Origin of the sequence: Xanthomonas maliensis, assembly GCF_009192945.1 — a bacterium.
Taxonomy (GTDB): domain Bacteria; phylum Pseudomonadota; class Gammaproteobacteria; order Xanthomonadales; family Xanthomonadaceae; genus Xanthomonas; species Xanthomonas maliensis.
This window is the reverse complement of the sequence record NZ_NSET01000014.1, coordinates 1-57,671: the sequence shown is the minus strand read 5'-3', so window position 1 is coordinate 57,671 and position 57,671 is coordinate 1. Positions and strand designations below refer to the sequence as shown.

At 65.4% G+C, this 57,671-nt stretch carries 51 protein-coding genes (1 of these 51 running past the window's edge); 22 read left to right on the top strand and 29 right to left on the bottom strand.

Annotation, left to right across the window (positions count from 1 at the left end):
* The 3 genes from CKY51_RS04055 to CKY51_RS04045 all read right to left on the bottom strand — a co-directional run.
* Window positions 1-826, bottom strand: partial view of an FAD-dependent oxidoreductase gene (locus tag CKY51_RS04055; RefSeq protein WP_022973344.1) — the 5' portion only. 626 nt of this gene lie to the left of the window's left edge; only the first 826 of its 1,452 coding nucleotides appear in the window; it begins with the start codon at window positions 824-826; its stop codon lies beyond the left edge, outside the window.
* Window positions 826-1,914 carry a tryptophan 2,3-dioxygenase family protein gene (locus tag CKY51_RS04050; protein ID WP_152248923.1) on the bottom strand — a complete coding sequence of 363 codons (1,089 nt, stop codon included), beginning with the start codon at window positions 1,912-1,914 and terminating at the stop codon, window positions 826-828. The genes CKY51_RS04055 and CKY51_RS04050 overlap by 1 nt, the downstream gene beginning before the upstream one ends.
* 81 nt (window positions 1,915-1,995) lie before the next feature.
* On the bottom strand, window positions 1,996-2,523 hold the full coding sequence (locus CKY51_RS04045; protein WP_152248919.1) for a VOC family protein: 528 nt from the start codon (window positions 2,521-2,523) through the stop codon (window positions 1,996-1,998).
* A 295-nt stretch (window positions 2,524-2,818) separates the two neighbouring features.
* On the opposite strand from CKY51_RS04045, the gene CKY51_RS04040 reads away from it, so the two are divergent.
* From CKY51_RS04040 to CKY51_RS04000, 10 genes are all read left to right on the top strand, one after another.
* On the top strand, window positions 2,819-3,301 hold the full coding sequence (locus CKY51_RS04040; protein ID WP_152248918.1) for a hypothetical protein: 483 nt from the start codon (window positions 2,819-2,821) through the stop codon (window positions 3,299-3,301).
* Window positions 3,302-3,906: 605 nt separating this feature from the next.
* Window positions 3,907-6,528 carry a DNA mismatch repair protein MutS gene (gene mutS, locus CKY51_RS04035; protein ID WP_022973342.1) on the top strand — a complete coding sequence of 874 codons (2,622 nt, stop codon included), beginning with the start codon at window positions 3,907-3,909 and terminating at the stop codon, window positions 6,526-6,528.
* 544 nt (window positions 6,529-7,072) lie between these two features.
* On the top strand, window positions 7,073-7,225 hold the full coding sequence (locus tag CKY51_RS22360; RefSeq protein WP_155975900.1) for a hypothetical protein: 153 nt from the start codon (window positions 7,073-7,075) through the stop codon (window positions 7,223-7,225).
* A gap of 2 nt (window positions 7,226-7,227) precedes the next feature.
* Complete coding sequence (aztA, locus tag CKY51_RS04030) at window positions 7,228-7,959, top strand: zinc ABC transporter ATP-binding protein AztA (protein WP_022973341.1); 732 nt, start codon at window positions 7,228-7,230, stop codon at window positions 7,957-7,959.
* On the top strand, window positions 7,923-8,834 hold the full coding sequence (locus tag CKY51_RS04025) for a metal ABC transporter permease (RefSeq protein ID WP_238319562.1): 912 nt from the start codon (window positions 7,923-7,925) through the stop codon (window positions 8,832-8,834). The genes aztA and CKY51_RS04025 overlap by 37 nt, the downstream gene beginning before the upstream one ends.
* Window positions 8,831-9,790 (top strand): metal ABC transporter substrate-binding protein, encoded by a 960-nt coding sequence (locus CKY51_RS04020; protein ID WP_022973339.1) that lies wholly within the window; start codon window positions 8,831-8,833, stop codon window positions 9,788-9,790. Before CKY51_RS04025 ends, CKY51_RS04020 begins: the two co-directional genes overlap by 4 nt.
* Window positions 9,787-10,749 carry a CobW family GTP-binding protein gene (locus CKY51_RS04015; protein ID WP_152248917.1) on the top strand — a complete coding sequence of 321 codons (963 nt, stop codon included), beginning with the start codon at window positions 9,787-9,789 and terminating at the stop codon, window positions 10,747-10,749. Before CKY51_RS04020 ends, CKY51_RS04015 begins: the two co-directional genes overlap by 4 nt.
* Window positions 10,746-11,768 (top strand): WD40 repeat domain-containing protein, encoded by a 1,023-nt coding sequence (locus CKY51_RS04010; RefSeq protein WP_022973337.1) that lies wholly within the window; start codon window positions 10,746-10,748, stop codon window positions 11,766-11,768. The genes CKY51_RS04015 and CKY51_RS04010 overlap by 4 nt, the downstream gene beginning before the upstream one ends.
* Before the next feature lie 131 nt (window positions 11,769-11,899).
* On the top strand, window positions 11,900-14,032 hold the full coding sequence (locus CKY51_RS04005; protein WP_022973336.1) for a TonB-dependent receptor: 2,133 nt from the start codon (window positions 11,900-11,902) through the stop codon (window positions 14,030-14,032).
* Window positions 14,019-15,530 carry a PepSY domain-containing protein gene (locus tag CKY51_RS04000; RefSeq protein WP_022973335.1) on the top strand — a complete coding sequence of 504 codons (1,512 nt, stop codon included), beginning with the start codon at window positions 14,019-14,021 and terminating at the stop codon, window positions 15,528-15,530. The genes CKY51_RS04005 and CKY51_RS04000 overlap by 14 nt, the downstream gene beginning before the upstream one ends.
* On the opposite strand, the gene CKY51_RS03995 is transcribed toward CKY51_RS04000, so the two are convergent.
* The gene (locus CKY51_RS03995; protein ID WP_022973334.1) at window positions 15,490-15,939 is read right to left on the bottom strand and encodes an SgcJ/EcaC family oxidoreductase; all 450 of its coding nucleotides are present in this window, start codon (window positions 15,937-15,939) and stop codon (window positions 15,490-15,492) included. The two genes, CKY51_RS04000 and CKY51_RS03995, sit on opposite strands and share 41 nt — an antisense overlap.
* A 532-nt stretch (window positions 15,940-16,471) precedes the next feature.
* Between CKY51_RS03995 and katG the strand changes: the two genes are divergently transcribed.
* Window positions 16,472-18,718, top strand: a complete 2,247-nt coding sequence (katG, locus tag CKY51_RS03990; RefSeq protein ID WP_022973333.1) for a catalase/peroxidase HPI — start codon at window positions 16,472-16,474, stop codon at window positions 18,716-18,718.
* Between the two features lie 300 nt (window positions 18,719-19,018).
* Here the strand turns inward: katG and CKY51_RS03985 are convergent, their stop codons facing one another.
* Together CKY51_RS03985 and CKY51_RS03980 are read right to left on the bottom strand one after the other, a co-directional pair.
* Window positions 19,019-19,426: an RNA-binding S4 domain-containing protein gene (locus CKY51_RS03985; RefSeq protein WP_022973332.1), complete on the bottom strand. Its 408-nt coding sequence runs from the start codon at window positions 19,424-19,426 to the stop codon at window positions 19,019-19,021.
* Window positions 19,419-19,712, bottom strand: a complete 294-nt coding sequence (locus CKY51_RS03980) for a hypothetical protein (RefSeq protein WP_031340298.1) — start codon at window positions 19,710-19,712, stop codon at window positions 19,419-19,421. The genes CKY51_RS03985 and CKY51_RS03980 overlap by 8 nt, the downstream gene beginning before the upstream one ends.
* 173 nt (window positions 19,713-19,885) lie before the next feature.
* Between CKY51_RS03980 and CKY51_RS03975 the strand changes: the two genes are divergently transcribed.
* Window positions 19,886-21,358 carry an MATE family efflux transporter gene (locus tag CKY51_RS03975; protein WP_022973330.1) on the top strand — a complete coding sequence of 491 codons (1,473 nt, stop codon included), beginning with the start codon at window positions 19,886-19,888 and terminating at the stop codon, window positions 21,356-21,358.
* A gap of 101 nt (window positions 21,359-21,459) precedes the next feature.
* Here CKY51_RS03975 and rplS read toward each other — a convergent pair whose 3' ends face one another.
* The 7 genes from rplS to ffh form a co-directional block, all read right to left on the bottom strand.
* Window positions 21,460-21,867 (bottom strand): 50S ribosomal protein L19, encoded by a 408-nt coding sequence (gene rplS / locus CKY51_RS03970; RefSeq protein WP_022973329.1) that lies wholly within the window; start codon window positions 21,865-21,867, stop codon window positions 21,460-21,462.
* 145 nt (window positions 21,868-22,012) lie between these two features.
* On the bottom strand, window positions 22,013-22,771 hold the full coding sequence (gene trmD / locus CKY51_RS03965; protein ID WP_022973328.1) for a tRNA (guanosine(37)-N1)-methyltransferase TrmD: 759 nt from the start codon (window positions 22,769-22,771) through the stop codon (window positions 22,013-22,015).
* 73 nt (window positions 22,772-22,844) lie between these two features.
* Complete coding sequence (gene rimM, locus CKY51_RS03960) at window positions 22,845-23,357, bottom strand: ribosome maturation factor RimM (RefSeq protein WP_022973327.1); 513 nt, start codon at window positions 23,355-23,357, stop codon at window positions 22,845-22,847.
* A 43-nt stretch (window positions 23,358-23,400) separates the two neighbouring features.
* Entirely contained in the window at window positions 23,401-23,661 is a 261-nt protein-coding gene (gene rpsP, locus CKY51_RS03955; protein WP_022973326.1) for a 30S ribosomal protein S16, read from the bottom strand.
* Window positions 23,662-23,770: 109 nt separating this feature from the next.
* Entirely contained in the window at window positions 23,771-24,568 is a 798-nt protein-coding gene (locus tag CKY51_RS03950; protein WP_022973325.1) for an aminotransferase class IV family protein, read from the bottom strand.
* Window positions 24,559-25,629 (bottom strand): NAD(P)H-dependent flavin oxidoreductase, encoded by a 1,071-nt coding sequence (locus tag CKY51_RS03945; RefSeq protein WP_152248916.1) that lies wholly within the window; start codon window positions 25,627-25,629, stop codon window positions 24,559-24,561. The genes CKY51_RS03950 and CKY51_RS03945 overlap by 10 nt, the downstream gene beginning before the upstream one ends.
* Before the next feature lie 312 nt (window positions 25,630-25,941).
* A complete protein-coding gene (gene ffh, locus CKY51_RS03940; RefSeq protein WP_022973323.1) occupies window positions 25,942-27,315 on the bottom strand; it encodes a signal recognition particle protein in 1,374 nt (457 codons plus the stop codon).
* Between the two features lie 126 nt (window positions 27,316-27,441).
* On the opposite strand from ffh, the gene CKY51_RS03935 reads away from it, so the two are divergent.
* Window positions 27,442-28,236, top strand: coding sequence for a cytochrome C assembly family protein (locus tag CKY51_RS03935; RefSeq protein WP_022973322.1), 795 nt, complete (start codon window positions 27,442-27,444; stop codon window positions 28,234-28,236).
* Window positions 28,237-28,338: 102 nt separating this feature from the next.
* On the opposite strand, the gene CKY51_RS03930 is transcribed toward CKY51_RS03935, so the two are convergent.
* Complete coding sequence (locus CKY51_RS03930; protein WP_022973321.1) at window positions 28,339-29,388, bottom strand: aldose epimerase family protein; 1,050 nt, start codon at window positions 29,386-29,388, stop codon at window positions 28,339-28,341.
* A gap of 228 nt (window positions 29,389-29,616) precedes the next feature.
* On the opposite strand from CKY51_RS03930, the gene CKY51_RS03925 reads away from it, so the two are divergent.
* Both CKY51_RS03925 and CKY51_RS03920 read left to right on the top strand, forming a co-directional pair.
* Window positions 29,617-31,203 (top strand): alpha-N-arabinofuranosidase, encoded by a 1,587-nt coding sequence (locus tag CKY51_RS03925; RefSeq protein ID WP_022973320.1) that lies wholly within the window; start codon window positions 29,617-29,619, stop codon window positions 31,201-31,203.
* Window positions 31,204-31,785: 582 nt separating this feature from the next.
* The gene (locus CKY51_RS03920; protein ID WP_152248915.1) at window positions 31,786-33,144 is read left to right on the top strand and encodes a glycoside hydrolase family 16 protein; all 1,359 of its coding nucleotides are present in this window, start codon (window positions 31,786-31,788) and stop codon (window positions 33,142-33,144) included.
* 26 nt (window positions 33,145-33,170) lie between these two features.
* Here CKY51_RS03920 and CKY51_RS03915 read toward each other — a convergent pair whose 3' ends face one another.
* Both CKY51_RS03915 and CKY51_RS03910 read right to left on the bottom strand, forming a co-directional pair.
* Window positions 33,171-33,542 (bottom strand): response regulator, encoded by a 372-nt coding sequence (locus CKY51_RS03915; RefSeq protein WP_022973317.1) that lies wholly within the window; start codon window positions 33,540-33,542, stop codon window positions 33,171-33,173.
* On the bottom strand, window positions 33,535-34,698 hold the full coding sequence (locus CKY51_RS03910) for a two-component system sensor histidine kinase NtrB (RefSeq protein WP_022973316.1): 1,164 nt from the start codon (window positions 34,696-34,698) through the stop codon (window positions 33,535-33,537). The genes CKY51_RS03915 and CKY51_RS03910 overlap by 8 nt, the downstream gene beginning before the upstream one ends.
* Window positions 34,699-34,852: 154 nt before the next feature.
* Here CKY51_RS03910 and CKY51_RS03905 point away from each other — a divergent pair, with 154 nt between their 5' ends.
* The 6 genes from CKY51_RS03905 (at window position 34,853) to trxC (ending at window position 41,759) form a co-directional block, all read left to right on the top strand.
* Window positions 34,853-37,975: a response regulator gene (locus CKY51_RS03905; protein WP_031340291.1), complete on the top strand. Its 3,123-nt coding sequence runs from the start codon at window positions 34,853-34,855 to the stop codon at window positions 37,973-37,975.
* Entirely contained in the window at window positions 37,948-38,796 is an 849-nt protein-coding gene (locus tag CKY51_RS03900; RefSeq protein ID WP_022973314.1) for a CheR family methyltransferase, read from the top strand. Before CKY51_RS03905 ends, CKY51_RS03900 begins: the two co-directional genes overlap by 28 nt.
* Entirely contained in the window at window positions 38,793-39,380 is a 588-nt protein-coding gene (locus CKY51_RS03895) for a chemotaxis protein CheB (RefSeq protein WP_022973313.1), read from the top strand. Before CKY51_RS03900 ends, CKY51_RS03895 begins: the two co-directional genes overlap by 4 nt.
* Complete coding sequence (locus tag CKY51_RS03890) at window positions 39,377-40,501, top strand: hybrid sensor histidine kinase/response regulator (protein ID WP_022973312.1); 1,125 nt, start codon at window positions 39,377-39,379, stop codon at window positions 40,499-40,501. The genes CKY51_RS03895 and CKY51_RS03890 overlap by 4 nt, the downstream gene beginning before the upstream one ends.
* Window positions 40,502-40,701: 200 nt before the next feature.
* Window positions 40,702-41,061: a DUF1428 domain-containing protein gene (locus CKY51_RS03885; RefSeq protein ID WP_022973311.1), complete on the top strand. Its 360-nt coding sequence runs from the start codon at window positions 40,702-40,704 to the stop codon at window positions 41,059-41,061.
* Between the two features lie 251 nt (window positions 41,062-41,312).
* The gene (gene trxC, locus CKY51_RS03880; protein WP_022973310.1) at window positions 41,313-41,759 is read left to right on the top strand and encodes a thioredoxin TrxC; all 447 of its coding nucleotides are present in this window, start codon (window positions 41,313-41,315) and stop codon (window positions 41,757-41,759) included.
* 61 nt (window positions 41,760-41,820) lie between these two features.
* On the opposite strand, the gene CKY51_RS03875 is transcribed toward trxC, so the two are convergent.
* The 9 genes from CKY51_RS03875 to CKY51_RS03835 form a co-directional block, all read right to left on the bottom strand.
* Window positions 41,821-44,181 (bottom strand): TonB-dependent receptor, encoded by a 2,361-nt coding sequence (locus CKY51_RS03875; RefSeq protein WP_152248914.1) that lies wholly within the window; start codon window positions 44,179-44,181, stop codon window positions 41,821-41,823.
* A 244-nt stretch (window positions 44,182-44,425) separates the two neighbouring features.
* Complete coding sequence (locus tag CKY51_RS03870) at window positions 44,426-46,375, bottom strand: response regulator (RefSeq protein ID WP_022973308.1); 1,950 nt, start codon at window positions 46,373-46,375, stop codon at window positions 44,426-44,428.
* Entirely contained in the window at window positions 46,365-47,237 is an 873-nt protein-coding gene (locus CKY51_RS03865) for a sensor histidine kinase (RefSeq protein WP_152248913.1), read from the bottom strand. The genes CKY51_RS03870 and CKY51_RS03865 overlap by 11 nt, the downstream gene beginning before the upstream one ends.
* Entirely contained in the window at window positions 47,234-48,256 is a 1,023-nt protein-coding gene (locus tag CKY51_RS03860) for an ATP-binding protein (protein WP_022973305.1), read from the bottom strand. Before CKY51_RS03860 ends, CKY51_RS03865 begins: the two co-directional genes overlap by 4 nt.
* Window positions 48,247-48,648: an anti-sigma regulatory factor gene (locus tag CKY51_RS03855; protein WP_022973304.1), complete on the bottom strand. Its 402-nt coding sequence runs from the start codon at window positions 48,646-48,648 to the stop codon at window positions 48,247-48,249. Before CKY51_RS03855 ends, CKY51_RS03860 begins: the two co-directional genes overlap by 10 nt.
* The gene (locus tag CKY51_RS03850; protein WP_022973303.1) at window positions 48,648-49,010 is read right to left on the bottom strand and encodes an STAS domain-containing protein; all 363 of its coding nucleotides are present in this window, start codon (window positions 49,008-49,010) and stop codon (window positions 48,648-48,650) included. Before CKY51_RS03850 ends, CKY51_RS03855 begins: the two co-directional genes overlap by 1 nt.
* A 1-nt stretch (window position 49,011) precedes the next feature.
* Complete coding sequence (locus tag CKY51_RS03845; protein WP_152248912.1) at window positions 49,012-49,851, bottom strand: STAS domain-containing protein; 840 nt, start codon at window positions 49,849-49,851, stop codon at window positions 49,012-49,014.
* Window positions 49,852-50,755: 904 nt separating this feature from the next.
* On the bottom strand, window positions 50,756-52,111 hold the full coding sequence (locus CKY51_RS03840) for a helix-turn-helix transcriptional regulator (protein ID WP_031340285.1): 1,356 nt from the start codon (window positions 52,109-52,111) through the stop codon (window positions 50,756-50,758).
* Between the two features lie 405 nt (window positions 52,112-52,516).
* The gene (locus tag CKY51_RS03835) at window positions 52,517-52,867 is read right to left on the bottom strand and encodes a hypothetical protein (protein WP_152248910.1); all 351 of its coding nucleotides are present in this window, start codon (window positions 52,865-52,867) and stop codon (window positions 52,517-52,519) included.
* A 93-nt stretch (window positions 52,868-52,960) separates the two neighbouring features.
* Between CKY51_RS03835 and CKY51_RS03830 the strand changes: the two genes are divergently transcribed.
* Entirely contained in the window at window positions 52,961-53,719 is a 759-nt protein-coding gene (locus CKY51_RS03830; protein WP_022973300.1) for a response regulator transcription factor, read from the top strand.
* Window positions 53,720-53,830: 111 nt separating this feature from the next.
* Here CKY51_RS03830 and CKY51_RS03825 read toward each other — a convergent pair whose 3' ends face one another.
* The 4 genes from CKY51_RS03825 to CKY51_RS03810 form a co-directional block, all read right to left on the bottom strand.
* Window positions 53,831-54,214 (bottom strand): DUF805 domain-containing protein, encoded by a 384-nt coding sequence (locus CKY51_RS03825; protein WP_022973299.1) that lies wholly within the window; start codon window positions 54,212-54,214, stop codon window positions 53,831-53,833.
* Between the two features lie 703 nt (window positions 54,215-54,917).
* Window positions 54,918-56,309 (bottom strand): DNA repair protein RadA, encoded by a 1,392-nt coding sequence (gene radA, locus CKY51_RS03820; protein ID WP_022973298.1) that lies wholly within the window; start codon window positions 56,307-56,309, stop codon window positions 54,918-54,920.
* An 89-nt stretch (window positions 56,310-56,398) separates the two neighbouring features.
* On the bottom strand, window positions 56,399-56,809 hold the full coding sequence (locus CKY51_RS03815) for a hypothetical protein (RefSeq protein WP_152248909.1): 411 nt from the start codon (window positions 56,807-56,809) through the stop codon (window positions 56,399-56,401).
* A 69-nt stretch (window positions 56,810-56,878) separates the two neighbouring features.
* Complete coding sequence (locus tag CKY51_RS03810; RefSeq protein ID WP_152248908.1) at window positions 56,879-57,172, bottom strand: hypothetical protein; 294 nt, start codon at window positions 57,170-57,172, stop codon at window positions 56,879-56,881.
* Window positions 57,173-57,671 lie beyond the last annotated feature (499 nt).

The window sequence follows — 57,671 nt, the reverse complement described above, 5'->3', positions numbered from 1 at the left end:
GCCGCGCCGCAGCGGTGAACAGTGCAGGATCGTCGAAAGCATGCAGCGCCTTGTCGCCCTGCGGCACCATCAAGGTGACCGATGCATAGCCATTGTCCGCAGGACAGACGATGCAGCCGCTTGCGGCGGCATAGCCGCCCGCGGAGAACCCCGCATCGAGTCGAGCCGCCGGCCGACGCAGCAGACGGTACCAGCGGCTATAGTAGGCCAATCCGCAATTCTCAACGATTTCTGCGGGTACGGCTGCGCCGGCCGCGCGCAACCATCTGCAGAGCGCCGAGCCACGACCAAGCGCATCAATGGTCAGGTCGGCACGGATCTCGCCATGGACGGTCTGCACGCCCTGCACTATCGCAATCCCATCACCACCGAGAAGCAGCCCGTCCACCGGGGTCTGCGTCAGCAAGGTGACATTCGGCTCGGCCTGCACGATCGGCCGCAACACTGTTTCGACGAAGGAACGACGCACCGACAACCCGAACAGATCCGGATCGTCGCAGCGCGACGTGGCGGTGGCATCTTGCAACTGTGCGCCGAACGGCATCTCGATGGCCCCTGCGGCGACCAATGCCGTCCACACGTCCATCGCGCGTTCCCGCAACGTTTTTCGCCCGAGCGCAGCGAGCGCGTGCGTATGTCTGGCATGCGGCACCCCCTTGCGCCACCAGTGGTTGACCGACACACCATCGATGGCACCCGTGGAAGGCAGTGTGTCGACCGTGTCCCGCTCGATCAGGGTCACCCTTGCACCACCGCGCGCAAACGCCAGCGCACTCATCAATCCGGCGATACTGCCACCCAGCACCGCAACATGCTTGCCTCTCATCAGGCGAGCTCCTCGTCACGCCGGACGGCACGCAACGACGGCAGGCTGTCTTTACGCAGCAGCAGCGAACGCACCGTCCACAGATCGGAAAACACACGGTACTGCAGTGCGGTCTGATCCAGATACGCAACCCCAGGCGATCCACCGGTGCCGGCCCGATGACCGATGAACCGCTCCACCATCCGCGCATGACGCTGACGCCAGATCAGCATGGCCTGCTCGAGCTCGATCACAGCTTCCAGCAGCTCGCACGGCCAAGCCATCTGCGGCAGCTCACGATAACTTTCAACGAAGATCATCGCCGTACGCACCGCACGACGCTGCAGACGCTCGTACGCAGACGCCTGCGGGTCTTCCTCTGCACGCAGAAAGGCCGCTGCATTTGCATCTTCAAGTGCCAACCGCGAACGTTGCTGCTCGATGGCGCGCGGCGACAGGCCATTATCCTGCGCGATCTTCAGGCGCCAGCGGCTCTCGGCATGCAATGCATCGAGGTAATCCTGCGCGAACCGCTCGGCCGCCCCCGGAGCGGTCGAGCCACCGATCGGCAGACGTACCAACCATGCATACAGGCTCTGCTTGAGGCTGGGGCCACTGGCGATCCGCGCCTCCACACGACGCGCCGAGGCCGAAAGCCCGCCATCCGGCAATCTGAGCGCCTCCTTGAACGAGCAGCCCTGCCCGGTCGCGATACGGTCTGCATCCTCCAGCCCCATTAGTATCTCGATCTCGCGCAGTTGCGCGGACTGAAAGCCGCTAGCAGGAGCCAGGCGTCCGCGGAACTCCAGGAAGTCGCGTGCCGTCATGGTCTCCATCAGCTTGAAATGCAGATTTGCCTGCTCGAAGGCTGCCGTTGCACGCCGCAGCGAACGAATGGCGGCGACGATACGCCTATCTTCGGGCTGCATTTCTTGCAGCAAATCGCGCGTCAACTCGAGTTCGCGCAGAATCAACTTGAACCACAATTCGTAGATCTGGTGAACGACGATGAACAGCGCCTCGTCGTTTCCGATGGCCGCCTCATCGTCGCCCAGCCCTCCCTGCAGCGCCAGCAATTGCTCGACCTTGATGTAATCCCAGTAGTTCATTGCTTTCACGCTGCGCTCCCAGTCATCCGCATGGCGATGTGCCCATAGGCGATTGCTGACGGCCGAGTACAGACAGAGCGATCACGCGGCGGCGCTCTTCTTCAACCGGTCCCACCTGGCAAGATTGGCGAAGGCATTCTTCTGCAAGTCGTTCCAGATCGCAGTCTGTGCGATCGCCGGCTTCACCAGCAATTCCAGCCGGTGCCCATTGGGATCCTGGAAGTACCAGGAACGCGCAAGCTCGGCATGAGATCCGTCACCGGCCACGTCGTGAATCACTGGACCTTCGACCTGAGTGCCATGCGCACGCAATCGGGATGCGATCAGCTCCGCACGCGCCTCGTCGCTCACTTCCAGCGCGAGATGCTGGGCCCAGTCCTCTGCAACCGGCACCATCGCATCGTTGCTGCCCAGGATGTCGAAGAAGCAGATGTAACTGCCGTCTTCCATCTCGAAGAAAATATTGTTATTGAGCGGCCGCACCCCGCTCGACGGCACGTGGTCGATCATGGCTGCAGCAAACTTCAAACCGATAACCTCGGTGTAGAACGCAACGGTCTCGCTGGCATCCCTGCAGCGATACCCTACGTGATGCAGTTTCTTCAACATCGAATTATCGCCTCTGGAATGGGCTTGAAAGACGCGCAAGCATCTGCGCATGGCGGGGCAACCGACTCCGGCCCAGGCTGGGCGACACCACGGCGGCGAGGCGCTCCCATCGATCGACAGTGCCGCTCGAATTCCATCGGCAGCTGAAGTGCAACCACATAACGATCGATGACACCGGCATGCCTGATTGCTGCACAAGCCTCTGGCAGCGCGACGATAAACACCAGATGTTTTTCGTTATCGAAGCAGCGGCATTGCGGATTGAATTTCAATCATCGTCAATGCAACCTTTCTTATGAAATTCGGCATAGCGACGCGCGCGCCGACGATGCGCACGGGCACGGCTGTTACAAAACGATTGCAAAATATTCATTTATTCATAAAAAAGTGGTTCGGCATCCCCCCGTTCCGCCAGTGCTGTGATGGCTGGCAAGCATTCTCGCTTGTTATGCGACTGCTGATCGACTCAGCATCGCGCGTGCGGTCGCCACCACAGAAAGCACCAAAGCGAAATCGCGTTTCGCGGCAGTCGCTTGCGATCGATTCGGCAGACCTGCACCGCTGGCACTGCGAGCGGACCGCTTCGCCGGCCCGGCCTCAGCCAGCCGCGCAGCTCGTCAATCCACTCTCGATGGATATCGCCCCCGATCACGCGCAAGCCACCGTCGATGGGAACGACGCCTATCGCCTGCATCCAGATCCGGAACATCGCCATCGCGCTTTTCGTCCCATGGTTGGGTGGCGCGAGCGTGCCAAGCTCCCTTGGCGTAAAACATAGGCGGCCGCTTTTGCTGGGCGATAGAGGCGACACATTGCGGCGACGACGCGTCCCATTAGGCCCGGAGAGTGAGCCGAGCGCGGTGCTTCACCAGCAGCATCACCTGCGCCCCCTCCCGCCAGCGAACCGCTGAGCGCATCAGTCACCACTCCACCCATGCCTGGTTCCGACCTTCCAAGCAGGGCAGATCGCACGCTGTCATGAGGCTGGGCGCACCCTGTGTAAACCCGTGGCGAGCATCGCGTTGCTGGCTATCGCACACTGCAGCGGCGAAGGCGCGCAGCTTCATCAGCCATCGAACGACGTCCGGAGGTCCGGACGGTACCTGCCGCCCCAAGCCGCCGACCGGGTCCATGAGCGCATGAGTGCAGGCCAGGCGCGTGAACCGACCACAACCACCTTGGCCAGCACCAGGTCGGCGCGTGCCGACCAGCCGGCGAGATTCCAGCATGTGGCGGCTACTCGGCTAAACTTGTCTCCCGCAGGCAGATGCGTCCGTGGCCGCCGCAGCGCCGACATGTGCGGACCGCCATTGCAGCAGCCATTGCACGATTCGCTACCCCATCGTTTTCGCGCCAACTCGCCCCCGATTCTGGAAGACCTTCTTGCAAAGCTCCAACATCAAAGACAGCTCCAAACCCAGCACGGGCGCCGTCGAGCACACGCCCCTGATGAAGCAATTCTTCGCCGCCAAGGCCGACTACCCGGACTTGCTGCTGTTTTTCCGCATGGGCGATTTCTACGAGCTGTTCTACGACGACGCGCGCAAGGCAGCGCGGTTGTTGGATATCACCCTGACGCAACGCGGCAGCTCCGGTGGTGCGCCGATCCCGATGGCCGGGGTGCCGGTGCATGCCTACGAAGGCTATCTGGCGCGGCTGGTAGCGCTGGGCGAGTCGGTGGCGATCTGCGAGCAGATCGGCGACCCGGCGCTGGCCAAGGGCCTGGTCGAGCGCAAGGTGGTGCGCATCGTCACGCCGGGCACCGTCACCGACGAAGCCTTGCTGGACGAACGCCGCGACACCTTGCTGATGGCGATCGCGCGCAGCAAGCAAGGCTACGGCCTGGCCTGGGCGGACCTGGCCGGCGGCCGTTTTCTGGTCAACGAGGTCGATAGCGCCGACGCGCTGGAAGCCGAGCTGGCGCGACTGGAGCCGGCCGAGTTGCTGGTTCCCGACGAAGACAACTGGCCGGAGTTCCTGCGCGGCCGCAGCGGCGTGCGCCGGCGGCCACCGTGGTTGTTCGATGCCGACAGCGGCCGTCGCCAATTGCTGGCCTTCTTCAAACTGCACGATCTCACCGGCTTCGGTATCGACGACAAGCCCTGCGCCACCGCCGCGGCCGGCGCGCTGCTGGGCTATGTCGAGGAAACCCAGAAGCAGCGGCTGCCGCATCTGACCTCGATCGCGATGGAAGTAGCCGGCGAGGCGATTGCAATGAACGCCGCCACCCGCCGCCATCTGGAACTGGATACGCGCGTCGACGGCGATACCCGCAATACCTTGCTCGGCGTGCTGGACAGCACGGTCACGCCCATGGGCGGTCGCCTGCTGCGGCGCTGGCTGCATCGCCCACTGCGGCTGCGCGAGGTGTTGGTGCATCGCCACCACGCGGTCGGCACGCTGATCGATCGCGGCGCCGAGGCCGACCTGCGCGAGGCATTCCGCGCGCTCGGCGATCTGGAGCGCATCCTCACCCGGGTGGCGCTGCGCTCGGCGCGGCCGCGCGACTTCTCGACGCTGCGCGATGGCCTGGGTCTGCTGCCGGCGGTGCGCGCGATCCTGCAGCCGCTGGATTCGCCGCGGCTGGCGACCCTGGCCGCCGAACTGGGCCAGCATGACGAAATGGCGCACCTGCTGGCCTCGGCGATCGCCGAACAGCCGCCGCTCAAGCTCAGCGACGGCGGCGTCATCGCCGCCGACTACGATGCCGAGCTGGACGAACTGCGCCGGCTCAGCACCAATGCCGACCAGTTCCTGGTCGATCTGGAAGCGCGCGAGCGCGCCAGCAGCGGCATCGCCACGCTGAAGGTGGGCTACAACCGCGTGCACGGTTACTACATCGAGATCAGCAAGGGCCAGGCCGACAAGGCACCGGTGCATTACAGCCGGCGCCAGACCCTGACCAATGCCGAGCGCTACATCACCGAAGAACTGAAGAACTTCGAAGATAAGGTGCTGTCGGCGCGCGAGCGCGCGCTGTCGCGCGAAAAGCTGCTCTACGAAGGGCTGCTGGACACCTTGGGCGAACACCTGGAACCGCTCAAGCGCGCCGCCGCCGCACTCAGCGAACTGGATGTACTGGCCGGCTTCGCCGAGCGCGCGCAGGCCTTGGACTGGACCCAGCCAGAGCTGGAGACCGGTGCCTGCTTGCGCATCGAACGCGGCCGTCATCCGGTGGTCGAAGCCGTGCGCGAGCAACCGTTCGAGCCCAACGACCTGGACCTGCATCCAGACCGCCGCATGCTGGTGATCACCGGCCCCAACATGGGCGGTAAATCGACTTATATGCGGCAGAACGCCTTGATCGTGCTGCTGGCGCATATCGGCAGCTACGTACCGGCACGCCGCGCGGTGATCGGCCCGATCGATCGCATCCTCACCCGCATCGGCGCCGGCGACGATCTGGCGCGCGGCCAGTCCACCTTCATGGTGGAAATGGCCGAAACCAGCTACATCCTGCATCACGCCACGCCGCAATCGCTGGTGTTGATGGACGAGATTGGTCGCGGCACGTCGACCTACGACGGCCTGGCGCTGGCCGATGCGGTCGCGCGTCACCTGGCGCACAGCAACCGCTGCTACACGCTGTTCGCCACCCATTATTTCGAGCTGACGGCGCTGGCCGATGAGTCGCATGGCGGCGGGAGCAGCGGCATCGCCAACGTGCATCTGGATGCGGTCGAGCATGGCGAGCGATTGGTCTTCATGCATGCAGTCAAGGACGGCCCGGCCAACCGCAGCTTCGGTCTGCAGGTTGCCGCATTGGCCGGCCTGCCGAAGGCAGCGGTAAACCAGGCACGACGGCGATTGGCGGAATTGGAGCAGCGTGGCGGCGAGACCCATGCCGCGCAGATGGCACCACAGGCATTGGATGCACCGCAGCAGTTCGGGTTGTTCACCGCGCCGACGTCCGCCGCGCAGGAAGCGCTGGCTGCGCTCGATCCGGACGAACTCACACCCAAGCAGGCGTTGGAAGCCCTGTACCGACTCAAATCGCTGCTGTAGCGATCTTGTGCCCGCCGCCGCGTTTACTTGAGCGGCGGTCGGGACTGCAGTTCAACCCTTCGTGGGCTTCCGTGCCCCCAGGGATGGAGCGCATGGACTGCAAGGCCTAGGCGCCAACGCCGGCCGTCGCACGTCGCAGTGTCTCCCGACGCTGCGCGAATGCCGGTAATGCCGGCTGTGCCGCGACGGGTCAATGCAGGGCTGGCACCAGGGAACGCGGCCACCCAGGCATCGATGAAACGCTTGCGCACGCACGGTCGCAAGCGGCCGTGGACTGCTCCCGTGGTGTGCGCAGCTCGCTACCACGTTGCCCCTCATCCATGTGATGGGCACCGTGCAGAACGCGGAGCCCATTGCAGCCACCCGGATCGCCGGGTGGTCATCGTCCCCCAGAAGTCTGCCCTTGCTTGTCGCCGGCCGATGCAACGCATAGGCCACCTTGCCACACGTCATCCTTCCGGCCCCAGCGACGAACGATCTTAACCACACGCTTAAAAGTTATGTTATATCATTTCATTATCACCCCCGAACTGCATTGCCTGTGTTGCAAGCACCCCGCCCACCCAGTCGCGGTAGCGCCCCTACACCGCTCACGCCGTACACCGACCCATTGCTGGTCGGCGCACTCGCCCGGCTGGCCGCGGCGCTGCTGACGGCGTCCTTGTTGTGGCTGGGCTATGCCTGGGTGACGTCTTGAACATGCTGGCCTTGCACGCACTCAGCCTCGGCTACGGCGCTCAGGTCACGCTGCACGACCTGCAGGCGCGCATCGTCCGCGGCAGCCTGACCGCCTTGGTCGGGCCCAACGGTGCCGGCAAGACCACGTTGCTGCGGGCCATTGCTGGCGAGTTAGCGCCGTTGCGCGGACGCATCGAACGCAATGCCGGGCGCGTGTCCTGGCTGCCGCAACGCAGTGCGCTGGACACGCAGTTCCCGATCGACGTGCGCGGCTTCGTCGCCATGGGCCTGTGGCGACGGATCGGCGCCTTGCGCGGGCTGCGCAGCGCCGACAGCGCGCAACTGGATCGGGCGCTGGCGACGCTGGGCCTGTCCACGCTCGCCCGCCAGCCGATCGGCACCTTGTCCGGCGGCCAATTGCAACGCGCCTTGTTCGCGCGGCTCCTGCTGCAGGACGCCGAGCTGATCCTGCTGGACGAGCCGTTCACCGCCATCGACACCCACACCACCGCCGACCTGCTGCGGCTGGTCCACCGCTGGCACCAGGAGGGCCGCACCGTGCTGGCGGTCCTGCACGATCTGGAGATGGTGCGGCAGCATTTCCCGGAGACCTTGCTGATCGCCGGTCGCCTGATCGCGCATGGCCCAACCGCCACTGCGCTGAGCGCGCAAACCTTGGAACAGGCGCGGCTCGCCGCCGACGCGATGAGTGCGGCGTGCGCCACGTCGTCGCCACATGGGGATACGTGGTGATGCTGCCCTGGCAACCGTTTCTGGACTATGTGTTCATGCAGCGGGCGCTGCTGGGCTGCACGGCGATCGCACTCGGTGCCACCCCGATCGGCGTGTTCCTGATCGCGCGGCGCATGAGCCTGATCGGCGATGCAATGGCGCACGCGATCCTGCCGGGTGCGGCGGTGGGTTTCGTGGTGTCCGGCCTGTCGCTGGGCGCCATGACCCTGGGCGGCATCGTCGCCGGCCTGCTGGTGGCGGTGCTGACCGGCGCGGTGTCGCGCGCCACGCGGCTGCAGGAGGATGCTTCGCTGGCAGCGTTCTACCTGATCTCGCTGGCGCTGGGCGTGCTGCTGGTATCGCTGAAGGGGTCCAACGTGGACCTGATGCACGTGTTGTTCGGCAGCGTGCTGGCGCTGGATGACGCCGCCCTGTTCCTGCTGTGCACGATCGCCACGCTGACCTTGAGCGTGCTGGCGTTGCTGTATCGGCCGCTGGTGCTCGAATGCGTGGACCCGCAGTTTCTGCGGACCGTGGGGCGCAGCAGTCTGCTCACCCACCTGCTGTTCCTGGCGCTGGTGGTGCTCAATCTGGTCGCCGGTTTCCAGGCGCTGGGCACGCTGATGGCGGTGGGCATCATGATCCTGCCCGCGGCCGCTGCACGCTTCTGGGCCAGGCGCCTGGCGCCGATGCTGCTGATCGCGCTGGCGGTCGCGTTGCTGGCCTCGGTGATCGGCCTGTGGCTGTCCTATCGCTTCGACCTCCCCTCCGGCCCGACCATCATCCTGGCCGCTGGCAGCGTCTACCTGCTGTCCCTGCTGCTCGGCCCGGAGGACAGCCTGGCCGCCAACGCACGACCACGTCGGCAGCGCACTGCGACCGGAGCACCGCCATGAGCCGCCGCCTGCATCTACTGCTCGGCGTGTGCGTGCTGCTGGCGCTTGTCGCCATCGTCTTGCTGCTGGATCGCCACCAGCCCTCGCCCGCCACGCAGGATGGCCACCGGCTGCGTGTGGTGGCCAGCTTCTCGATCCTGGGCGACCTGGTGCGACAGGTCGGCGGCCAACGCGTCGCCGTGACCACCTTGGTCGGGCCGGAGGGCGATGCCCATGTCTACCAACCCACGCCGGCCGATGCGCGCGCGCTGGGTGGCAGCGACCTGGTCATCGTCAACGGCCTGGGATTCGAGGGATGGCTGGATCGGCTGGTCCACGCCTCCGGCTACCGCGGCAGGATCGTGGTGGCCAGCGACGGGGTGGTGCCGCGCCGGCTCGATGCGGCCAACGCACGCGCCAGCCATGCCCACTCCCCGCTCGACCCGCATGCCTGGCAGAGCGTTCCCAACGTGGAGCGCTACGTCGCCAATATCGCCGCCGCCCTGTCCGCCGCGGATCCGCAAGGCGCATCGGTCTATCGCGCGAACGCCGCCCGCTACACGCTGCAATTGCACGCCCTGCATGCGCAGATCCTGCGCAGCATCGCCGCGCTGCCGCCACACCAGCGCACCATCGTCACCTCGCACGACGCCTTCGGCTATTTCGCTGCGACCTACGGACTGCGCTTCGAAGCGCCGCAGGGCGTGTCCACCGAAGCGGAAGCATCGGCCCACGACGTCGCCGCACTGATTGCGCAGATTCGGCACGACGGCGCGGCGGCGCTATTCGTCGAAGACATCACCGACCCACGACTGCTGCAGCAGATCGCGCACGAAACCAGCATCCGCATCGGCGGCACCTTGTATTCCGATGCGCTTTCGCAGCCCGGCGGGCCGGCAAGCACCTATCTGGACCTGATGCACCACAACCTCACCGCGCTGTTACAGGCGCTCGATCCCGCAAGGAGTTCGTCATGACCACTGCGCAGCTCCCCGTCACCGTGCTGACCGGCTTTCTCGGTGCCGGCAAGACCACGTTATTGAACCGCATCCTCACCGAGCCGCACGGCCATCGCTATGCGGTCATCGTCAACGAGTTCGGCCAGACCGGTATCGATAACGAACTGGTCGTCGATGCCGACGAAGAAATCTTCGAGATGAATAACGGCTGCATTTGCTGCACCGTGCGCGGCGATCTGATCCGCATTCTCGACGGCCTGATGAAACGTCGCGATTTCGATGCGATCCTGATCGAGACCACCGGGCTGGCCGACCCGGCGCCAGTGGCGCAGACCTTCTACGTCGACCCGGACGTGGCGGCCAGGACGCGGCTGGACGCCATCGTCACCGTGGTCGATGCGGTCCATCTGGACACCCATCTGGACGAAGCACACGAAGCCGCCGAACAGATCGCCTTCGCCGACGTCATCCTGCTCAACAAGATCGACCTGGTGCAAGCCGCGAAACTGGAGGGCCTGCAAGCGCGCATCCGCAGCATCAATCCCTATGCGCGCATCCATCACAGCCAGCATGGCGACGTGCCGCTGCAGGCGATCCTGGGCCTGCAGGCCTTCACTCTGGAGCGCGTGCTGGAAATCGAACCGGACTTCCTCGACCCCGACAGTACCCATGAGCACGACGACGCCATTGGGTCGGTGTCCCTGCAGTTGCATACGCCACTGGACCCAGCACGCTTCGAGCGCTGGTTCGGCGACCTGCTGGCCACGCATGGCAACGATGTGCTGCGTTGCAAGGGCATCCTGGATGTGGTCGGCGAACCTAGGCGCTACGTGATCCAGGGCGTGCACATGCTGACCGACGGCAACTTTCTGGATGCCTGGCCCGCCGGGCAGGCGCGTGTTTCCAAACTGGTGTTCATCGGCAGGAACCTGGAGCGCATGCACCTGCGTGAAGGCTTCAGCGCCTGCGCAGCATGACGCGCTCCTCGCCACCGGCTGGGAAACGCTCGGCCCTGACGCTGCATCTCGATGCGGTGCCAGTCGCCGCAATCGCGTGCCAAAACCGTCTCACCACCGCCTGGGGCGATGGCTGTCTGCGCCACTTCGTCCCCGGCCAGCCGCCGAGCTGCCTGCAGGTCCACGCCGGTGCCATCCTTGCGCTGGCCGCAGACAGCGGCGATGGCGATGCCGTGCTCAGCGGTGGCGATGACGGCATGTTCGCGCGCGTGGATACCTTAGGCGCGCAGGTGCTGGCGCGGTTTCCTGGGCAGTGGGTCGAGCATGTCGACGCTGCCGTCGACGGCAGCCGCGCCTGCGCGGTCGCGCGTCGCGTGCATCTGTGGGAACCCGATGGCCGCGTGCACGTGCTCGAGCATCCCTCCAGCGTCGGCGGCATCGCGTTCGATCCTGCGGGGCACCACCTGGCCGTCGCGCATTACGGCGGAATCACGCTCTGGACCCGCGCGTCCGACGGATGGCACGCTTCGCAATTGGCCTGTCGCGGCAGCCACCTGGCCGTGACCTGGTCGCCGGACGGCCGCTTCGTGCTCAGCAGCATGCAGGAAGGTGCCATGCACGGCTGGCGCGTGGCCGATCAGCTGCAGATCCACATCGCCGGTTATGCACGCAAGGTACGGCAATGGTGCTGGCTCGGGGATGCATCATGGCTGGCCAGCGGTGGCAGCAACGCGGCGATCCTGTGGCCGTTCGACACTGCCGACGGACCGATGCAGCGCTCGCCACTGACCTTGTTCGACGACGACGCACAGGCGTTGGTCGGGGCCGTCTGTGCCCTCCCCGCCCCGCCACGCATCCTGGCCGGCAGGAGCGATGGCAGCGTGCTGCTGGGCGATCCGCTCGCGCCGGAGCAGTGGTACACGCTGCGTCAGCCTGGACGCGCGCCGGTCGCGCTGCTCGCTGTGCTGCCCGCGCCGCAGTGGTTGCTGGTCGCACACACCGACGGCGAAGTGCTGTGGCTGCCGCTGCAGCTGCCATGACGCCCGCCATCCGCCCTCCCATCGCCGTGGCCATTGCGGCGATCACGCCAACCATTCGACGTTTGCACATGAACGTTCGCTCCCTCGCGAGCGACGCAACAGCGCGCGTCATTTGCGCCCGCGGGTCTTGCTTGGCGCTGTTTCTGCTGCCACCGCTCGCGGCGACGGCACAGGACACAGGACACCCGCTGCAGACGCTGGACGCGATCGATGTGCGCGCCGTCGCCACCGCTGCCGATCCTGTCCAGCCCACCGCCAGCCGGCTCGCGCTGTCACCGCAACAGACGCCCGCCACGCTCGATACGATCACCGCGCCGGCAATGCAGGCGCGCGGGCTGCAGAGCGTCGAAGCGGCGCTTGCCACGCTGCCGGGCATCACCAGCGGCGGCTCGCCAGGCAATCTGGCCAGCCTGTCGATGCGGGGGTTCACCGGCGACCAGATCACCTGGTTGCACAACGGCCTGTATCTTGGTCCATCGAGCATGACCGCGCGTCCGCAAAACACCTTCAATCTGCAGACAGTGGACGTGCTCAAGGGCCCGGCATCGGTGCTGTATGGGCAGGGCGCGATCGGCGGCGTGGTCAACGTGATCGATAAGCAGCCAGGCGTTTCCGCACCCAGTGTCGATCTGTTGGCCGGCGTTTCGCGTTTCGGCGGCCGTGTGCTCGGTGCCGGCAGCGGCGGTCGCATCAGCGATGTGCTCGCGTATCGCGCCGACCTCAGCCGGCTGTCGTCCGATGGATTCGTCCACGCCGCCGGCTCGGATGTGAGCAACGGCAGCGCCGCAGTGCTGTGGCGGCCGAACGACACCCTGAGCGTGCAGCTGGCGATCGACGCTGGCAACGACCATCCCAGCACCTACTTCGGCACCCCCTTGCTGCCTGCGTCCGTTGCGCGCACACCGTTGCGTGGCGTGCTGCGCAGTGCAGATGGCAGCGTGGTCGATGCCAGCACGCGTTACAGCAACTACAACGTCGCCGACGCAGAAATTTCCTCCCACCACACCTGGCCGCAGGCGACCGTGGTGTGGTCGCCGAACCCGCGCATCACCGTGCGCAGCCTGCTCTTCGCGTTCGACGCCTCGCGGCGCTGGATCAATGCCGAAAGCTATCGCTACGACGCCAGCAACGGCCGACTCGATCGCGACCGCTTCTTCGTCTTCCATCAACAGCATCTGTGGGGCGGCCAGACCAGCGTGAGCGTCGACCAGCCGCTGGAGGGACTGAACAACCGGCTGGTGGTCGGGCTGGATCACAATCAACTGCACTTCGTCCGCGAGCGCGGCTTCCCCCACGGCGACAGCGTCGATCTCACGCTCACCGGGCCAAGCGGCAGTTTTGGCCCACGTCAGCCGCTGCGCAGCCCGACCCGCTGGAACGACACCGCGTTGTTCGTGGAAGATGCGCTGGACTTGGATCGGCAACTGACGCTGGTGCTGGGCGGGCGCTGGGACATCCTGCGGCTGGACCGCCGCAACTTCGACGCCGACGACCAATTCCAGGCCGCCAGCAGCTTCAGCCGGCGCTACCGACCGGACAATCTACGCATCGGACTGGTCTACGCGCTGAGCCCATCGCTGACGCCTTATCTGTCCTATACCACCGGCAGCGACCCACCCGGCTCCAACATCTTGCTGGTCAATGCGGGCGAGGACTTCGGACTGAGCAGCGCGCGCCAGTACGAAGCCGGCATCAAGGTGGCAGGCAGCGACCAGCGCGCCAGCGCGACCCTGGCGCTGTACGACATCCGCCGCGACGACATCCTCACCCTCACCGGGCAGGACGTCGTCAGCAATGTCGGCGTGCAACGTTCCCGAGGGTTGGAGCTGTCGCTATCGGCGCAGCTCGCTGACCATTGGGCAGTCAACGCCAACCTGGCCTACACCGATGCGCGCTACCACGACTTCATCGACCGCAGCAGCGGCATCGATGCCTCCGGCAATCGCCCTGCCAACGTCCCGCGCACGCTCTTCAACGTCGGCACGCAATTGGACGCGGTCGCCAATCTGCCGCTGCAGCTCGGGCTGGACCTGCATGGCGTCGGCACGCGCGCGGGCAATGTTGCCAATACCTTGCAACTGCAGCGGTATCTGCTGACCGACATCTATGCCAACTATCGGCTGACGTCCTCGCTGACGCTCGGCCTGCGGGTGGACAACCTGTTCGACACCGCCTACGTGCAATGGGCCGACGTGTCCTATCCGCGGCAAGTGCTCCTGGGTGAGCCACGCAGTTATGCACTGAGCTTGCGTGCTGCGTTTTGAGCGTCGGCTGTGGGCACGCCTGGCCTGGCTGCACCGCTGGCTGGGGGTGCTGCTCTGCCTGTCCTTCCTGGTCTGGTTCAGCAGCGGCCTGGTGCTGCTGTTCGTCCCCTTCCCCAGCCTGCCCGATACGGATCGCTGGGCAGCCAGCGATCCGGTGATGCTGGCGCAGATCGCGCTGTCGCCGGCCGAGGCCTTGCAGCGCGCCGGCGGCGGTGACGGGTTGCGTCTGCTGTCGATCGCCGGCCAGCCGCGCTATGTCGTTGCGCAAGGCGCGCGACAACGCAGCATCGATGCTGGCAACGGTGCCGTGCTTGGCCTGCTCACGCCGCTGCAGGCGCGCAGCGTGGCGGCACGCTTCGGCCGACGGCCGGTCCGCACCCTGGCAGGCCCGTTGCAGGTGGACCAATGGAGCGTGCATCAACGTCTGGACCCTTGGCGACCGTTCTACCGGGTCGCGCTGGACGATGCCGATGGCACCACGCTGTATGTCTCGGCCCGCACCGGCGAGGTGATGCAACGCACGCGCGCGTCAGAGCGCTGCTGGAACTGGCTGGGCGCCATTCCGCACTGGCTGTATTTCACCGCGCTGCGTCGCCACTTCGGCACCTGGGATAGCAGCGTGTGGTGGCTGGCGTTGTGCGCGCTGATCGGCGCGCTCGCAGGGAGCGTGCTCGGCGTGTATCGCAGCAGCCAGTACCGTCGCCGACACGCGAGCGGATGGTCGCCCTACCGCGGCCTGCTGCGCTGGCATCACGGCCTGGGCCTGGTCGGTACAGTGATCGTGCTCGCCTGGATCTTCAGCGGTTGGTTGTCGATGGACCATGGCCGGCTGTTCTCACGCGGCCAGCCCTCGCAGCCGGCGTTGCAACGCTATGCGGGGATCGACCTGGACGCCGCACTGACTGGCCTGGCTCCGGCAGCGCTGCACGCGCTCGAAGGCAGTGGCGAGATCGGCTTCCATCGCGTCGGCGGCCAACTCTGGGTCAGCGGCCACGGCCAAGCCACTGCGACCACCCTGCAGATTCCAGCCGGCACCGGTGCGGTCCACCTATCGACGCCGGCAGAACGGGTGGCGGCGATCCGTGCTGCCGCCGCACGCGTCTGGCCATTGGCCGCAAGGTCCCGTGCTGCTGCCGACGCGCTGTATCGCCAGGCCGATGCAATTGACGCCGATGCCCTCCGGCTATCGTTGGCAGTGCCCGGCAGCGCGCAACTCTATGTCGATACCACGACCGGCCAACCTTTGCTGGTGCTGGACCGCAGTCGCCAGGCCTATGCCTGGCTGTACTACGCCGTGCATACCACGCGGCTACCGGGGCTGGACGCGCATCCACGCCTGCACATCGCGGTGCAACTCACGCTGCTGGCGATCGGCTGGTGCCTGAGCCTGACCGGCCTGGTGCTGGCGGTCCGCCGCCTGCGACTGCTCGCGCGCCAGCGGCGCCCGCGTCGATCGGCTACACCCCTTCCGAACAGCGCGACGAATGATGGCCAGTGATCAACCAACGGCCATCGATTTCCTCGAACGTAAACAGGAAACGCGCAGGCACCGACGCGCTGACCCCATTACGCTCGAACGTGAATGTGTACAACCCGCCGATCACGACCGTGCCCAGCTTGGCGCTGACCCGTTTCTTCTGCACGGTGATGTCGCAGCTCAGACCATCGGCGGCCAGAAACGAGGTGAAGTAGGCGCGGCGGTCGTCATCGCGACCGCGGATGGCGTCCGAGAGCGTCGGCACCAGGATCGCATCCGGCGCATACAGGGCGAGGACCGCTTCGATATCGCGGCGTCCCACCGTGTCCGCCCACCGCGACAGCATGTTGCTTGCCTCCGCCAGACAATGGGCGGCGGTGCGCCCGGCAGTCGCCGGTGAATGACCGGCGAAGACGCCATCAGCGGTCATAAGAGATCCTGATCATAGGGACAGGCATTTGCAGACCGAACGATTGTTATTTTATAACAAGTACAGGAGGTTCACGACGCGCTGTCTTCTGCATCGCAGCTCAGCCGCTGTCGCCACCACGAGCGCGCACGCCCGGTCGCCGATCACCAGACCGCGACCCATCATCTTGCGCAGCTGTGCGCTCCATCGCGGACGCGGAGCCGGCGTTTGAGGCGAACTAACCAGGTTCGCGCATTCAGTCGACGGCGCAGGTCTGAAAGGGGGTGACGTCTCCATAGCCAACATCTATAGCACCAGTAATATCATTCTAATTCCCCCAATCGAACCGGCCCGTTATGGTGGGCCGACCGAATAGAGGAGCCCGCTACTGTCAGCCGGTCTGTCCCGCATCGCTCGCCGCTCGCGTCCAACCGCCGCACGGCATTCCGAAGGTCCAGCACCAGCCGCCGCTACGCCGATCCTTGCCGTTCATCCCTCCGCGCCACTGCCGTAGTCGCGCTCCCCAGTGCCCAATGCACCCAGGTAAAGACTCATGACGACCGAAGCGAAGTGCCCGTTCAATCACACCACCATCGGTACCGGCACCACCAACAGCGATTGGTGGCCCAAGCAGTTGCGCGTGGATCTGCTCAATCAGCACTCGGCGCGTTCCAATCCGCTCGGTGAGGCGTTCAACTACGCCGAGGCCTTCAAGCAGCTGGACCTGGCCGCGCTCAAGCGCGACCTGCATGCGCTGATGACCGATTCGCAGGAGTGGTGGCCAGCCGACTTCGGCCACTACGGCCCGTTGTTCGTCCGCTTGGCCTGGCACTGCGCCGGCACCTATCGCATCGGTGATGGGCGTGGTGGTGGCGGTCGCGGGCAGCAGCGCTTCGCCCCGCTCAACAGCTGGCCGGACAACGTCAGCCTGGACAAGGCGCGCCGCCTGCTGTGGCCGATCAAGCAGAAGTACGGCCAGGCGATCTCCTGGGCCGATCTGATGATCCTCGTCGGCAACGTCGCGCTGGAGAGCATGGGCTTCAAGACCTTCGGCTTTGCCGGTGGACGCGAGGACACCTGGGAGCCGGACCAGGATGTGTACTGGGGCCGCGAAACCAAGTGGCTGGGCGGCGACGAGCGCTATTCGCGCGGTTCGCCAGGCGTGGACGAGGCGCACGGCGTGCTGGTGAAGGACGACGACAGCGAAGTGCGGCATAGCCGCGATCTGGAAAATCCGCTCGCCGCAGTGCAGATGGGCCTGATCTACGTCAACCCGGAAGGCCCGGACGGCAACCCCGATCCGCTGCTGGCCGCCAAGGACATCCGGGACACCTTCGAACGCATGGCGATGGACGACGAAGAAACCGTCGCGCTGATCGCCGGCGGCCACACCTTCGGCAAGACCCACGGCGCCGCCGATGCCGCACACGTTGGCGCCGAACCGGAAGCCAGCGACCTGGAAAGCCAGGGGCTGGGATGGCACAACAGCTACCGCACCGGCAAGGGCGCCGACACCATTACCAGCGGCCTGGAAGTGACCTGGACCACCACCCCGGCGCGCTGGAGCAACGACTTCTTCGACCACCTGTTCAAGTTCGAGTGGGAGCTGACCAAGAGCCCGGCCGGCGCCCACCAATGGGTCGCCAAGAATGCCGACGCCATCGTTCCCGATGCGCACGACGCATCGAAGAAGCATCGTCCGACCATGCTGACCACCGATCTGGCGCTGCGCTTCGATCCTGCGTATGAGGCGATCTCGCGCCGCTTCCACCAGCATCCGGAGCAGTTCGCCGATGCCTTTGCGCGCGCGTGGTTCAAGCTCACGCACCGCGACATGGGCCCGCGCGCGCGCTATCTCGGCCCCGACGTGCCGGCCGAGGTGTTGGTTTGGCAGGATCCGCTGCCGGACGTCGACCATCCGTTGATCGATGCCCACGACGCCGCCGCACTGAAGCAGGCCATCGTGGCCTCAGGGCTGAGCGTGTCGCAGCTGGTCTCCACCGCCTGGGCCTCGGCCTCCACTTTCCGCGGTTCGGACAAGCGCGGCGGCGCCAACGGCGCGCGCATCCGTCTGGCACCGCAGAAGGATTGGCAGGTCAACCAACCCGCGCAGTTGGCCCAGGTGTTGAGCACGCTGGAGCGCATCCAGGCCGACTTCAATGCCGCGCAGTCCGGTAGCAAGAAGGTGTCGCTGGCCGACCTGATCGTGCTCGCCGGCAACGCTGCGGTGGAGCACGCCGCGCAGGCCGCCGGTCATCGCGTGACGGTGCCGTTCGCACCGGGCCGCACCGATGCTTCACAGGAACAGACCGATGTCGCATCGTTCGCGGTGCTGGAACCGGTGGCCGACGGCTTCCGTAATTTCGCCAAGCGTCGTTACGCCGTGCCTGCCGAGGCGCTGCTGATCGACCGGGCGCAGTTGCTGACCCTGACCGCGCCCGAGCTGACCGTGCTGGTCGGCGGCTTGCGCGTTCTCGGTGCCAACACCGACCAGGCAGAACATGGCGTATTCACCGACCGGCCCGGCGTGCTGAGCAACGACTTCTTCGCCAACCTGCTGGACATGCGGACCGAGTGGAAGGCGACGTCCGAGTCCAAGGAACTGTTCGAAGGGCGCGATCGCGCGAGCGGCGAACGCCGCTGGACCGGCACCCGTGCGGACCTGGTGTTCGGCTCCAACTCGGTGCTGCGCGCGGTGGCCGAGGTCTATGCCAGCGCCGATGCCGAGGCGAAGTTCGTCGAAGACTTCGTCGCCGCCTGGACCAAGGTGATGCAGTTGGACCGTTTCGACCTGGCCTGAGTTGGCCGCGACGTCGCCCTAACCGCCCTGCCCTGGCGACGCCGGGGCAGGCGTGACTGGGATGGCCGCAGGTTCGATGGATGAGCGTCGATGAAGGACGCACAGGCATCAGCGATTGCAGGTGCGCTCGCGTCGGCCGAGCCAGCGGGCCACCGACGCCCTGCAACGCCATCCATCGCATCACGCCCTCCGACACCGGTGTGTCGTCCCCGATGGCACACGTCGCTGGGCGCACGACTGCCTTTGCTGGGGAATGCACCCGCCTAGGTTGACCCGGATGGTCGACAGCGCAGCACAACGCTAGAGCGCGTCGATATCGCCCAATGCATTGATCAGGCGCCGCGCGCGCTTGTCCGGTTTGCCCTCTGGCGGGCGATAACCCGTCCGCTCGGCCGCACGCTGCTGTCGCCATTGCGCCCGCGCTGCGCGCGAGTCCTCGCTTTCGCTATACAACGTCTGCGCCACTGGCGCCGGGCCGCGGACATCGCTCAAGGCCACCACGGTGATCTCGAAGATCTCGCCACCGCGATCGATCCGCAGCTGCTCCCCGCTGCGAAGGGTCCGCGCAGGCTTGGGCCGCTGGCCAGCCACGTCCACTTTGCCGGTTTCCACCGCCTGCTTGGCCAGGCTGCGGGTCTTGAAGAAACGCGCAGCCCATAACCAGACATCCAGCCGCACCGCCGCGGTTTGTACTGCCGATTCACTCATTGCGTTTATGGAAATCCACCTGCATGGGTTGTTCGTTCTTACGCGTGTTGTTCCACTCTAGCGTTTGCTCCGGGTGGCAGCGCTGTTGCCGCTGGCTGGCGAGCAGGCCATCGGCACGTGCCGGAACCGCGCCGCTGTCGTCACCGACCAAGCATTCCGGTCGATCGCCAGGCCGCACCGTTGCAGCGTCCAGTGACGCATCGCTGGCACAGCCGGCCAGGCCCAGCACCATGCCAGCCAACAGCACGCCGAGACCAAGTTGCAGGTGGTGACGTGAACGCAGCATTGCAAGCTCCTTGTGCAGAAAGAAGGGGATCCGCCTGACCGATGGGACGGCCCGCGACCTGGCGGTGATACCGCACTCAGGCGATCCGCGCCACTGGGCAGCGGCCCGGATGTCCACCTCGGCAACACGTGCGGGTGCTAGTGTGCGGGCTCCTCTGCCCTTGCACGCATGCAATGCCCAAGCCCGCCGTGCTCACCGACGGCCCGATCGGCCGCCAACTGCTGCTGTTCGCGCTTCCCATCCTGGGCGGCAACATCGCGCAATCGCTGAACGGGTCGGTCAACGCCATCTGGATCGGCCGCTATCTCGGCGAGACTGCCCTGACGGCGGCAGCCAATGCCAACAGCATCATGTTTTTTCTGATCGGCTCGGTCTTCGGCATCGGCATGGCGGCGACCATCCTGATCGGCCAGGCCATGGGACGCGGCGACATCGCCCAGGCGCGTCGCGTCATGGGCACCAGTGCCAGCTTCTTCATCGGCATCTCGGTGCTGATTGCCGCCAGCGGTTGGTGGCTGGCGCGTCACCTGCTGGCGGCCATGGGGACGCCAGCCGCGTCGCTGCCACTGGCCGAGGCCTACATGCGGGTCATTTTCCTGGCAATGCCCTTGCTGTACGCATTCGCCTTTCTGTCGGCGGCACTGCGTGGCACCGGCGATGCGCGTACGCCGTTCCGCTTCCTGCTGCTGTCGGTCGTGCTGGATATCGGGCTCAATCCCGTCTTGCTGTTCGGGCTGGGACCCTTTCCGCGACTCGGGATCGCCGGCGCTGCCTGGGCCACGCTGATCGCACAGGGCGTGGCGCTGGCCGGGCTATTGCTCTATCTGCGACACAAGCGCCACCTCCTGTGGCTGGGCCGCGAGGACGCCCGCCTGTTTCGACTGGACTTGTCCATCCTGCGCGCCCTGATCGTCAAGGGCGTACCGATGGGGCTGCAGATGGTGCTGATCTCCTTGGCGATGATCGCCATGCTGTCGCTGGTCAATGGCTTCGGCACCGACACCACGGCCGCCTATGGCGCCGCCATGCAGTTGTGGACCTACGTGCAGATGCCGGCGATGGCGATCGGCGCTGCCTGCTCGTCGATGGCGGCGCAGAACGTCGGTGCCGGCCTGTGGGACCGCGTGGCTGCGACCGCGCGCACCGGCATCGCCGCCAACTTCCTGATGACCGGCCTGCTGATCGCCCCTTTGATCCTGTTCGACCGGTGGACGCTGGCACTGTTCCTGCCGGTGGACAGCCCAACCTTGGCCATCGCCCGCCACCTCAACCACATCGCAGTGTGGTCGTTCCTGTTGTTCGGCGTCAGCTTCGTGATCTCCGGCGTGGTCCGCGCCACCGGCGCGGTGACTCCGCCGCTGCTGATCCTGGCCTTCGCGCTCTGGGGCGTGCGCGTGCCGCTGGCCAACCTGTTGCTGCCGCATTTGGGCGCGGACGCGGTGTGGTGGAGCTTCCCGATCAGTTCCAGCTGCTCGATGCTGCTATCACTGGCGTATTACCGTTGGGGCGGCTGGCGCAAGGCGCGCATGCTGGCCACGCCCACGACGCCGTCCGCACTGGCCGCCGCCGAAGTGACCGCACATCCGGCCTCGCCGGTTGCCGACACTGCACCGGTTGCCGCCCCCTCGCCGCCACGGCCACACTGAGCGTTCGCCGACATGTCGTTGCGTTGCGCACGCGCAAACGCAAACGCAAACGGCCGCCCGAAGGCGGCCGTCTGGCAGTCGGCAGGATGCCTGCCGGCAGATTACTCGGCCTTGGCAGCAGCCTGGCGAGCGGCCTTGGCCTGCGCAGCAGCGGCCAGATCTTCCTTGATGCGGGCGGCCTTGCCTTCCAGGCCACGCAGGTAGTACAGCTTGCCGGCGCGGACCTTACCGCGGCGCTTGACTTCGACCGAGTCGATCGTGGCGCTGTGGGTCTGGAACACGCGCTCGACGCCGTAGCCGTGCGAGATCTTGCGCACGGTGAACGAGGAGTTCAGGCCGGCGTTCTTGGTGCCGATCACCACGCCTTCGTAGGCCTGCACGCGCTCACGGTTACCTTCCTTCACCTTGACGTTCACCACGACGGTGTCGCCCTGGTTGAACTCCGGCAGCTGGCGCTGGATCTGGGCGGCTTCGAAGTCAGCCAGGATGGTCTTGTTGAGTTTGCTCATGGTGGGCACCGCGTGTCTGGTGATATTTGGACCGGCAGTCGCCGCACGGCGATTGCTCGAGGTTCGTGAGAGGGCCAGACGCAAGGCTGGCCAGCAAGCCGCATATTGTACCCCAATCGATTCCGCAAGAGCTAGGGGTGGGCTCTTATTTCTTGTCACCGCCGGCGTGTTCCTCGCGAAAGGCAGCCAGCAGGCGTCGATCGGCCGCTGCCAGCCCTGCCTCGTCGAGCAGGTCCGGACGTCGCAGCCAGGTCCGGCCTAGCGATTGCTGGCGACGCCAGCGCGCAATGGCCGCATGGTTGCCCGAGCGCAGCACCTCCGGCACCTCCCCCCAGGGATGGCTGGCCGGGTGGCTGTAATGCGGGCAGTCGAGCAATCCCTGCTCGCCCTCGAAACTGTCCTGCGCGGCGGATTCGGCGTCGTTCAACACCCCGTCCTGCAGGCGCGCCACCACATCCACCAGCACCGCTGCGCCGAGTTCACCGCCGGACAGCACGTAGTCGCCGATGGACACCTCCATGTCGACCGCATGCGACAGGAAGCGTTCGTCCACGCCTTCGTAGCGACCGCACATCAGGATCATGCGCGGCAACTGCGCCAGTTCGCGCCCCAGCGCCTGCGTGAGCGGACGTCCCTGCGGACTGAGATAGATCACCGGCGCCGGCTGCGGATCGGCCGCACGCACCGTCTCCAGGCAAGCCCGCAGCGGCTCGATCAGCATCACCATGCCCGGGCCGCCACCGAACGGACGATCGTCGACCCGCCGATAATTGCCCTGCGCATGGTCGCGCGGATTCCAACCGTTCAATGCCAGCAGGCCGCGCTCCTGCGCCCGCCCGACCACGCCGAACGCCGCGCATTGCGCGATGAACTCGGGGAACAGGCTGATGACGTCGATGCGCATGCATTGCACTCCGGGCCTGGCAGGCCAACGGCGGAAGGCTCCTCTGCATCACGCGCCCGGCGGGCGCGCGTGACTAGAAATCCGGATCCCAGTCCACCACGATCAGATTGGCAGCGAAGTCCACCGACTTGACGAAATCCGGCAGCACGAACGGCACCAGCCGTTCGCGATCGCCACGCACCACCATCACGTCGTTGGAGCCGGTCGAGAACAGATGCGACACCGTGCCCAACGGCACGCCATCGACGGTCTGCACTTGCAGCTCCTCCAGATCGACCCAGTAGTACTCGTCGTCCTTCGGCGGCGGCAAGGCGCTGCGCGGCACGTAGATCTCGATTCCGCGCATCGCCTCGACGGTGTCGCGGTCGCTCACGTCCGGGAACGTCGCCACCAGGTGCTTGCCCTGATCGCGGCCGCGCGCACCGGTGAGCGTGGACTCCTGTCCCGACGGCGTCCGCAGGATCCATGGCTGGTAGCGGAAGATCGCCGTCCGCGGTTCGGTCCACGACTCGATCTTGAGCTCGCCGCGAATACCAAAAGCGCCGACAACCCTGCCCAGCAGGATGCGGCGCTCGGTCTGCTTCATCTGCGTCTACTTGGGCCAAGCCTTAAGGCTCGGCCCTCCGGGATCAGGCCGCAGCGGCCTGGGACTTGGCCACTTCCCGATACAGGTTGCGCACCTTGTCGGTCAGCTGGGCGCCATTGCCGACCCAATGGTCGACGCGGGCCAGGTCCAGCACGACGCGGGGCTCAGAGCCCTGGGCAACCGGGTTGTAGTAACCCACGCGCTCGATGTTGCGGCCGTCGCGCGCGCTACGCACGTCGGTCACGATGATGTGGTAGAACGGACGCTTCTTGGCGCCGCCGCGGGTCAGTCGGATCTTGACCATGGTGTGATGTCCTGTATTGCCCAGTCGCCAGAGTGGCGCGGTAAGCCGGCGATTATAGCGGGCCGCGTCCGCGAAGCCAAGCCACCCCGCCAGCCCTGCGACTGACCGCTCAGATCCGTTGCCAGGGCTGGGTTTGCAGCGCCTGGGCCACGACCTCCAGCCGTGCCGCCCGGTCAGGCCAGCGCTGCCGGTCGATGGCGACGATCGCCTGCTGGCCACGGGCATTGCAGGCAAAGGCCCCATCGAAGGACGCCAGGTCCGCGATCGAGACCGGGACTGCCTCCTGCTCGATGCCCAGCGCTGCCAGCCCGGCCTGCAGCAAGCGCTGCTGGGTCCCCTGCAGCACTGGCCCCTGCGGCCAGACCACTCGGCCCTGGCGCCACAGGCCCAGATTCCAGAACGTGCCCTCCAGCAGCTGGCCGGCGGCATCGACGAGCACCGCGTCGTCGTGGCCGCTTGCCAGCGCCTGCCGACGCAATTGCCACTGCGCGAAGATGCCGACGTGCTTGAGCTGCGGCGTACTGCGCTGATGCAGTGCCGATTGCAGGCGCAAGCCAGCGGCCGGCATGTCCGCCGCCGGCGAGACGGCGATCAGCACCTCTGGCGCGGCCGCTGGTTCGCCACTACGCGGGTCGGGCATCGGCCCGGCGATGGTGATGCGCAGGCCGGCGTCGCTACTGCCGAAGCACGTCAGCGCATCGCACATCTGCTGCCGCAGCATCGCCACGTCCAGTACCGCGCCGAACAACACCTGGTTCCCTTGGCGCAGGCGCTGCAAATGCAGGTCCAGGCCGCGCACGGCGCCATCGCGCACCTGCAGCGTGGTGAAGTGGCCGTAGTTGAACAAGGCGGCGTTGGCGAGTTGCTGCGCCGTCGCCCGTTCGCCATTGCACAGCATCAGCGGCATAGCAGCGCCTGCGCCTGCGTCCACCACTGCGTCACCACCTCGGCCGCCGGTTGCGCTGGCGCCAGCCAGGCCGACTGCCCAGCCCAGGCCTGCATCGCCTGCAAGCGGTTGTCGCGCAGCGCCGCCTGCCGCAATGGCACAGTGAGGGCGCGCTGCACCGGATATGGCGCTGGCGGTGGCGCGCCTGCTGCCGCAGCCGCTCGCACATAAGGCGTCGCCAAGGCGCGCCCGAGTCGGCCGGAGAACGCGCGGGTCGGCCAGGTCTGCTCCGGCTCCGCGACCGCCAAAGCATCGGCCCAGGCCGTCGGCAACGCGGCTTCCGGGGTGCGCAACAACCCGCTGCCGATCTGCACCGCACTGGCCCCCAGCGCCAAGGCCGCGGCAATACCGCGCCCATCGGCGATGCCACCGGCAGCGATGATGGGCACTGCCAGCCGATCGGCCAGGCGCGGCAGCAAGGCGAACAGCCCGCTCATCTGCCACTCGGCCTGCGCGGCATCGAAGGCGCCGCGGTGACCGCCGGCCTCCGCTCCCTGCGCGACCACCGCGTCGGCACCGGCGGCCTGCGCGGCCAACGCTTCCTCCAGGGTCGTCGCACACGCGAACCAGGCGATGCCGGCGGCCTTGAGCCGCTGTACCTCCGCGGGACGAAACAGCCCCATGATCGAGGACGCGACTGCCGGCTGCGCGTGGAGCAATGCGTCGAACTGCGCATCGAAGTCCACCGGCACGGCATCGCCAGCGGTCGCTGGAACCGCAGGACCCCATTGGCCAAGAAAGGCGCGCAGCCGCGCCTCTGCGTCGGCATCGCGCGTCGGCGCCGGATCGGGAATCCACAGATTGATCTGCGCCGGCCCGGCACTCGCACTGCGGAAGCCCTGCATCCAGGCCACGATGTCCTGCGGTTGCGACAGCACCGCCCCCATCGCCCCCATTCCGCCAGCGGACGCGACGGCGACCGACAGGGGCACCGGGCAGGCACCGGCCATCGGGCTGAGCAGGATCGGCAGGCGCAGGCCAAAACGCTGCTGGAAGGCCGCCGCACGCGTCATGGGATCCATCGTGTCCATCCACCGAGCACTGAGAAAGCCGCATCGTACCCGTCTGCCGATGCGGGCAGTGACGCAAGCGCATCGCTGAAACGCCCCGCATGCGCGCGATGTCGATGACGCGCACCATGCACCACCACAGATCGTCACTGCAGCATTGATCCTGCAGACGCCTGCATGGCCCGATTGCAGCCGGGTCGCAGATGGATCGCTGCAACGCAGACACCACCGCACTGCGCGCCGCTACGTCGCCATTCGAGCGTCCATAGCACAGCCTAGGATTGGCTGCGTCCGGCCGGGGAGCAGGACGCAGCGCGCGGCGGCTCAGCGGAACGGCATGCCGCGGCCGCCCATGGCGCCCATCATGCCCTTCATGTTGCGCATCAAGCCCTTCATGCCGCCACCGGCCAGCTTGCCCATCATCTTTTCCATCTGCTGATACTGCTTCATCAGCTTGTTGACGTCCGACGGCTGCATGCCGGAGCCGCGCGCGATGCGCGCCCGCCGCGAACCGTTGAGCAAGGCTGGATTGCGCCGCTCCTTCTTCGTCATCGAATTGATGATGGCGATCATGCGCGGCACTTCCTTGCCGGTGACCTGTTGCTTGACGTTGTCCGGGATCTGGCCCATGCCCGGCAGCTTGTCCATCAGCCCATGGATGCCGCCCATGTTCTGCATCTGCTCGAGCTGTTCCTTCATGTCGTTGAGGTCGAACTTCTTGCCTTTGGCGACCTTGGCAGCAAGTTTGGCGGCCTTTTCCTGATCGACGCTGTGCTCGACCTGCTCCACCAGCGACAGCACGTCGCCCATGTCCAGGATGCGGCTGGCGACGCGATCGGGATGGAACACGTCCAGGCCGTCGGTCTTTTCGCCGGTACCGACGAACTTGATCGGCTTGCCGGTGATATAGCGCACGCTCAGTGCCGCGCCGCCACGCGCATCGCCGTCGGTCTTGGTCAGCACAACGCCAGTGAGCGGCAGCGCCTCGCCGAAGGCCTTGGCGGTGTTGGCCGCGTCCTGGCCGGTCATGGCATCGACCACGAACAGGGTTTCGGTCGGATTGACCGCCGCGTGCAGCGCCTTGATCTCGTCCATCATCGCCTGATCGATCGCCAGGCGGCCGGCGGTATCGACCAGCAACACGTCGACGAAGGACTTCTTCGCATCGGAGATGGCCGCGCGCACGATGTCCACCGGCTGCTGCGAGGCCTCCGACGGGAAGAACAGCACGCCGACCTGCTCGGCCAAGGTCTTGAGCTGCTCGATCGCGGCCGGGCGGTAGACGTCGGCCGAGACCACCATGACCTTCTTCTTGCGCTTTTCCTTCAGGTGCTTGGCCAGCTTGCCGACCGTGGTGGTCTTGCCGGCGCCTTGCAGGCCGGCCATCAGCACGATGGCGGGCGCCGGCACATTGAGGTTCAGGTCGCTGGCGGCAGCGCCCATCACCGCAGTCAGCTCGTCGCGCACCACCTTGATCAGCGCCTGACCCGGGGTCAACGACTTCAGCACCTCCTGGCCGACCGCGCGCACCTTGATCCGCTCGATCAGGGCCTGCACCACCGGCAGGGCGACGTCGGCCTCCAGCAAGGCGATCCGGACCTCGCGCGTGGCCTCGCGGATGTTCTCCTCGGTCAGGCGGCCGCGGCCGCGCAGCCGCTCCATGGTGCCGGAGAGACGTTGGGTAAGGGACTCGAACATGCGCAGGGAACCGCAAAGGGAAACGGATGCCGATTATAGCGGCAGGCCACGCGCCCGGTCGGCGAGGCCCACCCCGCTGCGTCGGGCAGCACTGCGGGCGGTGCCGCGGTGTGCGAAACTCATACGATGACAATCGTTCTCATCGCCCTGGCCTTGTATCTGCTGGCAGCCGTCCTGCTGACCCGTGCCGTGTTGCGCGATGGCAACCAAGCGCCCGTGCACTGGCTGGTGCCGGCACTGGCGGCGGTGGCCCTGCATGCCGGTTACCACGTGCTGGTGGCGCTGCGCACGGCCGGCGGGCCGGACATGCACTTCTTTGCCGCCCTGTCGCTGAGCGGACTGGGCATGGCCGGGCTCACCGCGGTGTTTGGCGGGCGCGGGCGCACTGCGGCGGTCGGCGTAGTGGTCTTCCCGCTGTCGGCGCTGCTGCTGGTCTGCTACCACGGCTATGGCCACGAACCCAGCCCGAACCTGGACTGGCGGCTGGAACTGCATGCCTGGCTGGCGTTGCTGGCCTATGCCACGCTCGGCATCGCCGCGCTGCTGGCGATCATGCTGTGGCTGCAGGAACGCGCTCTGCGCAGGCGCGACTTCCATGGCTGGCTGCGCGCGCTGCCGCCGTTGACCGAGCTGGAGACCTTGCTGTTCCGCACGATCACCGTGGGCTTCGTGCTGTTGAGCCTGACCCTGCTGACCGGCTTGTTGTTCGTGCAGGACTTCCTGGCACAACGCCTGCTGCAGAAGACCGTGCTCAGCATTCTGTCGTGGATTGTCTTCGGCGCGTTGCTGATCGGCCGTTGGCGTAATGGCTGGCGCGGCACCAAGGCGGTGCACTGGACGCTGACGGCGATGGCGCTGCTGGTATTGTCGTTCTTCGGCAGCAAGTTCGTCATCGAACTGGTGATGGGCGCACGCGACTGAGCGCGCGCAGCCCTGGCGCCGCTGCCGGCTGCCCGCCACTGCGTGACGCCGTCCTGCCGCTGACCCACGCTGCGGCATCGACCGTCCGGCTCAGGCCGTGAATCAGCGATCCAGTGCGGCGCGCACGCTCTCCCACGATTGATCCGGGCCGGGAACGGCGAACCGATAGTGGATATGCCGCCGCTGGACCTCGCCCGGGCGCAGGATGGCTGGCGGGAAGTGCGGGTGGTTCGGCGCATCTGGATAGTCCTGCGGCTCCAGGCACACACCGCGCCCCAGGCCGGGATGGTGATCATCCAGATGCTGGCCCTCGTACACCTGCACGGCCGGCACGTCGCCATATATCCGCATCGCCACGCCGCTGCGTGGGGAGTAGAGCTCGGCCACGCAGTCGGCATCGGCAGCCAGCAACAGGCACTGGTCGTAGCCCTTGGCCTGACGCAATTGCGGATGCGTCGGATCGGCACGCGTGGCCAGCGCCGCAGGCTGACGGAAGTCGAACGGCGAACCTGCCACTGCGGCGATGTCGCCGGTGGGGATCATGTCCGCGCTGACCGGCAGATAGCGATCGGCCGGCACCCGCAGCACCTGTTCGGCCGCCGGCACGTGCGGATCGCCGGACAGATTGAAATACGGGTGGTGGGTGAGGTTGAGCGCGGTGGGCGCATCGCAGCGGGCTTCGTAGTCCAGGTGCAGGCTATGTCCGTCCAGGCGGAAGCGTGCCTGTACCTGCAAATTGCCGGGATATCCCTCCTCGCCATCGGGCGAGTCGTAGCCAAGCACGACTTCCGCTGGCGCCTGATCGAGCAAGCGCCACAGTCGGCGACCGAATCCACGCAGCCCTCCATGCAACTGGTTCGGCCCTTCGTTGGCAACCAAGCGATGGGTGACGCCATCGAGCGTGTAGCGGGCTCCGGCGATGCGGTTGCCGAAGCGGCCGACCAAAATGTTGAGACTGTCGCCATCGGCGAGATAGGCCTGCAGATCCGGCAAGCTCAATACCAGCGGCACCGGCCCGCGCGCGGTCTGCAGACGCAACCCATGCAAGATGCCGCCGTAGGTGAGCACGTCCGCTTCCAGCCCGGTGCTGCTGCGCAACGTCATTGCGTAGACCTGCTCTCCTTCCGGCAACCGCCCAAACTCACGCAGCATGGATCGCTCCTCGACAGGCAAACGCCGAGCATAGCGGGGAAGCCGCGCTTGCAACCATGCCCTTGCGCACATCCTGCAGCGCCCGCGCAGGGCGCCGACCGATTCACCTGCTGCAGCCGTGGTCGCCAGCATCGCGCACGCTGGTATCGCAACCGCCAGCCGCACTAAGCTGATGGACGCGCATCTCGCTGCGCAACGATTCCCCCGCCCCTCCTTCGGAGTCCGACCATGCCGTGGAAGACGCTGTTGGCCGCACCGTGCGTGCGTGCCCGTTTGTTGCCATGTCTATTGCTCGCCTGCCTGGGCCTCACCCTGACGACAGCCACGGCCGCAGAGGTGCAGGTGGAAGGCACACTGCACGCCGATCAGCCCGGCGCGCAGGTCTCGCGCCAACTGTTCGGCCAGTTTGCCGAGCACCTGGGCACCGGCATCTACGGCGGCGTCTGGGTGGGCCCGGACTCGCCGATCCCCAACACCCGCGGCTATCGCAATGACGTCGTGGCTGCACTCCGCGCGATCGCAGTGCCCAACATCCGCTGGCCGGGCGGGTGCTTCGCCGACGAATACCACTGGCGCGACGGCGTTGGTCAGCCTGCCGATCGTCCGGTCAGCGTCAACACGCACTGGGGCGGCGTGGAAGAACCCAATAGCTTCGGCACCCATGAGTTCATGGACTTCACCGAATTGCTCGGCACCCAGGCCTACGTGGCGGGCAATGTCGGCGATGCAGCGCCGGAGGAACTGGCGCAGTGGGTGGAATACATGACCGCACCGACGCGCTCGAGCCTGGCCGAATTGCGCCGCCGCAATGGCCGCCAAGCACCGTGGAAGGTGCCGTATGTCGGCGTCGGCAACGAGTTGTGGGGATGCGGCGGCAACATGCGTGCCGAATACGCCGCCGATGTGTTCCGCCGCTACCAGACCTTCGTCAAAGCGCCGGCCGACCAGAAGATCCTCAAGATCGCACCCGGACCCAGCGACGACGACTACCACTGGACCGAAGTGATGATGCGCGAAGCCACCAAGTTCATGGATGGGCTGAGCATGCATTACTACACCATTCCCGGTGGCTGGCCGCCGCGCGCCTCCTCGACCACGTTCGACGAAGCCGCGTGGATCCAGACGTTGTCGCGCACGCTGATGATGGATGAGCTGATCACCAAGCACAGCGCGATCATGGACAAATACGACCCGGCCAAGAAAGTGGCCTTGGTCGTCGACGAATGGGGCACCTGGTACGCGCCCTTGCCAGGCACCAATCCCGGCTTCCTGCAGCAGCAGAACAGCCTGCGCGACGCGCTGGTAGCGTCCCTCAACCTCGACATCTTCAGCCAGCACGCCGAGCGGGTGCGCATGGCCAACATCGCGCAAATGATCAACGTGCTACAGGCGATGATCCTCACCGATGGCGCCAAGATGGTGCTGACGCCGACCTATCACGTCTTCGCACTCTACAAGCCGTACCAGGATGCCACCCATCTGCCCCTGCAGCTGGAGTCGCCACGTTATCGACATGGCGAGTACGACGTGCCGGCAGTGCACGGCTCGGCCGTCAAGGCCAAGGATGGCCACGTGTACGTGGCCTTGACCAATCTGGATGCCACCCAGCCAGCGACAGTGAACGTGCAGATCGATGGCATGTCGGTGCAAGGCGTGGAGGGACAGATCCTCACTGCTGCGGCGATCACCAGCATCAATACCTATGCACAGCCTCATACGGTGGAACCGGCGGTGTTCGACGGTGCGCGTATCCAGGGCAAGCGGCTGCGCGTCGCCCTGCCCGCGCATGCGGTGGTCATGCTCAAGTTGCGCTGAGCTGCACCGATGACCAGGGCGTTCGCGCCCTGGTCTGGCCGCTCGGGGCGGGGATTCCGATGCTCAATCGCAGCAGATAGCAGTACGACGCGTCGGCGGCGCACTGGCCGCCCGAAACGTGCCAGTGGCTACGCGTGTCCGGTCCAACCCCGCGCTGGTAGCAAGCTCGAACAGGGTTCAACGCGCGAGAGGGATATCGCAGCGACCGGCCAGCGCCAGCGATACCGCGATCATGCACGGAATCTCACGTGCCGCGCCGCAGTTGATCGTTGTGCTTCAAGGCGAGCACATGCACGCGTTGGCACGACCATGATGGACGCAACATCGTCACGCTCGGCGCTTGTGTTGCCAACGTCCACAAGCGACCGCTGCCGCAGAGCATCGTCCAGCCCAACACCCAGCGATGCTGCTGCCACGCAGCATCGTCGCCCTGCTTCTGCGACCGGCGTCATGACATCAATGGATTATTCCGGAATGAAGCACACGGAACGGCGATGCGATGACGAATTGCTTTGACCTCGATTGCGCCACTGCGCAGCGTCGCACTCCCGTGGCCACCTGGCCGCACCGGAGAGACGCACCATGCGCACTACTCGCAACACCCTTGTGCAGTTCGCTGTCGTGCTTGGATTGATTCTTGCGCACGGCGCACCTTCCGTGCAGGCGCAGACGCTGGTGTGGCAGGACAACTTCGATGGACCAACCATCGACGCCAGCAAATGGACGTACGACGTGGGCAATGGCTGCCAACTCGGCCTATGCGGCTGGGGAAATGGCGAAATGCAGTACTACACCAGCCGCCCGGAAAACGCGCGCATCGAAAATGGCCGCCTGGTGATCGAAGCCAGACGGGAAACCTTTGGGGACATGCCATTCACGTCGGCCCGACTGAAGACCGAAGGCCGCATGCACTTCAAGTACGGCACGCTGGAGGCGCGCATCAAGACGCCGGTGGTCGGTAACGGCTTGTGGCCAGCCTACTGGATGCTGGGCACGATCGGCGTCTGGCCCGGGCGTGGCGAGATCGACTTGATGGAAGCCGGCATGGCGGCAGCGATCGCCAACGGCACCGCCAACCGCCGCATCGGCGCAGCGGTACACTGGGACTACAACGGCGCACAGGCCGACTACGACACCAGTTACACCCATCCGGTGGACCTGCATAACGACTTCCACGTCTACCGCATGACCTGGGATCCGCAGTTCATCCGCGTTGCCATCGACGGCACACAGTATTTCCAGTTCGCCATCTCCAACATCGAAGGCGCGTCACTGCACGAATTCCATCAGCAGTACTACTTGCTGCTCAACCTCGCCGTGGGCGGCACCTTCCCGGGCATCAACACGCCTGCCGGCATTACCGCACCACTGCCGGGCAAGCTGGAGATCGACTACATCCGGCTCTACCAGAACCCGGGGTCCGAGCTATACATCGGCGCGCAACACGCCATGCCGCCTGGCCGCTTCGGCGTGTTCACCGAGCAGAATGACACCAGCGGACGCTTACGCTTTGGCGAGGATGCCGAGTTGTATGTATGGAACAACCTGACGCCGACCGCGCAACCACCGTTCGAAGGTAGTCACGTCATGGCATTCCGCGCCAACGCCGGCGCGTGGTATGGCCTGGGCATCCAGACCGACCATCGCAATATGGCCGCCTACAGTGGCGGCACGCTGAACTTCCATATGAAGACCACGACGCCGTCCACGTTCAAGATCGGCATCAACACCAGCTTTGGCGATAGCTGGGTGGACTTCGTCAACGGTGGCAATCAGTACGGACTGGTCCGCGACGGTGGCTGGCACCAGGTGAGCATTCCGCTGAGCGCGTTCTACGATCTGGATCTGCAGTCGGTCAAGCAGATGTTCATGCTGGTGACAGATCCGCCGGCCGCGCCGGTGGAAATCGCCATCGACAAGGTCTACTACCAAAGCCGTTGAACGCGGCCGCGCAGCAGCCGGCGCACTCAGACGCTGGCTGCTGCCTCGCCCTTGAGCATGGCGATCAACTGCCGCAACCGATAGGGCTTGGGCAGGAAGTCCACCTGCTCGGGCAATGGCGGCAACTGCGCCTTGGCGAAGCCCGAGGCCAGGATGATGCGTGCCTGCGGCAGCAGTTGGCTGACCTGCTCGCTCAGTTCGATGCCCGACATGCCGTTGGGCATGCGGATGTCGCTGAACACCACATCGTAGGGGCCATGCTCGCGCAGCATGCGCAAGGCGCTATGGCCATCGTCGGCGGTGTCGACGGTGATACCGACATCGCGCAGGGCCTCGCCGATCAGTTCGCGCAATTCGTGCTGGTCCTCGACCATCAGCAGGCGCAGGGTATCAGTCATGCTCGGCCTCCTCGACAGCCGGAAGTAAAAGGGTCACGGTGGTGCCGCGGCCTGGCGCGGTCTGCAGATCGACAAAACCGCCGGATTGGGATGCAAAGCCCACCACCTGGCTCAGGCCCAGTCCCGAACCCTTGCCGACATCCTTGGTGGTGAAAAACGGTTCGCTGGCGCGCTGGGCCACATGCGGGGGCATGCCCGGGCCATCGTCGTGCACGCTGATGCCAATATACGTGCGGTGCGGATCCGCGCTCGCGCCGGCCGCCGCGCCATGTCGTTGGCAGGTGCTCAACACTACGTTGCCGTCGCCCATCATGGCATCGCAGCTGTTGAAAACCAGATTGAGCAACGCCGCCTCCAGTTGTCCAGGGTCCACCCGAATGTCAGGCAGGGCATCGGCCAGTTGCAGCGTCAATGCCACCCTGGCTGGGCAGGCGCGCTGCATCAGCTCCAACGACCGCCCTACCAGCGCATTGGCAGCGTGCCGCTCGGGTGCCAGCTGCTGACCGCGCGCAAAGGCCAGCAACTGGCGCGTCAGCAAGGCGCCACGATCGACCGCGACCTGCGCCGCATCGATCAGCATGCGGGTGCGCGCATCACCATCGGAGCGCAGCGCAATCAGATCCAGGCTGGTGACCATGACGGTCAGCAAGTTGTTGAAGTCGTGCGCCACGCCCAGGGTGAACCTGCCCAGCGCCTCATTCTTCTGTGCGAGCAGCAGTGCCTGCTGCGCATGCTCCAGCAGCTGTTCGGCCTGATAGCGCTCGCTGATATCGCGGATCACCTCGGCGAAGCCGACCACCACCCCATGCTCGCGCACCGGTTCGATCACCACGCTGGCACGGAAACGGGTGCCGTCCTTGCGCTGCCGCCAGATATCGCCAACGAAGCGGCCGTCGTGTAATGCGGTCTCCAGGGCCCGCATCGGCACGCCCTGTTCGCGTTCCTCCGGGGGATACAGCCGCGCCACAGGCAGGCCGAGCACTTCTTCGGCGCGATAACCGGTGATGCGCTCGCCGCCCGGATTCCAGCTGCACAGATGACCGGCGGTATCGAGCATGTAGATCCCGTGGTCGGACACGCTCTGCACCAGCAGCTGGCACTGCCGGCTGTCGTGGGAAAGCGGCCCATTCAGGTCGATGGCCGTGCCCGCATCCATCACATCCAAAATCCCCGGAAAGCGCGCGACATTAGTGATCATTGTGTGAAAGTCGCGTGCAAGCCGCCACGGCTGCAAACGTCAATTTTCCGGCGATTTGCATGCGAAAGTTATCGGCTACCATGACCGGCCTTTTGCACGGATCTCTCGCCTCATGCAGCCCCGCCCCATGCTACGCGACCGCTGGATCTGGGCGATCGCGGGGAGCCTGATGACTGCCACCTTGGCAGCGGAACTGGTCACGCCGCTGGGCTATGCCGTGTGGTTGACGTACTTCGTCGCCGTCGGCGTCACCGTGTTCCAGAGCCGCCCGCAAGCGCCGTTGGTCGCCGGGGTGATGTCGTGCGTGCTGTTGGCGATCGGCTTCCAGCTGGCCCCGCCCAGCACCAATTCCAGTTTCTCTTCGATCAACCGCACCATCGGCGGCATCTCGTTCCTGGCGATGGCATTGGTGGTGATGCAGGCGATCCGTGCGCGCCGCCAGGCCGAGCTGGCGCTGTGGCTGCAGCGCGCAGAAAACAGCGTGGAAGCCAGCCTGCGTGGCGACCAGAGCCCGGAAGGGCTGGCCGATGCCGCTGTACGCGCACTGTGCGAGGTCCTCGATGCGCATGTCGGCGCGCTCTACCGGGTGGATGGCGATCGCCTGCGCCTGACCGGCGGCACGTCGTTGCCCAGCGACCTGCCGCGCGAGCTGCCGATCCATGCCGGTCAGTTGGGCGAAACGCTGCAGCAAGCCACGGTGCGTCGCGTCGTCGGCGTGGATGCCGGCCATCTGCAGATCGCCTCGGCGCTCGGGCGGACCGACTGCGGCGAGCTCTGGCTGGCACCGATCACCGTCGATGGCCGCATCACCGGCATCGTCGAAATGGGACGGGTCGCCCCGCGCGATGCAAGCGACGCACGCGCGGGCGAATTGCTGGCACGTTGCAGCGAAAATATTGGGGTGGCCCTGCGCACCGCGCTGCTGCGCGACCAGTTGGTCACCTTGCTGGAAGAGACCCAGCGCCAGAGCGAGGAACTGCAGACCCAGCAGGAGGAACTGCGGGTGGCCAACGAGGAACTGGAAGAACAGAGCCGCAGCCTGCAGCAATCGCAGGCCGATCTGGAGCAGCAGCAAGCCGAGCTCGAGCAGACCAATGTGCAACTGGAAGAGCGCACGCAGGCGCTGGAAGCGCAAAAGCAGGCCCTGTTGGTTGCGCAGGCGCAGCTGGTCCGCAACAGCAACGAGTTGTCGGCCGCCTCGCGCTACAAATCCGAGTTCCTGGCCAACATGTCGCATGAACTGCGCACCCCGCTCAACAGCGCGCTGATCCTGGCCAAACTGCTGGTCGACAACAAGGAAGGCACGCTGAGCGCCGAGCAAGTGAAGTATGCGCAGGCGATCCATTCGTCCAACAACGACCTGCTGGCCTTGATCAACGACATTCTCGACCTATCGCGGATCGAGGCCGGCCATGTGGAACTGGCCGACGACACCGTGGCGACCACCACGGTGTTGCAGCGCCTGCGCGAGACGTTCGAGCCGTTGACGCGGCAGAAGGGGCTGGAGCTGGACATCTCAGCGACCGCCGATGCGCCGGACAACCTGGTGGTGGACAGCCAACGACTGCAACAGATCCTCAAGAACCTGCTGGCCAACGCGATCAAGTTCACCGAGCACGGCAAGGTGAGCCTGACGGTGCGTACGCCGCATGCCGGACGCGTGCGCTTCGAGGTCTGCGATACCGGCATCGGCATTGCGCGCGAGCAACGCGAGATCATCTTCGAGGCATTCCGGCAGGCCGATGGCAGCACACGCCGGCGCTACGGCGGCACCGGTCTGGGACTGTCGATCTCGCGCGACCTCGCCTTGCGCATGGGCGGCTCGATCGAGGTCGACAGCGAACCGGGCCGCGGCAGCTGCTTCGCGCTCGACCTGCCCATCGACGGCGCCCCGACCGAGACCGAAACCGTCTCTCCCGCCATCCCGACGCCAGCGCCGATACCTGCCGCGCGCGCGCCAGTAGCGCTGCCCTCCTTGCAGGCAACCGCGCCGGTGGCGATCGCTCCGAGCGCAGTCCCAGCCGTGCGCGCCGACGATGATCGCGACCAACGCAAGCGTCCAGGCCGCCTGATCCTCGCCGTCGAGGACGAGGCACGCTTCGCACAGGCACTGGTCGATGTCGCGCATGAACTGGATTTCGATTGCGTGGTCGCGCCCAATGCCGAAGAGGCGCTGGCGCTGGCGGCCGAACTGCGCCCCAGCGGCATCCTGCTGGACATCGGCCTGCCCGACGCCTCCGGCCTGAGTGTGCTGGAACGGCTCAAGCGCGACCCCGCCACGCGCCACATTCCGGTCCACGTAGTGTCGGCACTGGAGCGTAGCCAGGTGGCGCTGGAGCTGGGCGCGGTGGGCTATCTGATCAAGCCTGCCACGCGCGAACTGCTGGTCGGCGCGATCCGCCAGCTGGAAGAGACCAACGCGCGCGCACTGCGTCGCCTGCTGATCGTCGAGGACGACAGCGCGCTGCGCGCCAACCTGGAACTGCTGCTGGCGCGCGATCAACTGGAGATCGTCGCCGTGGGCAGCATCGCCGAGGCGATGGAGCAATTGGGCAGCTCGACCTTCGACTGCATGGTCACCGACCTGGCCCTGCCCGATGGCAGCGGATACGACCTGCTAGAGCGCATGGCCGGCAACGACGCGGTGGCCTTCCCCCCAGTCATCGTCTACACCGGCCGCGCGCTCACCCGCGACGAGGAGCAGCGCCTGCGCCGCTACTCCAAGAGCATCATCATCAAGGGCGTGCGCTCGCCCGAGCGTCTGCTCGACGAGGTGACGCTGTTCCTGCACAGCGTCGAAGCCTCGCTGCCCAGCGACCAGCAACGCCTGCTGCGCGAAGCGCGGCGGCGCGACGCGGTGCTGGACGGCGCCACCGTGCTGTTGGCCGAGGACGACGTGCGCAATATCTTTGCCCTGTCCAGCGTGCTGGAACCGCTGGGAGTGACGCTGGAGATCGCCCGCAACGGCCGCGAAGCCCTGCAGCGCCTGGCCGAGCGCGAGGTGGACCTGGTGCTGATGGACATCATGATGCCGGAGATGGATGGCCTGACCGCGATGCGCGAGATCCGTGCTCAGCGTCAGTGGCAGGATCTACCGATCATTGCGCTGACCGCCAAGGCCATGGCCGACGATCGCGAACACTGCCTGGAAGCGGGCGCCAACGACTACATCGCCAAGCCCATCGACGTGGACAAGCTGGTGTCGCTGTGCCGGGTCTGGTGCTCGCGGCAATGACACCGGGCGAGCTGTTCGATCTGGAGCTGCGGGTGCTGCTGGAGGCGATCTACCAGCGCTACCACTACGACTTCCGCGACTATGCGGTGTCGTCGTTGCGTCGGCGCATGCGCCATGCGATGGCGCGCTTCGATTGCACGCGCGTGGCCGACCTGCAGCACCGGCTGCTGCACGAGCCGGACGCCTTCGCACAGGCGATGCAATTCTTCACCGTGCAGGTCTCGGAGATGTTCCGCGACCCGCCCTACTTCCGCGTGCTGCGCGAACATGCGGTCCCGGTGCTGCGCACTTACCCGTCGATCAAGGTCTGGGTCGCTGGCTGCAGCACTGGCGAGGAAGTCTGGTCGCTGGCCATCCTGCTGCACGAGGAGGACCTGCTGGAGAAAGCGGTGATCTACGCCACCGACATCAATCCCGAAGCGCTGGCCACCGCAGAAGCCGGCGCCTACGGCATCGACCGCATCGCCCAGTTCAGTCGCAACTACCTCGATGCCGGCGGCCGCGGCTCGCTGTCGGATTACTACACCACTGCCTACGATGGTGCGGTGTTCGACCGCCGCCTCAAACGCAATATCGTCTTCGCCGACCACAGTCTGGCCACCGACACCGTGTTCTCCGAGGTCCATCTGGTGTCCTGCCGCAATGTGCTGATCTACTTCAAACGTGCGCTGCAGGATCGCGCGGTCGGCCTGTTTCGCGACGCACTGGTCCACCGCGGCTTCCTCGGGCTGGGTAGCAAGGAGTCGCTGCAATTCGGCGCACATGCGCAGGCCTTCGAAACCTGTGTGCGCGAACAGCGGCTGTACCGGAAGGCCGCATGAGCGAGCGCACGCCATCTCATGCACTGCCGCAGGCCATCGTCATCGGCGCGTCTGCCGGTGGCGTCAAGGCCTTGCAGGCGCTGCTATCCAGTCTGCCGGCCCAGCTGCCGATGGCAGTGCTGGTGGTGCTGCATCTGCCGCGCGACCGTCCCAGCCAGATCGCCGAGCTGCTCGATGCACGCTGCGCGCTGCCGGTCCGCGAAGCCGAGGACAAACAGCCACTGTTGCCTGGCACGGTGACCATTGCGCCACCCGACTACCACCTGCTGGTGGAAGATCGCAGCAGCCTCGCCTTGTCGATGGATCCGCCGATCGTATTTTCCCGCCCGGCGATCGATCCGCTGTTCGAATCGGCCGCCGATGTGTTCGGCCAGCGCTTGCTCGCCATCCTGCTCACCGGTGCCAGCAGCGACGGCAGTGCCGGGGTGGCCGCGGTGCGCCACGCCGGCGGCACCGCCTGGATCCAGCGTCCCGACGATGCCGATGCCCCCTTGATGCCCGCCTCTGCCCTCGCCCACGCCGGCGCCGACGCGGTGTTGACCCTGCAGGCGATCTGCAGCCGACTGGAAGCCTTCCATCCATGAACCTCACCGCGACCGGCCTCGCTCCCCACACCGACGATGCTGCCAAGATCCTGATCGTCGACGACGTGCCGCAGAACCTGGTGGCCATGGAGGCCCTGCTCAGCCGCGAAGGCATCCAGGTGCTGTGCGCCAGTTCCGGCGCGCAAGCGTTGGAATTGCTACTCGACCACGAGGTCGCGCTGGCGCTGCTGGACGTGCACATGCCGGAGATGGACGGCTTCTCGCTGGCCGAATTGATGCGCGGCTCACAACGCAGCCGCCATGTCCCGATCATTTTCCTCACCGCCTCGCCGAACGATCCGATGCGCGCGTTCCAGGGTTACGAAAGCGGCGCGGTCGATTTCCTGCACAAGCCGATCGAGCCACAGGTGATCCTGGGCAAGGTCAATGTCTTCATCGAGTTGTATCGGCAACGCCGTCTGCTCAAGGCGCGCAACGCGTCGCTGGAACATGCGCTCAAGCTCAACGAGACGATGATGGCCGTGCTGACCCACGACCTGCGCACGCCGCTGTCGGTGATCCTGCTGTGCGCCGACAAGCTCGGCATGGACGTGGATCCGAACAGCCCAGCGGCGCACACCCTGGACCACCTGGAAAACAGCGCACGGCGTATGGCGCGAATGGTCGAGCAATTGCTGGACTTTTCGCGGTTGCGTACCGATGGACTGCCGATGCAGTTCGGCCCCTGCGATTTCGGCCAGGTCGTGCACAGCGTGGTCGGCGAAGTGGCGCAGGCCAACCCGCATACGCCGATCCAACTGCAGACCGACGGCAACCTGGACGGTGATGGCGATGGCGATCGCCTGGCGCAGGTGGTCTCCAACCTGGTTGGCAATGCGGTATTGCACGGCGACCGCAAGCCGGTCCACGTCCACCTGGACGGAACCGAGAAGGACACGCTACGGCTATCCGTGCGCAATGCCGGCTATATTCCGGACAACCTGATGCCGCGCCTGTTCGAACCGTTCAAGGCCAGTTTCCACGCCAGCCAGGGGCTCGGGTTGGGGCTGTTCATCGCCGACCAGTTCGTCAAGGCACATGGCGGCACCCTGCAGGCGCGCAACGAGGACGGCGATGTCGTGTTCGAGGCCAGACTGCGCCGGCATAACCTGGCGGCCTAAATCGCGCAGGCCGACGCGCGCGGCGGCGCGAGGTAAGCTGCTGGACGGCAACGGCGCGCATGAGTAGCGAGCCCATCCGTTGGCGATCATTCGATCGCGATCGTTGTCGTGCACATTCTTTGCAACCCATGTCGATTTCCGCACGGTGCGTTCGTCGTCACCGACAAACGCACGCCGTGCGTCCACCCGAGGAGGCTGCCATGTCGTATGTCGATGGATTTGTGATTGCCGTGCCCACCGCCAACAAGGCGCAATTCCTTGCGCATGCCCGCGAGGGCGATGCGCTGATCGTGCAATACGGGGCGTTGCGGGTGGTGGAGTGCTGGGGCGATGACGTGCCGCAGGGACAGCAGACCGACTTCATGCGTGCCGTCCAGGCCGGACCGGACGAGACCGTGGTGTTCTCCTGGATCGAATGGCCGGACAAGGCCACCCGCGATGCCGGCATGCAAAAGATGATGGACGACCCCCGCATGGACCAGGAAAACAACCCCATGCCCTTCGATGGCAAGCGAATGATCTTCGGTGGCTTCGTCCCGCTGCTGACCTTGCCGGGCTGATCGCTCCGGCAGCGTCGACCAACGATCAACCAAGCAGCCGAGACTGCCTCCCGCCGCATCGATCGACGCGGCAGAGCGTTCCAAGGTCGGTGATCGAGACGCCGCTGCATCGCGACGTGCCTCCCAGGCACAGGACGCCGGCAAGATCGGCGCCACTGCGCTTGCGCCAGCGGCGCGTGCCCCCATGTTGACGATCAGCGCAGCCGGCCATCGCCTGCGCGCGTGAAGCCCATCGTCCAGGAGATCGCTGCATGACCGACGCCCCCCTGTTGGTGGCCTGCCCCGCCTGCGCGGCAATCAATCGCCTGGCGCCTGCACGCTTGCACGATGCGCCCAACTGCGGCCAATGCCATGCCGCCCTGTTTCAGCGCGCGCCGGTGGTCCTGACCGACGCCGATTTCGACAAGCATGCGGTGCGCAGCGATCTGCCGCTGGTGGTGGATTTCTGGGCACCCTGGTGCGGCCCCTGCCGGACCATGGCGCCGCAGTTCGCCGCTGCTGCCGCCAGCCTCGAGCCACAGGTGCGGCTGGGCAAGGTCGACACCGACCAATACCCGATCCTGGGCAACCGCTTCGGCATCCGCAGCATTCCCACCCTGCTGGTCATCCGCAACGGCCGCGAACTCGGCCGTCACTCCGGTGCGGTCGGCACCGCGCAGATCGTTGCATGGGTCCGCGCGGTACTGGGCTCGGGATAGTCCCGCCGCGACCGGTCCGCCTCCGCCGCAGTAGCCACTGCAGCGGAGACGGATGGCAGTCTTACTGCCAGTTGACGTTGAGCGACACGCCGACGATGCGCGGCTCGTTGTACACCGCTGCCATATAGTTCTCGATCACGCCCTTGACGTTCTTCTCATTGGTGATGTTGCGCGCGAAGGCCGCCACTTCCCAGGCGCCGTAGCCCCCGGTGTAACCGAGCTTGAGGCCGCCCTCGAAGTTGCCGTTGGAGCGGAATTCGGTCGAGTCGTACAGCACGAAACTGGTTTCGCCCTGCTTGTTCCAGTCGGTGGACACGAAGAAGGCGCCGTCGTTACCCATCGGGATGTCGTAGCGCGCGGCCAGGTTGAGGTTGTACTTGGGCGCGTTCGGCAAAGGGTTGCCGTCGATCTGCGCAAAGGTGTTGGCGCCGACGCGGATGGTGGGATCGTTGACCGTGCACACCACCACGCCATTGAGGCCGCAGACCTGCGCATAGACGCGATCGTCGCGAATTTCGCTGTGCAACAGGCTCAGGCCGGCGGTCAGCGACAGATTGGAGACCGGGCGCCAATCCAGATCGGCTTCCAGGCCGTACGCCTTGGCCTTGTCGGCATTGAACAGCACGCCGTTGCCGTTGGAGTCGTTGCCGTTGAGCTGGATATCGTCGACGGTGTAAGTGAAGCCGCTGACATTCAGGCGCAGACGGTTCTCGAACAGGCTGCTCTTGATGCCGGCTTCCCAGGACAGGATGGTTTCCGAATCGGCAGTGGTGAAATCGGAGTTGAACACCGCACTACGGCCCTGGATGGTCGGGCCGCGGAAGCCGCGCGCCACGCGCGCATACACGCTCAGCCGGGGATCGATTTCATACATCGCGCTCAGATCCCAACTCGGCTGGGTATCGGACATGCGCACATCCCGACGGCCGCGGTAGGTCACCACGCCGGCCGCGGTATCGGCGGTTTTCAGCAGGCGCGTTTCCTTGCTGTCCTTGGTCTGGCGGATGCCAGCCGTCAGCGTCAGCGCATCGGTCGCCTTGTAGCTGAGCTGACCGAAGCCGGCCCACGAGGTATTGCTGTTGCGCAGGCGTACCCAGTTGTTCGGATTGCGCGCGGCCGTCTGCAGGAAGTAGGCGCGCTGATAGAAATCAGTGGTATCGCGGCCATCGAAGTAGAACGCGCCCACTTGCCACTGCAGGGCTGCCTCGCCCTCGCTGGCCAGGCGCAACTCCTGCGTATATTGGCCCAGGTCGCGGATCTGGCCCATCGACTCGCCGTAGCCGTTCGGCACGCCATTGACCGGGAAATTCGCCGCCGCGCCACCATCGGTGTCGCCGCGGCTATAGCCAGAGGTGGTCTCGTAGGCGCTGATCGAGGTCAACGAGACGCCACCGAAGTCGTAGACCGCCTTGATCGAACCGCCATCGGTGCGATAGGCCTGCGGATTGTCTTGCGCTTCGTCGTAGGCCACACGGTCGCGCGGCACGTCCACCTTGTCGCTGCCCCGCTGCACTGCGTTGCGCAGGAACAACGTCGAGGTGCCGTCGTAATCGCGGGTATGCGCCGAGGCCAGCAGCGAGAACGCATCATTGGGCTTGAGCAGCAACTGCAGGCGCGCGTTGCGGTCGTTATAGCCGCCCATCGCATTCTTGCGTGGGGTCCGCGTGCCATCGTCGCTGGGGCCAGCAAAGGTGTTGTCCACCCAGTCGTCGCGGTGCTGGTACAAGGTGGAGATACGGAAGGACAGCACATCGTTGATCGGGCCGCCAAAGCCACCGTCCAGCGAGATGGTGTTGTAGCTGCCGTAGCTGGCGTTGACGCGGCCGGTATAGGTGTCGCTGGGCTTGACGCTATCGAACTTGACGATGCCGGCGGTGGTGTTGCGGCCGAACAAGGTTCCCTGCGGGCCACGCAGCACTTCGACCTGATCCAGGTCGTAGACCGGGTTGGACTTCAGCACCACATGTTCCAGCACCACATCGTCCTGGATGATGGACACCGGTTGCGATGCGCCCAGGTAGAAATCGATGTTGCCCAGGCCACGGATGTAGAACCGCGGAAAGATGCGGCCGGTGGTGGTTTCGGCATAGAAGCTGGGCACCCGACCGGACAGGGCCAGCAGGGTGTCGTCGCCGCCGGCGGTGTACTCGCGCAGCGCCTCGCCCTGCATCACGCCAACCGACACCGGCACTTCCTGCAGGTTCTGCTCGCGGCGCTCTGCGGTCACGGTGACGGTATCCAGCGCGGTCGGGCTGCCCTCGGCCGGCGCCTGCTGGGCCGCGGCACTGGCCGCCAGCGACGTCAGCAACAGCCCGGCGCAGGCGCGCGCCAGCGGCGTATGGCGCGCGCCCGCACGAAGGCGTGCGGAGAGCTGGCACAGGCCGGAGACGGAGGTAGGAGCAGCGAGCGAGTACAGCGACATGCAGTCGAATCCTTGAAGTAGTGCGCGCAGTGGGTCCGTCCGGCATGCGCAAGCCTTAGGAGGCGCGGTCGTCGCGCCGCGCGCACGATATGTCAGGAATGTTGCCGTGGCATGGCAGTCGTAGTCTGCAGTCAGCTGCGCACGCACGGATACGGGCGCGCGCAACCGTGACCACATTGGTCGCGCACGAGGCAGCGGCGGCGACCGCGTACTGTCGCGCCGGTGGGCCGCCGAGGCTGCGCGTTCAGTGGTGGCGGGAACCTGCGTTATCCAGCATCTGCCCGACGGTATTCAACAAGTCGTGCAGACTGAAAGGCTTGGGCAACAGCGCCATGCCCTCGGCCAGGAACTCCTGGCGGATGGCCGCGTTTTCGGCGTAGCCGGTGATGAACAGGATGGGCAAGGCGGGATACATCGCCCGTGCGAGATCGGCCATGTCGCGCCCGTTCATGCCGGGCAAGCCGACATCGGACACGATCAGATCGAACCCCGTGTCATCGCGCAGGTGCGCCAGCGCCGCATCGGCGGTGTCGGCCTCGATCACCTGATAACCGGCATCGCCGAGCACCTCGCTGACCATCATGCGGACGACATCGGTATCGTCCACCAACAAGATGCGCTCGGATCGCTGCCGCGCAGGTTGCGCGGCCGCTGCCGGCGGTAGCTCGACAGCCGTCAGCCCGCGCGGCAGCAACAACGCCACCGTGGTCCCTTGGCCAAGCGTGCTTTTGATGCGGGCAATGCCACCGGACTGGCGCGCGAACCCGTAGGTCATCGACAACCCCAGACCTGTCCCTTCGCCGATTGGTTTGGTGGTGAAGAACGGTTCGAAGACCTGGTCGAGAATCGCCGGCTCGATCCCGCTGCCATCGTCGATCACGTTCAGCGCCACGTAGTCGCCATCGTCCAGCTCCGGGTCGTCGCGCACCTGCAGCGCCTCGCTCCGAATGCAGATCGTGCCACGTCCCTTGAGCGCGTCGCGGGCATTGATCACCAGATTGAGCACCACGTTCTCGAACTGGTTGGCATCGGCGATCGCAACGAACGGCTGCTGCGACACGTCCAGCTTCAGCACGATGTTCTCGCTGATCGAACGGCGTAGCATGTCCTCCAGCGAGCGCACGCGGGCATTGACGTCGAAGGGTTGCGCATCCAGCGACTGCTTGCGCGCGAAGGCCAGCATGCGTTGGGTCAGGGCCGCGGCGCGGTGGGCCGAGCCGGTGGCGATCTCGGCTAGGCGGGGCACCCGCTCGATGCGGTCGGAGGCCACCGCCAGCTGGATCATGTCCAGGCCGGAGATGATGCTGGTCAACAGGTTGTTGAAGTCGTGCGCGATGCCGCCGGTGAGTTTGCCCAGTGCCTCCATCTTCTGCGCCTGCAGCAACTGGATCTCGGTGCGTCGTCGCTCGGCGATCTGATGCGCCAACTCGGACGTCGCGGTATCCAGCTCCTGTTGTTGTTCGCGCTCGCGTAGCCGTTGCTCGGTCACATCCTCCACGATCAGCAAGCCCAGGTCCGGCTCGCGATACGGCGACAGCCGCCACTCGGTCTCGCGGACCACGCCATGGCGCTCCACCTGCAAGATACCGGTCCAGCGTTCGCGGCGCGCCAGCGCGGCGCGCAGCTCCGCCACCACCTCCTGCTGCCCGACACCGATCAATGCCTCGGCCGGGCTAGCGTCGCCAAGCAGGCGCTGGAACGCCGTATTGGCATCTTGCGGTTGCAAATTGGCATCGACCACCGCGATCGGCACCCGCACATGCTCGAAGATCTCGCGAAAGCGCGCCTCGCTGACCCGCAGAGCTTCCTCGGCGTGACGCGCGCGCAGCAAGGTCCGTAGCGTGGCCACCAGGACGTTGGGGTCCACTGGATGGATCAGATAGGCATCGGCGCCGGCATCCAGGCCGGTGATCATGTCGCCAGTGGCGATCGAGGCGGCAGAGACGTGCACCACCGGCAACAACGCGGTGCGCGGCTCGGCACGTAGCGTACGGACCAGGTCGAATCCACTCATGTCCGGTAGATTGACGTCCAGCACCACGGCTGCGAACGCTGTCGCCTGCAGCCGTAACAGCCCATCGCCGCCGGTGCCTGCTTCCTCGACCAGGAACTGATGATGTTCGAGCACACGACGCACCGAATAACGCGTCACTGCGTTGTCGTCGACCACCAGAATGCGCTGCTTACTGCCCAAATGCGTCCTCCGCTGCCAGCGTCAACGGCAGCACCACGAAAAACTCCGATCCCTGGCCGACGATGCTGTTGAGGCCGACTCGACCGCCCAGCAACTCGGCGAAGCGCTTGCAGATCGACAATCCCAGCCCGGTGCCGGTCAAGCGTTTCTGCAGCGGCGAATCCACCTGTATAAAATCCTCGAACAAGGTCTCGTGAAGTTCCGGCGCGATGCCGATCCCGGTGTCCTGCACGCTGAAGCGGACGTGGCCGGCATCCTCCAGTTGCGCATACACCCGCACCTGGCCCTGTGGGGTGAATTTGAGCGCGTTGGAAATGAAGTTGCGCAGGATCTGCGCCAGCTTCTTGTCGTCGGTATAGAGCATCGGCAACGGCGGCGGATCTTCAAACACCAAGGTGGTGGTACCGATGTCGGTCAGCGGACGGAACATGCCGCGCAAGGCGGAAAACAGATCCATCAGATCGAACCACGCCGGCGAAATGGTGATGCGACCGGCTTCGATCTTGGCCAGATCCAGCAGGTCGTCGACCATCTCGGTCAACTCGCGCGCCGAGGCGCTGACGAAGCGCACCTGACGCGCCTGTTCCTCGTTCAACGGCCCATCCATGCCGTCTTCAAGCAGGCGGGTAATGCTGAGGATCGAGCTGAGCGGGGTGCGGAACTCGTGACTCATGTACGACAGGAAACGACTCTTGAGCTCGGACACCGCGCGCAGTTGCTCGGCCTGCTGGTCGAGCTCGGCATACAGCGCCAGCACGCCCTGATTGGTTTCCTCCAGCTCTTCGCGCAACGCCTGGTTGTGCTCGCGCAGCGCTGCCAACTCGGCCGACTCGCCCGCGCCCGGATCGTGGCTTGCAGTCATTGCAGGTCTCCCAGCCGCATGACAAAGACGCCGCAGTCATCGCGGCCACGTTGATGATCGCGCAATAGCACGGCTGCGATGATGCGCGGATGGCGGGCAAGCAGGCCGGCGTGATCGCGCAGGTTCCAGCGCGACTGCAAGCCGTCGCTGTGCAGCACAAGCAGGCGCCCCCGCGCATCCCGCAGGTCGCCGGCGACCGTCTTGCGGAACTGCACCCCGACGATCCCCGGATGCGACATCAGGCTGCGTACGCCCTCGCCATCGCACAAGGCCGCGGTGATGTTACCCACCCCTGCAAAGCGCAGTTGGCCGCTGTCGGCATCGAAGCAACCGACAGCGACCGCGCCGCCGCGGGTGCCGGACATGCTGGCGTGCAGCCGCGTCAGCCGTTCGCCTGGCTCACCGCTGGCGAGCGCTGCCGCCTGCACGCCAGCGTCCGCCGCTGCAGCCGCTGCGGGGCCGTGTCCCAAGCCATCGATCATGGTCGCGGTCACTTGCGTGCCGACGATTTGCAGATGCCAGGCGTCGCCGCACTCCAGCTCATGTTGCAACGGAATGCGCAGGGCGCCATAGGGCAAGTCCCTGCCAGCGCCGTTGCCAGCGCCGTTGGCGGCATACATCCTCGCCAGCACTACCGCGCCGGCGGCATCGGAATACGCATCCAGCACGTCGGCCTGGCGCTGGACCGTGCCCAGCCCGATGCCCGGCGTGGTGCCGGTGGAATAGCCATCGGCCAGGCAACGGGCCAGGTCGAATCCGGGCCCGGCATCGATCGTGCAGACCTCGACCCCCACGCCCTCTCGACCGGCGGTCAGCGCGAGCTGGACATGGCCGCCACCGCCGTGGGTGAGCACGTTGGTCGACAGCTCGGTGGCCACCAACGCGACGCGGCCGCAATCGTCCTCGTCGAAACCATTGCCTTGCGCCAGCGCCAGCGCGTGCCGACGGACCTGGCCGACCTGGGTGGTTTCCTCCACGCGGATGACCTGGGTGACCGCGCCGGCGAAACTCACTTCCATTTGGTGATCGTGATCCGCGTGCCGCGACCGGCCGCGCTATCGAGCACGAATTCGTCCACCAGCCGGCGGCTACCCGACAACCCCAGGCCGAGCCCGTTGCCGGAGGTCCAGCCATCGGTCAATGCCAGATCGAGATCGGGGATGCCCGGTCCTTCGTCGCGGAAGGTCAACTGCACGCCCTTGCGCGCGCCGCTTTCCACGAGCGCCCACTCCATGTCCCCGCCGCCGCCATAGATCACCGCGTTGCGCGCCAACTCGCTGGCGGCGGTGACCAGCTTGGTCTGGTCGACCAGGCGCAATCCGCACTGCACGACCAACTTGCGCACGGTCTGCCGCGCCAGAACGACGTCCTGTTCGCTGCGGACCGGCTGCGATCCCGAAATAGCACTCATCACGCCTCGCGTTCGGGTTGTTGCAGCAGGCGCATGCCGCGTTCGACGTCCAACGCCGTGCGGACCGAGGGTAAGGTCAGACCGAGCTCCACCAGGGTGATCGCCACTGCCGGCTGCATGCCGACCACCACCGTGCGCGCCCCCATGACCGCGGCGAGGCCGGAGATCGTACTGATCATGCGGCCGATGAAGGAATCGACGATGTCCAGCGCCGAAATATCGATCAACACGCCACGCGCCGAGGTTGCCGCGATCTTGTCGGCCAGGTCCTCCTGCAGCGTCAGCGCCAGCTGGTCATGCATATCCACCTGGATGGTCACCAGCAGCAACTGGCCCATGCGCAAGATCGGGATGCGTTCCATCTCATTGCGCCTTGCCGACCGTCACGCCGGTCCGCTTGAGCGCCAACGCCAGCGCATCGGCGAGATTGGCCTTGGTGACGATGCCCTGCAGGTCCAATCCCAGATGCACGATGGTCTGGGCGATCTGCGGACGCACGCCGCTGATGATGGCGTCGGCGCCCATCAGGCGGATCGCGGTCACCGTCTTGAGCAGGTGCTGAGCCACCAGGGTATCGACGGTCGGCACGCCGGTGATATCGATGATGGCGATCTCCGAGCCAGTATCGACGATCCGCTGCAGCAAGGATTCCATCACCACCTGGGTGCGCTGCGAATCCAGCGTACCGATCATCGGCAAGGCCAGCACGCCATCCCACAGCTTCACGACGGGCGTGGACAGCTCCAGCATTTCTTCCTGCTGACGGACAATGATGTCCTCGCGGGTCTTCTGGAACGCCTTGACGGTCTGCAGGCCCAACTGATCCAGCAGCTCCGACAAGGCCCACAGCTGATGGCCGAGCGCTTCGGGGGCGCTGGCGTATTCGCGCTGCACCAGATCGAACAGCGGCCGCTTCAGCGAGAAGATGAAGTTGGCGGTTTCCTGTGAGTCGAACCCGCGCATGGCGCGGTCGCGTGACAGCTGTTCGAGGAAACGCCGCGCTTCGCTCCACTCGGCACTGTCAAGGCTGCCGCCACCATCCTTGAGCGACGCGGCCAGCAGGCGCAGGAACTCTGCCCCCTGGCTCTGAAGCTCCTGCCGCGACAGGCGGGCATCGTTCGCATTGGACTCCAGCCAAACCGCCAACAACGCGTCTTCCTGGCCCCGAATCGCATCGATCGTGCGCTGTTGCAATGCCACCATGGATCACCTGCCTCAAGAAGAAGAGCGAGAAGCGGCGGGCTGGACTGCGCCTGACTGGCCGCGGCGTCCCCCTACGCCGAGGCGCAGCAGAGTAAAGCAATTCAGAACCGCCAACCAGCGGCCATATGGTCGCGATCGGCAACCGCCCAGTCCCGGCTTGCCAGCTGTGGGCCGCGACGACCGTGAACCGGGCCACGGGCCGACAACGGCAGCGCGGAAACTAGCGCCAGCGCCTTACGCTTCACGGGTAGCGCGCCCCGCTCGCCTATGCGCTCGGCGACCGGCCCAAGCCAGTCGCGACCTGCGGTTGCGGCCGGTGGCGCACGCCATGCGCCGCCGGCACGCCGGGGCGTCTACCCCATCGTGCCTGACTTCAGGGATGGTCGGCAGCGTAAGAGTCCAGTGTCGAGTCCACACCCCCGTCCGGAATCTCGCAATCTCCGCGCCACCCGCAGAATCGCTACGCTGACACGGCGGCAGCTGGGTCGACCGCCTGGAATGATCGGCGGTCGCACGACATCCTGGCGCTGGCTGCCGATGAGTAACGACGTCCTTGCAGATGATCGGCAGCCGCTGGTGCCGGCACGGTCCAATGCCTGATCAAGCCCGCGCTGCAACATCGCGGCGCGTGTTTGCCCAACGCGCGGTTGTCGGCAGCCTGCCTGGCCTCATGCCGCAAGCTGCGGCGCGACCGTGCCATCCTGGTCATCAGGTCAGCGGCCATGCTCACCACCACAGCTGCCGGAAAGCACACGGCCTGCGGCTAGGCAAAGCGCCCCAACCGGGTGCTTGCTGCGTAAACTCACGCGGTATTGGCGGCAGCAACCCGCCGCGAGCATCGCCGGCAGGCCGCAACCGACCGGCCGCCCCACAGGGGCCACCGGCCGGTGCCTCCCCCCAGCGCTCAGCGCTGCAGGGTTTCCATCGGTGCCTCATTGAAGTGCTGCCGGTAGCCCTTGGCCAGTGCCGAACGACTGCCTACGCCCCAGCGGCTGGCGGCCTGCAGCACGCTGCCGCAACCACCATCGGCCAACAGCTCATCGCGAATGCCCTGCATGCGATAGCGGCGCAGGACCTGGGTCGGCGACAACCCGGTCGCCGACTTGAACGCCTGCTGCAACGCACGTCCGGTCACGCCGATCTGCGCCGCCACCTCATTGATCGACAGATCGGAGCGATGCGCATTGGCGATCATGTAAGCGTAGGCACGCCGATACTTGGCCGGCAGGCGTGCGGAAATATCGTCGCTGACGTTGGCCGGTGCTTCGCCCTCCAGCAGGCGCGGCGCCTGGACTTCACTGCGCAGGCATTGCACCGCACCCAACGCATAGCGGTTGTACAGCAACAGCGCCTGCTCGGTACGACCCAATGCCTGGCTGATCTTGGCCTGGCAATACTCGAACTCCAGATTCCAGCGCGGCGCATGATGGCGACCGGCACCTGCCAGTGCGCGCTCGGCCAGATCGGCCCGGCCGACCGCCAAGGCCGCCAGCGCCAGCTCCACCTGCGTGTCCTGCCGCGCGCACGGCGGGCAACCGGTGGCCGCCGACGGCAACGCATCGATCTGCGCATCGAAGCCGAACGTGTCGCCACCGGCAATGCGCAGTAGATTGCGGACGTGCCGCAAGCGCTGCGCCAGGATCGGCATGCTCTCGGACAGATCGGCGATACAGGCGCGCAGTTCGGCGGGCTCGAACGAGAACGCCGCGTCTTCCTGTCGCAATGCGGCTTGCCAGAACACATGGTCGCTCATGCGCTCGGCGCGACGGATCCGCAACTGGGCGATCAGATCCAGGCGCATCGCGGTCGCCACGCGAATCCAGTCGGTCGCGCCTTGCTCCAGCTCCGCCAACTTCTCGTGTGCACGCTCCAGCGTCTGCAGCGCCAAGGTGCTCTGACCGAGATGGAAATGGGTCAAGGCCTTCCCGAGCAGACTTTCGCCGGCCAAGCAGGCAGGCGTCTCACGATCCATCGCAAGTTGAGCGAAGCAGTTCAACGCCGCACTGAGACGACGCTGGCTCAGCGTCAACCAAGCGGTGTTTCGGCAAGACAACAAGCGCAATTGACGTTGATGCCCGCGTGCGGCCTTCAACGCCAGCCGATAGGCATCCTCCGCCTCTTCCTGATACTCCAACACCAGCAAGGCATCGGCGCTGGCGCCGAGCAGGCGAAGCTCATCGCCGGGATCCTCTGCATCGGCGTGTCCGTCGCGCCGCTGTTGCAGATGTTGAAGGCCTTGCGGCCACGCACCAACCAGCATCCTGCTCGTATAGATGGGAAAACGATCCGCGGCCGAAAGCGCGGAAATCGCTGCAAAGTAGGTGGAAAGGATCATGCCGAACTCTCTCGAAGGGGGAACAAGCAAAAACATCAAAGACGCCGTGATGCACGCGCAACCGATTGTAGGCAGCGGCTGCCATGGAAATTCCCTCTCGACACCACCTAGAAATTCAAAAATCCTCACTCTGGCGAGAAAGTGCGAACTGGGCGCCACGTGCACGCACGGCATTGCTTGCATGTCTGCTGACGTAGGCTTAGGTGCAACCACGCATGTCGCACTGGTCGCACATCTAGGGACTTACCCAGCCGCTTGGCGATGGCGGCAGCTGCCGCAGGAGGGCTGCATGCGCGGCGCAATTTCCATCCTGCCCCTGGATTGTTACCGCTAACGCATCATCTTGGCGAATAAGAATCGAACCACGCCATGACACGAATCGACACAATCTGACGCATATCGACACGAACGCGCATTATTTAAAATTGGTATAGACCTGTCCTGCATATCTAAACCGGACGGTCCACCCAAATAGCCCTTGCTCACACCGGCCTGTAATACGCCTATCCGCAGGGCATCCATGTTATAGCGGTAATAGCTCAGCAGATTTAGATGACCGCGCGCTAAAGCAAGCACGGCAACAGGCATGAAAATAACGCCGTACGATGAAACTTTCGGCCGTTCCAATGGTACATACCAATCAGCTGGTAACCTTCCCTTCCGCAGCCATTCCTTCGCCATGTCCCCGAACACCTCATCGACGGTCTCGTGCCCTCCGGCGTCCTCGCAGCTGCCACGGCCCCGCGCCGCGGCCGCCAACGGGCAGGCTCGCTGATGTACGCGGACGTGCCGCACGAGACGGCGATGGTGCTGACCCGCGACGCACGACTGGCCTCGCAGATCAATGCGAGCCTCGCATCGCTGGCCTGCCGGGTTGGCGTCTATTCCGATGAACTGGAGTTACTGCGCTGCCTGCGCCATTCGACCTGCGACATCCTGATCTTCGACGCGTCCTGCGTCACCGCCAGCGAAAGTTCGTTGCTGGCGTGGCAACGCTGCCATTGCGGCCATCCCACACCGCTGATCGTGCTCGGCCGCTTCGACTGTGCCGATGCGATCATGGCGTGGTATGCGGCCGGCGCGAGCGATGTCATCAGCCTGCCGTTCAATGCGCACGAGTTGCATGTGCGCACCAGCATGGCGATGACACCGCGCATGCCGACGGCCGTCGACGCATCACAGATCGTGGCACTGGGCCCATATCGGTTGGTTCGCGAGGAAAACACCGTCTACCTGCACGACGAACCGATTGTGCTGACCGCACGCGAGTTTTCCATCGCCTGGCTGCTGTTCTCCAATCCAAGCACCTGCTTCCGCCGCTGCCAACTCGCCAAGGCGGTATGGGGCAGCCATACCGAATTCACCGACCGCACCATCGAGCAGCACATCTACAAGCTGCGCAAGAAGCTGCAACTGAGCAATCAGGATGGCCCGGTGCGCATCCGCACCGTTTATTCGCACGGCTACAAGCTGGAACTGGCGAATCCCGATGCAGTCGCACCGGCCCACCCCAGGACGATGGCATTCGGCTGACGCATTGCGTCGCACGGCACCGGATCCGCGCAGCGACCAAATCTCGGCGCTAAAAACGACGACGGCGCCGGGATCAACCGGCGCCGTCGTCGCCATGCTGGTGCAAGACGCTTATTGCTTGGGATCTTCGCCGTAGGCATTCGGCCCCGACGTTCCTTCCAGACACATGAAGACCAGCACGATCAAGCCGCCAACGTAAGGCACCAGGTTGATCAGCCAGAACCAGCCCGACTTGCCCTGATCATGGAAGCGACGCACCTGCACCGCGATGCTGGGGACGATCAGTGCCAGCACAAACAGCATCAGCACCGCAAAGAGCGCCCAAGCCAGCGGGCCCGGCCCCTGCTCACCGCCCATTGCCGCGGCGACGGCAAACAACCCGCCGAGCACGACCATGACGATGAACTGCATCAACGCGAACATCCAGTATTCCTTGCGCCGCGAACGACCGTTGAAGTCGGCATAGCGCTTGAGTGGCAACAACATCCATTCCATTTGCAGTCTCCCATGACTTGCGATTGACGTCGGTGTGATCCGCTGCGCCTGGCAGCGGCGCGCATGGTGACACAGCCGAGCCGTTCAGAAAACGTTTTCGTTTCAGCCCGGTCTGTGTCAGCCCCAAGCCCATGCGAGCGGATGGTTCAGGCCAAGGCCGGCCAACCATCTGCGGCGGCGGCATCGGGTGGAGCCTGCTGGCCGCGCTCCTTCTACTTATAGGGACGGCCACACTTGCGGCCCAGAGGCGGCCCTGGCCCTGCCAAACACGCGCGGCATCCCCTCCCGCCGCAGGGCGACAACGTCAGAGTTAGGGGGGGCGGGAACCAGGCCCCCTCCCACAGCCGAGAATGGCCGAACGGCGCGGCCGCAGGCCGGGCGCTACGGCCATCGAGTCGTTGCGTTGCAGGAAGCGCCGACCATGGAAGGGCTGCGTCCCTCTTCGAGGCAAAGCCATGCGGGTCCCGTCGCCGATAGGGAGCCGTGCTAGCGACCGATCTTGCCGATTCGCTGCGGGGATTCCCCTCGCCGCGTGCACCAGCATTCCGCCGGGATCGCCACCTTGCCGCCGGCGGGACGTGCTGGCAAGTCGCTAGCGGCTACCGGCCGCTCGGCTACGCGTGCCGGATCGGCAGATGCTGGGCCAAACGATGGCGTTTTCCCGCCAATCAACTCCCGCACCCACCTGGGCGCGCCCTTGGGTTCAATCCGCCGCCGCTTCCAAGGCCTGGCTCAGCCGTTCCACCGCCACGATGTCCATCCCCTTGATGCTGGCAGTCTTGGGCGCATTGGCCTTGGGCACGATGGCACGCTTGAAACCATGGGTGGCCGCCTCCTTCAGGCGATCCTCGCCATTGGGTACCGGCCGGATCTCGCCGGACAGACCCACCTCACCGAAGGCGATCGTCTTGTCCGGCAGCGGGCGATCGCGCAACGAGGACAGTACCGCCAGCAGCACCGGCAGGTCGGCGGCGGTCTCCTGCACACGGATGCCACCGACCACGTTGACGAACACGTCCTGGTCGCCGACCACCACCCCACCGTGGCGATGCAGCACTGCCAGCAGCATCGCCAGCCGGTTCTGCTCCAGGCCAACGGCGACGCGCCGGGGATTGGACAGCGGCGAGGCATCGACAAGCGCTTGGACCTCCACCATCAGGGGACGGGTGCCTTCGCGGGTCACCATGACGCAACTGCCGGGCTGGCGCGTACTGCCGCCGGACAGGAAGATCGCCGATGGATTGGAGACTTCCTTCAAGCCCTTTTCGCCCATTGCGAACACGCCCAGCTCGTTGACCGCGCCGAAGCGGTTCTTGAAGGCGCGCAGCAGGCGGAAGCGGCTACCGCTTTCGCCTTCAAAATACAGCACCGCATCGACCATGTGTTCGAGCACGCGCGGCCCGGCGATGCCGCCTTCCTTGGTGACATGGCCGACCAGGAAGACTGCGGTTCCGGTCTCCTTGGCATAGCGGACCAGGCGCGCGGCGCTTTCGCGCACCTGGCTGACCGAACCGGGGGCGGCGGTCAGCGACTCGGTCCACAGCGTCTGCACCGAGTCGGCCACGATCAGCTTGGGCCGCGCCCCGCTGGCATGCTGCAGGATGTGCTCGATCCCGGTTTCGGCCAAGGCATTCAAGCCGTCCAGCGGCAGATCCAGTCGAACGGCGCGGCCGGCGACCTGGGCCAGCGATTCCTCGCCGGTCACGTACAGCACCGGCAGGCTGCCGGCCATGCTCGCCAGCGCCTGCAGCAACAGCGTCGACTTGCCGATGCCGGGATCGCCGCCGATCAGCACCACCGCCCCCTCGACCAGCCCGCCACCCAGCACCCGATCGAATTCGCCGATCCCGGTGGACACGCGCAGCTGCTCGGTCTGCTGCACATCCTTGAGCGCGGTGATGCGCGGCGTCTCCGCCTTACCGGCCCAACCACTGCGCCGCGACGCCGCCGGCGACACCTTGCCGCCAGGGCTGGCGCTTTCGAGCACGATCTCGCTCAGCGCATTCCAGGCGCCGCACTCGGTGCATTGCCCCTGCCACTTGGTGTATTCGGCACCGCATTCGCCGCACACATAGGCCGTCTTCGCCTTCGCCATCGTCTTCTTGCCGTTGCTTCCGAAGCCAAAGCATAGCGGGCGCAGGTCTCAGGTACCGAGACGGTTCAGCGTGGGGGCGGGCAAGCGGCTTAGGCCTTACCCGCAGCGGAGAGTGCTCCCCATAATAGATCGGAAATGTATTCAGCATTGACGATCGACTCATCGCTTTCCATGGCAACAACGTACTGACCATCTCCACCACCGACCATGATGGAAAGGCCATCCACAGAAAAGGAAATCAAGGTTCGATCCCCACCATTCATTCGCCTTACAGCGTCCAGACACTGATCGAGGCTTTCAACATCAAAATCAAAAATCTTTGCAAAAGCGCCTTGGCGCACCTCTTCGATAGCTTTAATCATATTACCCCGCACATGGAGCATTAAATTTCCTGGTGCAAGAAGGAGTATGCACAATGATGGGAGACGACCTCGCTTGCCTAGAAAATCTACGACCTCGATCTCATTATTAACCGTGCTCTGGAGCGAATAAAATGTCATTAGCAAGCATTCCGCACTGACTAGCAGTCTTGATTTCTCACTCCTGAATTTCATTTCCTCACTAAAGCTTTATTCCATCTTCAGCAGTTCTCGTGCCCGTTGCATTTCGTACTCAACCACCTCTTCCTTGCCTTCTAAATCGACAGACAAAGCCTTATGCAAATGAACGTCACCAGCGGAAGCGTCCCCTTCACTGTGCAAGCAATCCCCCAGCACCACCAGCGCCTTTACAAGGCTAACAGGATCACTGGAAGTTTCCGCCTCTGCGATAGCATCTTGCAATTGCTGCTTTGCTGCTTCGAAGTCACCCCTATCCAATAAAAGCAGCGCCTTATTTACTAAATTTTTTGCTCGCATACTCATTTTCTGCACCCATATTTCTTTGCAAAGTTTCTTGAAGACCTAGGAACGTTATGAGCCCTCATCTGCGATCCAATAAACGACTGAAGGTCTCGTCTTGAGAATGAGGGATTAGACGCAAACCAATCTTTCCATTGACGATTCCAGCCATTATCATGCAGAGCAGCATGCGTTGCATGCGGAATTATTGCTATTTGACGATGAATGTAATTTTCGGGATCCTTAACACCTGCAGAACGAAGCTGAGCAATGAAATTTTTGATCTTTCATCATAGCCTGAGGAATAAGGTGATGCTCCCGCATTGATGCAGGACCATATCGTGCCCGCCACTCAGGAGTTGCTCTTGACATACCCCCTGAAGTCTCGCGCAGCAAGTCGTCGTAGGCGAAGCGGTGGTCGTACAAACCGCCGTCGCCCCAGCTGTGGACCACGCGCCACTGCGAGTCGTAGTCATAATAGAACGACAGGCCGACCCGGTCGGTGCGTAAGCTCCCCCGTCAA

Coding starts and splice junctions, on each gene's coding strand:
- CKY51_RS04050 (WP_152248923.1), bottom strand. CDS start 1,914: ATGAACTACTGGGATTACATCAAGGTCGAGCAATTGCTGGCGCTGCAG.
- CKY51_RS04045 (WP_152248919.1), bottom strand. CDS start 2,523: ATGTTGAAGAAACTGCATCACGTAGGGTATCGCTGCAGGGATGCCAGC.
- CKY51_RS04040 (WP_152248918.1), top strand. CDS start 2,819: ATGAAATTCGGCATAGCGACGCGCGCGCCGACGATGCGCACGGGCACG.
- aztA (WP_022973341.1), top strand. CDS start 7,228: ATGCTGGCCTTGCACGCACTCAGCCTCGGCTACGGCGCTCAGGTCACG.
- CKY51_RS04020 (WP_022973339.1), top strand. CDS start 8,831: ATGAGCCGCCGCCTGCATCTACTGCTCGGCGTGTGCGTGCTGCTGGCG.
- CKY51_RS04015 (WP_152248917.1), top strand. CDS start 9,787: ATGACCACTGCGCAGCTCCCCGTCACCGTGCTGACCGGCTTTCTCGGT.
- CKY51_RS04010 (WP_022973337.1), top strand. CDS start 10,746: ATGACGCGCTCCTCGCCACCGGCTGGGAAACGCTCGGCCCTGACGCTG.
- CKY51_RS03995 (WP_022973334.1), bottom strand. CDS start 15,939: ATGACCGCTGATGGCGTCTTCGCCGGTCATTCACCGGCGACTGCCGGG.
- katG (WP_022973333.1), top strand. CDS start 16,472: ATGACGACCGAAGCGAAGTGCCCGTTCAATCACACCACCATCGGTACC.
- CKY51_RS03985 (WP_022973332.1), bottom strand. CDS start 19,426: ATGAGTGAATCGGCAGTACAAACCGCGGCGGTGCGGCTGGATGTCTGG.
- CKY51_RS03980 (WP_031340298.1), bottom strand. CDS start 19,712: ATGCTGCGTTCACGTCACCACCTGCAACTTGGTCTCGGCGTGCTGTTG.
- CKY51_RS03975 (WP_022973330.1), top strand. CDS start 19,886: ATGCCCAAGCCCGCCGTGCTCACCGACGGCCCGATCGGCCGCCAACTG.
- rplS (WP_022973329.1), bottom strand. CDS start 21,867: ATGAGCAAACTCAACAAGACCATCCTGGCTGACTTCGAAGCCGCCCAG.
- trmD (WP_022973328.1), bottom strand. CDS start 22,771: ATGCGCATCGACGTCATCAGCCTGTTCCCCGAGTTCATCGCGCAATGC.
- rimM (WP_022973327.1), bottom strand. CDS start 23,357: ATGAAGCAGACCGAGCGCCGCATCCTGCTGGGCAGGGTTGTCGGCGCT.
- rpsP (WP_022973326.1), bottom strand. CDS start 23,661: ATGGTCAAGATCCGACTGACCCGCGGCGGCGCCAAGAAGCGTCCGTTC.
- CKY51_RS03950 (WP_022973325.1), bottom strand. CDS start 24,568: ATGCCGCTGATGCTGTGCAATGGCGAACGGGCGACGGCGCAGCAACTC.
- CKY51_RS03945 (WP_152248916.1), bottom strand. CDS start 25,629: ATGGATCCCATGACGCGTGCGGCGGCCTTCCAGCAGCGTTTTGGCCTG.
- ffh (WP_022973323.1), bottom strand. CDS start 27,315: ATGTTCGAGTCCCTTACCCAACGTCTCTCCGGCACCATGGAGCGGCTG.
- CKY51_RS03935 (WP_022973322.1), top strand. CDS start 27,442: ATGACAATCGTTCTCATCGCCCTGGCCTTGTATCTGCTGGCAGCCGTC.
- CKY51_RS03930 (WP_022973321.1), bottom strand. CDS start 29,388: ATGCTGCGTGAGTTTGGGCGGTTGCCGGAAGGAGAGCAGGTCTACGCA.
- CKY51_RS03925 (WP_022973320.1), top strand. CDS start 29,617: ATGCCGTGGAAGACGCTGTTGGCCGCACCGTGCGTGCGTGCCCGTTTG.
- CKY51_RS03920 (WP_152248915.1), top strand. CDS start 31,786: ATGCGCACTACTCGCAACACCCTTGTGCAGTTCGCTGTCGTGCTTGGA.
- CKY51_RS03915 (WP_022973317.1), bottom strand. CDS start 33,542: ATGACTGATACCCTGCGCCTGCTGATGGTCGAGGACCAGCACGAATTG.
- CKY51_RS03910 (WP_022973316.1), bottom strand. CDS start 34,698: ATGGATGCGGGCACGGCCATCGACCTGAATGGGCCGCTTTCCCACGAC.
- CKY51_RS03905 (WP_031340291.1), top strand. CDS start 34,853: ATGCAGCCCCGCCCCATGCTACGCGACCGCTGGATCTGGGCGATCGCG.
- CKY51_RS03895 (WP_022973313.1), top strand. CDS start 38,793: ATGAGCGAGCGCACGCCATCTCATGCACTGCCGCAGGCCATCGTCATC.
- CKY51_RS03890 (WP_022973312.1), top strand. CDS start 39,377: ATGAACCTCACCGCGACCGGCCTCGCTCCCCACACCGACGATGCTGCC.
- CKY51_RS03885 (WP_022973311.1), top strand. CDS start 40,702: ATGTCGTATGTCGATGGATTTGTGATTGCCGTGCCCACCGCCAACAAG.
- trxC (WP_022973310.1), top strand. CDS start 41,313: ATGACCGACGCCCCCCTGTTGGTGGCCTGCCCCGCCTGCGCGGCAATC.
- CKY51_RS03875 (WP_152248914.1), bottom strand. CDS start 44,181: ATGTCGCTGTACTCGCTCGCTGCTCCTACCTCCGTCTCCGGCCTGTGC.
- CKY51_RS03865 (WP_152248913.1), bottom strand. CDS start 47,237: ATGACTGCAAGCCACGATCCGGGCGCGGGCGAGTCGGCCGAGTTGGCA.
- CKY51_RS03860 (WP_022973305.1), bottom strand. CDS start 48,256: ATGGAAGTGAGTTTCGCCGGCGCGGTCACCCAGGTCATCCGCGTGGAG.
- CKY51_RS03855 (WP_022973304.1), bottom strand. CDS start 48,648: ATGAGTGCTATTTCGGGATCGCAGCCGGTCCGCAGCGAACAGGACGTC.
- CKY51_RS03850 (WP_022973303.1), bottom strand. CDS start 49,010: ATGGAACGCATCCCGATCTTGCGCATGGGCCAGTTGCTGCTGGTGACC.
- CKY51_RS03845 (WP_152248912.1), bottom strand. CDS start 49,851: ATGGTGGCATTGCAACAGCGCACGATCGATGCGATTCGGGGCCAGGAA.
- CKY51_RS03840 (WP_031340285.1), bottom strand. CDS start 52,111: ATGCTGGTTGGTGCGTGGCCGCAAGGCCTTCAACATCTGCAACAGCGG.
- CKY51_RS03835 (WP_152248910.1), bottom strand. CDS start 52,867: ATGGCGAAGGAATGGCTGCGGAAGGGAAGGTTACCAGCTGATTGGTAT.
- CKY51_RS03830 (WP_022973300.1), top strand. CDS start 52,961: ATGTACGCGGACGTGCCGCACGAGACGGCGATGGTGCTGACCCGCGAC.
- CKY51_RS03825 (WP_022973299.1), bottom strand. CDS start 54,214: ATGGAATGGATGTTGTTGCCACTCAAGCGCTATGCCGACTTCAACGGT.
- radA (WP_022973298.1), bottom strand. CDS start 56,309: ATGGCGAAGGCGAAGACGGCCTATGTGTGCGGCGAATGCGGTGCCGAA.
- CKY51_RS03815 (WP_152248909.1), bottom strand. CDS start 56,809: ATGACATTTTATTCGCTCCAGAGCACGGTTAATAATGAGATCGAGGTC.
- CKY51_RS03810 (WP_152248908.1), bottom strand. CDS start 57,172: ATGAGTATGCGAGCAAAAAATTTAGTAAATAAGGCGCTGCTTTTATTG.